Source organism: Stenotrophobium rhamnosiphilum (assembly GCF_003052265.1).
Lineage (GTDB): Bacteria > Pseudomonadota > Gammaproteobacteria > Nevskiales > Nevskiaceae > Stenotrophobium > Stenotrophobium rhamnosiphilum.
In genome coordinates, this window is the sequence record NZ_QANS01000009.1 from 1 (window position 1) to 57,671 (window position 57,671).

The window sequence follows — 57,671 nt, forward strand, 5'->3', positions numbered from 1 at the left end:
ACCGCAGTCGTCGTCACAGTCACATCGGCAACATCAGCCCATACGAGTATGAGAGAGCTTCAAAATATGGCTAGGTGATGTCTACAAAAGTAGGGGAAGTCCAACCATCACCGCGACGTTCACCTACACCGGCACGACAGGTCCGGTGCTGACCAATGTGCAGAAGCGTACTGACACAACCGTCATCGGCGAAAACACCTCGCTGAAATTGGTTAAGTCAGTCGATACCGCCTCAGCAATGCCAGGCGCGATTCTGACGTACACCGTCACCTACACCAATCAGAGTTCGGAACCACTGAACAGCTTGGTGATCAACGACACCACGCCGGCGTTTACGACTTTTGTTTCCGCCAGCGCCGGCGCGTTCCCGAACAACCTGACGGCCTGCATGAAAACAACTCCGGCCGGTGGCCCAGTGCCTTGTGCAGCGGTGCAGCCAGCAGGTGGCATAGGCGCGCTGAAGTGGATATTCACCGGCGTCTTGCAACCTGGCGCTAGTGGCGCGGTGACATTCCAGGCCAAGATTGATCCTTAGTTATCAAGTTTTTCTGCAAATAAAAAGGCCGGAGTAATCCGGCCTTTTTTTGTGAACGCTATTCCGTACGTGACTATGCGGACTCTATGCCCATGATCTTCGCCATCTTCTGGTGATCAATCTCCAGCACATCGCCGCCAGCACCTTCAAAGCGACGCCAAGCCATCTGAATGGCGTTCTGCTGTGTTGTCACGATCGGGTGTGTACGAGGGTGATAATCGCGACGCATCACGGGTGCCGCCGCTACAAGCAAGCGCACAATCATCTCGCCTAAGAATCCCATTTTGGAAATAGCTTTGAAAGGATTCCGCAACCAGCCTTCGACACGCGTCATATGTACGTAGGCTTTAATCGTTTCGCCTGCAATATGCATCAGCGCGCGTAGCACCATCCATTTTCGATACCACTCGTGCTCGCCGTACAGCGCCTTATAGACATCGAAGGCCACCGCACCGTGTTCGACTTCTTCTACTTGATGCCACACCCACATCGCTTTGATCACGGGATCAGAGTCCGCAAACCACTTATCGTAGTTCTGCAAAATGATCATGCCTGCCAGAAAGGTGAAGGTTTCGTAGCCGGCAGTAAATGCCACTTGTACTTTTAGCGAATCACACGCGCTGCGTGCGACAAAATATTCGTCGGCTTCGCGAGCAAACTGCCCGCACTTTGGGTATTTGTTGGCGAGTGCATGATTGAACAGCACAAAGTTTTTAGCGTGATGCGCTTCTTGTCCGATGATGGCGGAGATATCGCGCCGCAGGTTTGCATCCGTCACCTGTTCCTTGGCACGGCGCAGGGCGCGGATCAGGTAACGTTCAAAGTAGGGAACGTGAAGTCCGAGCGCGTTCAAGAAAACCGAGAACTCCGGCTTGGTGCGACTCCACACCAAGTTGTGATCCCCGACCTTGTCCATTGCAAACTGCAAAGGGCGTACCGGGAAATCATCCATCGGGTGATCGGTGATGGTTCGCATCAAAGTCTCCGCCCATATTGTGCAGTGCACACTAGCCCTTTCTGCTACTGCGCTACTATCAGTCTACAACGACACGGCAGCGGCCATCACTACCCGTGCTTAAAGGAGAGCTACTTTGAACCACGTTAATTCTCACCGCCTGATCAAGCACGGCATTGTCGCGATGATTGTCGCCTTAATTGGCGGCTTCATGCTCACGTTCTCCATGCTCGGGGGCATCTCGCTATCCCCGCTGCCCATTTTCTTTGGCTACGAAATTCCCGGCACTGCGCAGGGATGGCGCATCTTGCATCTGGGCATGTTGATGAACGGCATGATGGCCTTGTTGCTGGGTGCAGTCATGCGTTGGCTCGTCGTCAGTGATCAGCAAGCTTCACGCGTTGCTTGGGGCGTGATCATCGCGGTGTGGGGCAACTTCTGCTTCTACTTCTTCAGCATGTTTGGCTACAACCACGGCCTCTCGCTAGGTAGCAACCGTTTGGGCGAAGGCAACTGGGCTGGAGCGATGGCGTTTATTCCCGCGATCATCGGTGCCGTGACCTTGCTAGTCGCGCTGTTTATTCTGCTGCGCGCCAAGCCAAGAGATTGAATAGTGACGGCGTTTTTCAGTGAAAGCGCTTAGCTAGAAATTCTCTGATGAAACGCCGCTAGTTTTTTCTCAATTGATGGTTCTAACTTCAGGCCGCCGCTGTTCAGAAATCCAGCGACCATGATGTAGTGCCCGATCAAGATCACAATCTCGATCAACATTTTTTCCTTGTAGCGCTCGGACAGTGTTTTCCAAGTCTGATCCGAGATGAACTGGCTTCGCACCATTTCATCGCAAGCAGTCATCAATGCGCGTTCATTGCTATCGGTGAAAGCTTCGGGTCCGTGTGACACGCGAATGATTTCTTCATCTGTCACGCCGACGGTCAATGCAATATCGACGTGCTGTCCCCACTCATAGCGACTGCGGCAATTCCAAGCGGTTCTGAGAATTATTTTTTCTCGAACCTTCGCAGGCAATCGACCGCCCGGCATGAGCTTTGATGCGAAATAAAGCCAAGCCCAGAACAAGCGTGCGTTGATGTGAAAAACCGAAAAAATGTCCGGCATTTCCGTTCGGCCAAATGCCTTAGCGACCAAACTCATGCTGCGGAATACGAGTCCGCGATCTTTGGGTGGCGGGGCAATAAGGCGAGGCGTTGATGGCCCTAGCCAACCGCCTTCAGGTTGCAGCTCGCCATCACGCAAGATCAACTTCGCAGCGCCGCTGTCCGTCATGAATGCTTCCCTGTCATTTCTTTTCGATGTTCGGCCGGTGTCTTGCCAGTCATCTGTTTGTACCAGCGCCAAAATGCCTGATGCGAACTAAAACCCAGGTATTCCGCAATTTTACTGCCGGACTCTGCGTCTTCTTTGAGTTTGCTCAGCGCAATCTCTAAGCGCACTTCATCCAGAATCTCGCGATAGCCCGTGCCTAGCTCTTCTAGCTTGCGATGCAAGCTGCGACCGCTGAGGCCCAGCTGCATGGCAACAGTGTCCTTGGTCGGCACGCCATCAATGATCATGGCGCTGACGAGCTGCTTTACTTCATCAGGCAAAGAGAAAACCTGCTCACGTTGTTTCAGCAGATTCTGTGCATGCTGATCGAGTAGATCTTTTAAGAAAGAGTCGCTGTGATGCAGCTTGGTTTTGAGCATGCTACTCGGTGTGACAATGCATGACGTTGGCTTGTCGAAGTAAACCGGGCATTTGAAGAAGGCGAAATACTTTCGAGCTGTGTCTGAATTGGCTGGCCGCGAATGCTCAAAGTGAATCGCTTTGAGAAGGTCAGCTTGTTCGGGTAACAGCGTGCGCAGCAAGACAGAAAATGAGCCGATCACATATTCCGTAATCTGTCGCTTCAAAACATCGCTGCCTGTTAAGCAAGCCCAATTCACCTGAACTGCACCGGGCTCATGTGCGACGGACGTTTTTCCAATATTGCTGAGCAGTCCGTTGTAACGCGTGACCACATCCAGAACATCTGCGAGCGTTGTGCAGGCTTGCGAGATATAGCCGAGCACGCCAAATGTAGCGGGCTGAATATCGCTCGCCAGACTCAGGCCCAACAGTGGATCAGTATATTTGCGCGTGTACGCCGCCAGCATCGCCTCAATAGCCGCGATGGGAATCAAACCATTGGAGTCTGCAAGCTGAGTTTTATTCAGCCCGCCCTCGGCGAGAAACTCATCCATCGCAACGCCCACAGACTCAGCTCTTGCGACCAAGTGTTGTAGATGCCGGGTGGATACCCAGCCCAGCGATGGATTGTTCACCAGCTTCTGCATAAGAGCGTCAAATATTGTGAGCTTTAGATTTTATGACGGGCCCTATCCTGTCACACCCTTGCCCGCGGGTCAGATTTTGGCCGTTTCTGATGCAATCTTTGGCCGATCTGGAGATATCTGCAACTGACCCCGCTACCTACCATGGCTGAATAAATGGCCATCGCTTGAATGGCCTCAAGGCATCAATAGGGCATCAACGGCCTTTAAGCCGCGGGGAGTTATGAGAATCAAAAGTCTGCACGGTAAAAAGTGCTTTATCACTGGTGCTGCCAGTGGCATCGGCAGGGCCACTGCGATTGCGGCTGCACAGGATGGCGCGGAGCTTTTTCTGACGGACATTAATGCGACCGAATTGGCATCCGTCACGGCGGCAATTCGTGGTGAAGGCGGCAGCGTGCCTTACTCGAGTGCGGCAGACATCGCGGACTTTGAAGCCGTCAAAAGCATGGCGCAAGAAATCCAAGCTGCTCATGGCAGCATGGATGTGCTGATGAATATCGCGGGCATCTCAATTTGGGGCTCGGTTGAAAATCTCAGACATGACCAGTGGCGTCGTGCGATTGAGATCAACCTGATGGGGCCAGTCCACGTACTCGAATGCTTTACGCCGGAAATGATCCGCGCACGTAAAGGCGGACACATCGTCAACGTTTCATCCGCTGCGGGTTTGTTTGGATTGCCTTGGCACGCGGCATATAGCGCGAGCAAATTTGGCTTGCGTGGAATTTCAGAAGTGCTGCGCTTTGATTTGAAGCGCCACCACATCGGCGTGAGCCTTGTGTGTCCAGGCGGCGTCGATACAGGGCTAGTGAATACGCTAGAGATCGAGGGCATTGATACGAACAGCCCCGTCATTGCGTCATTCAAAAAGCATTTTCGCAAAATGGCTGTTTCACCCGAGAGCGCAGCGAAAAGCATTCTCAAGGGCATCAAGGCCAATCGCTATATGGTCTTCACCTCGTTTGATATTCATCTGCTGCATTGGGTGCAAGGCAAGTTCTCTCTGCCTTACGAATTGATCATGCGGTTTCTGAATAATCGTATGCAGTCTGTTTATGAGCAGGCTTCTATCGGATCGTCTAAATGATTGGCCTGCGTCATTGGGCTCATTGCGCGGTGATGCTGTTATCGCTGGTCTTGGTTTCGGCTTGCGGTACTAGCTCAAGCGTTGATGAGGAAGGCGCTCGGATGGTGACCAAGGCGATTACCTTTACTGCGAGCGATGGCATTGAGATACGTGCGTTCATTAGCGGTGCTGGCGACTATCGCGCGCGGCCGTTGATTGTGGAGTTCAGCCCTTACGCGCCGACGTCTTTCTCTCAGCAATTTGCAGCGCCACCATCATTTGGAAAATCATTCGGCCCCGCATACAACCACGTTGTCGTGAATGCGCGCGGCACAGGACTTAGCAGTGGCATTTGGGGCGCGGTGGGTCCGCGCGATCAGCAAGACGTGTCTGAGTTTCTCGCTTGGGCCTGCGAGCAGCCTTGGAGCAATGGCCACATCGGCCTCTACGGATTCTCTGCGAGCGCGATCGCAATCTATAACTCGATGCATTTGCCGCTGGCATGCGTCGAGGCCGCGTCACTGATGGCCGGCTCCGATAATTTATATCGCGATCTGCTGTATCCCGGCGGCATTCTGAATCTTGCGCCAGCAGCTGTAGTTGCGATTGGCGTGGGTGGACCGATGCTGCTGAGTTTCCCGACCGGCTTGTTAGAAGGCCGACCCATTACCGATGAAATGATCACCGGTTTCGGCAATCTCGGTCTGGACATCAATATTCTTCTGCAAACAGTCGAGAGCCAGTATTGGTTGGATCGCACGCAGCGAGTTGGCCCCAACACTTTCCCAGTGTTAGCAGATACGAGTTTCTACGATCCAGAACCACGCGGCCCCTTCGAGAGTTTCAAGCTGCTGAAATCACTCGGCACCAAAGTTCATCTCCTCGCTTTTGGTGCGCACGATGGATATCCCGCAGGCTCACCGAGCCCTTTCCCGGATTTCAAACGTTGGTTTGATCATTACCTGCTCGGCGTAAATAACGGCGTTGATCGTGATCCAGCGGTGCAACTGCTCATTGGCAACGGCAGTCAGGCGCAACTGAGGCTCGGTAATTTCACGCGCATCAATGGCAGTGACTGGCCAATCCCCGGCACACGTTGGCAGCCGCTGTTTCTTGATCCAACAAGATCTGGCACAGCCTTGTCGCTGAACGATGGCGTGCTGAGTTCGCTCGCACCAGAGACGCAAGCAATCCAGCCGTATCTGGATTTAGTGTCACTACCGACGGCAACCGATCCGCATTCTGCTTCAACGATTGGCGCAGGCACTTTATTCGACACCTTGCCCTTGTTGACGCAGCTCAAGACTCAAGAGCCTTTGGCGCTTACTTACACAACGCCCGCGTTAAAAAAATCAGTCAACGTAGTCGGCCCCGCAAGTCTCGATGTCTTCGTGACAACGGCGCTGCCAGTGTCCGACCTTTACGCGGTGTTGGCGGATGTGTGGCCGGATGGCAACGCTTACGCAGTTGGTGTCGGACGTCTGCGCACAGGCTTTCCAAATATTGATCGAGATCGTTCTGTCATCGATGCCAATGGTGAAGTGGTTCAGCCTTATGGCGATTACAGCGTGGTGACGCCAGCGCTGCCGGGACAGGGCAGGCAATATCACGTGGAGTTTTGGCCCATCGGCAATCACTTTGCAGCAGGTCACCGACTGCGTCTTTATTTGCTCGGCACATCGTTGTTCATGTTGCCTGCGCCCGGTGTGAATTTGGTTTCGATTGGCGGCGCAACACCATCACGTCTACTGCTGCCGGTGCTGCCTGATAGCGATGTTTATGACGCAATGGGGGTTGCGAAATGATGACGTTAAAAAATTCAGTCAAGTCTGTGATCACAGCTTATGGACTGATACATGCCGGTGCTGCATCAGCCATTGAATTTAGTATTGGCGACGCTGAGGGGCGAATCAGAACCGATATCTCTTTCGGCGCGGCTTTTCGTACAGAAAAGCCGGATCCGAAATTAATCGGCAAGCTCAACCTCAATCCCAATCTCTGCGGACCGAGTGATTGCATTTCATTCACTGGCGATGCTTCTGAAAACCAAAAACTCGTAGACGCGCCCGGAGCTTTTTTTGGTGCGAACAAAGACCAAGGCAATCTCAACTACTCGCAGTGGGATCCAGTTGCTGCAGTCACCAAGCTTAGAGAAGAGTTGGTGGTGCACTGGGGCGACTACTCGCTCAAGGTCGGCGGCTTGGCCTATTTTGATTATGTGAACTATGACTTCACAGATCGACATCCCGACACCACGTATCAATCCGCATCTTCGCCACGTAATTCTGCGGTGAGTCGACAGTTGGGACGAGACGTGCTGCTCACAGATGCTTTTGTGACGGGCCACTTCAACGCCGCTGATCATGATTTCTCCGTCAGCGCGGGCTATCAACATATTCGCTGGGGCGAGTCGATGTTCATCGCGCTCAACAGTCTGAGCCAAGTGAACCCGCCAAGCGCGGTATTGCTGCATCAACCCGGCACCGCCATCAGCGATGTATTCCGTCCTACGCCTTCGATACTGGTGGCGACACAGCTTGCCGATAATCTCTCTTTAGAATTGCTGTATGAGCTGGGCTGGGTACGCGCCGAGCCTGATCCCGGCGGCAGCTTTTTCTCTTCGCTGAATATTCTTAAAAGTGACTTTGCTGATTTGTCACTGGGCGCATTTCACGTCGACCCCAAAAGAATTGGACGACTACCTGCACCCGGAAACCTAATCTCCGAGACGTCTCTGTCGATCCGCGTACTTGATGAGGATTACGCGCGACCAAGTAACGCTGGGCAGTTCGGAGCAAAAATCGCATTCAATGCAGAAAATTTAAATGGCGGCACTGCGTTTGAATTTGTCGCGCTGAATTATCACAGCCAGCTGCCGTACGTGAGCGTGATCTCCACTGAAGAATCGTGCATGCGCGAATCCACCAGCTTCGCCACGGCGTTCTTGGCGTGCAATGGCTTCATTGGACTCAACCTCGCTTCAGGAAAAGAGCCGCTGCCGCTGGATACTGCAAAGCTCTTTCTGGATTACCCAGAAAATATTCAGATGTACGGATTCAGTTTTAATACCAATGTCGGCAAGTGGTCGATGTCCGGCGAATATTCCGTGCGACCGAATATGCCGTTGCAGGTCAACGTCTCTGATCTTTTCTTCGCGGCAATTCAACCTTCGTTTCCAAAAGATGATCTGCCGATTGGTGTAGACCCGACGACGATTGCGCAAACAGTCAGTTCGCTACCCGCACTCATTGCTGGAATCTCTACACAGAATCCAGAGCAGATTCTGCAGATGGCCACCGGTGCGCTGAATAATCTGCCTGCGATCCTCGGTGTTGTTGTCGGTGGAACCGCAACAATCCCCAGCGCGCGTGCAGCCGCGCCGGACTATATTTCTGCATATCGCGGCATGACAGTCGGCCCCAATCAAGTCATCCGCGGATACGAAAAATACACCGTCGATCAACTCGATATCACTGGCTTGCGCGCAATCAGTGCCAGTGACAATCCTTTTGGCGCCGATCAAATCTTGTTGCTAACGGAAATTGGCTTCACGCATATCTGGGGCATGCCTTCGCTGAGCCGCTTGCAGTTGGAAGGTGGAGACAGCAATGGTTCGCACGCAAGTCCGGGCGCTGATGGCACGGGCAATGGCGGCGTTGCTGATACGCGCCGTTTAAATCCGACGCAGCAAACGGGCGGATTCGCGACGAGCTTTTCTTGGGGCTATCGCATACTGGCCCGATTCGAATACGACAATTTAATCTGGGGCCTCAATTTCAAGCCTTGGTTGATGTGGGGACATGACGTCTCCGGCATCGCACCGTTGCCCGTGCAAAACTTTATCGCTGGAACAAAGCAATATGTTGTCGGCACTGAGGTTGAATACGGGCAGCACTGGGCAGGACAAGTGTTCTACCAAGGCTCCGCAGGTGGCGGCACAGTCAATACGCTGAGTGATCGCGACGTCATCGGCTTCGCAGTTTCTTACGCGTTCTGAAAATCTATCGATTAAAAGTCATAGCTCATTCTGACGCCGACGACTCTAGGCGTAATAACGGTCGACTGTTTCGAAGGCGAGGAAATGGCGACGACCGCGCGCTTGTCCATGATGTTGTCGCCAAATAGCTGCAGTCTAAATTTATTGCGCTGTAAACCGATGCCTGCTTTCAGAAGGCTATAAGCAGGTATCGGCATGCCATCGCTGACTTCGCCAGCCGGATAAATCATCAGTTGCGTGTCGGTGTATGAGTAGGTGCTTGAGATATCGCCGACCCAATCATTGCTTAGCGTTGTGCTGTAGCTCAGTGTGGCGCTGCCGGTGAATTTCGGCGTGCTCGGAAGATCTACACCTGAGCTAACACCGCTGTTTGGTGCTGCTTTAACAAGTACGCCATTGTTATAGCCGCCGCTCAAATTAAGCATGAGTCCGTCGTATAGCAGCCAAGTGGTTGAGGCTTCAGCACCTTTAACGACCGCGTCGCCAGCATTGGCAAGATAGGCAAACTGCGTAGGCACGATGCCGAGTTTTGCATTGCCTAAAACCGTTCCCTGAATATTGTTCCAGTTGATGTAATAGACCGAAAAGTTTGCGATGAGACGACCATCTAGCCAAGTCGATTTGTAGCCGACTTCATGGTTCCAAACAAAATCAGGTTTGACGACTGGAGGGCCTGCCGACAGTGCGGCATAGATATTTGCAGAGCCTGATCGAAAGCCGCGGCTAATCGTTGCATAGACCATGTCTTGGTCCGTGATGTGCCAGCCGAGAGAGAGCTTAGGCAGGATGCCGCTGGTTTTAACAGATTGAGAAAAATTGACGCCGACAGTGCCGTCGCTTGGATCGATGTTTTGCGGATCGGTGCCGATGAGAAATGCTTCAACACCATAGAAGTTGGTGTCGATGGTGAATCCAACGGTTTCCGAGAATACGCGCAAGCCACCGGTCAGTTCGAGAACAGACGGCACGATGTTCCAAGTCGCTTCGCCATAAGCAGCAGCCTGACGAAAATTCTCAATGCCGTCGCCTGCTTCCTGTTTGCCCTGAAGCGGATTGAAGCTATTGATGTTCAGTGCGGTTAACAGATTGTCGAGAAGTACTGTTGTGTTGATGTTTGCTGCGGCGAGCGCGCTATCAAGAAGTCCCGTTGAAATCGCTGGAATACTGTTCTCGTACTTCTCTTGTTCAAATGTCTGACTGCGATCGCGATAGAAGGCGCCTGCGATCCAGTCGATCGAATCGCCGCCATTTGAAACCATGCGCAGCTCTTGCGAGAAAGACTTAAGTTTGGTTTTGACGTGTGTGGGTGAGTTAGCAAAAATCTGTGGCGCATCAATGCCGGTGCCTATGAATTGTGTCTGCACAAGGTTCTGCAAAACCTGAACGCGCTGTTGGCTGTCGCGCAGCGTGTTGTAGAGCGAGCTAACAGAAGTCAGGCTTGCGAACGGAAGTTCTACTTTCGCAGTCAACGAGTGAATCGTGAATTTTGTTTTGGCGTACTGATCTTCTGGCCCAGAATTGGTCAGCTCATCTTCTTTGCCCGCATCGACAACGGCAAACTGGCTGCGCTTATCGTTGCTGTAGAGAAACATATAGCCCAAATCTAAATTCTCTAAGGGCTTGTAGCTCAGGATCGAACGCAGTGTCTGAGCGGTGCCGGAGTTGGCACGTGGCTCGTTGCGTGTGGTGTAGTCGACAAAGCCGCCGCTGTAACTGGTGGTGCCGACGATTCTGGCCGCCATCATGTCTTGAAGAATCGGCACATTCACCGCAGCGCGTGCTTCGTGATTGGCATCGCCGTGCGAAGTCCATGAGTAGGCTTGATCAGTACGCAATTCCCATTCATTCGGGTTCGGTGCGTTGGTCACCATCTTGATTGCGCCGCCCATCGAGCCTTCGCCGTAGAGCGTTCCTTGCGGGCCCTTGAGCACTTCGATTCTGTCGAGATCGAAAATCTTCAAGTCAGGAAAAACACCTGAGCCTTGAATCGCAACATCGTTTAAATAGACGCCAACGGTTGGCGAGCCACTCGCATAACCGAAGTCGTTTCCGTTGATGTTGGAGATGCCGCGCATGCTGACTTTGGTGGTGCCATTGCCAGAAGGCTGGAACGATACGCTGGGAACTTGCAGCAAATAATCTTGCATGCCCGCTGCGCCTGAACGATCAAGCGACTGTCCGCTGAAGGCTTGTGTGCTGCCAACAACATCCTGAATATCTTGAGCGCGATAGTTGGCGGTGACGACAATCTCTTCGATTCTGTCTCCACGACTCTCTGGCGCAGCCGCTACGGCGATAGCTGTTGCGGGTTCGACTGGAATCGATTCAGGTGCTGCTGCGTTATCGACGGCAGGCTCGGATTCGGGCGAGCTGCTTGTAGTGGGTGCTGGCGGTTCTTCATCCGCAACTTGCGGAGCAGGCGCCGGATCGGTTGCTGTTGCAGCGGAATCCGTGCCCAACAGTTCGTCGAGCGCATCGGCAGTTGATGCGGCTGATTCGCTTGATGATTGGGCCCCTGCTGCGGTGCTGCTAAGCACCGAAAAAACAACAACTGCAGATGCCAGCAGTGTCGATTGAAACTTCATTCTCTTCTCCGTCCGGCTCATTTATTAGGTGGCCTTTGCGGCTCGACTCTGGAGCGGAGCATATAACCTGTCATACAGGTTTGTATAGACCTACCTGATAGGTCAGAATGCAGTACTGGGAGCTTTTCAGTATCAAAATGGGCGATGTCTGGATATTTCTGCTTGATACAGAGTGAGTTACCTTCTATAAAGTTTTTATACGCAGAATCATAAAAAGGTTTGTCTAGATGCCAGTTCGCAGCGCTACCAAAAAATCAAACATCGTGCGCGTATCGCCAGAAGATGCGTCGGCGGTTCATGGCGCGCAGACCTTGGTGCAGAAAGCTTTTCTGGCGGTCACAAACCATATCCGTGTTGAAAAGCTCAAGGTCGGTGATCGCCTGCCGAGCGAAAAAAGTTTTGCGGATATGTTGGGCGTAAGCCGCGCCGTCATGCGTGAAGCATTCGGAGCACTCTCGGCGCTCAGGTTGATTGATGTCGGCAATGGTCGCGTTCCTCGCGTGCGAGCAATGGACGGCTTAGCGCTGGCGACTTCACTGGATCATGCGGTCAACACTGCGCAGATTACCGTTCTGCAGGTTTGGGACGTGCGACGCACGATCGAGCTGCGAACAGCGGTGCTAGCCGCAGAGCACAGAACCGATGCAGAAGCTGAAAAAATTATGTATCACGCGAAAGCCATGCGAACACATCGCAAAGATTTTGCTGTGATGGCACAGCACGATTTCGAATTGCATCACGCCATTGCCCAAGCCAGTCATAACATCCTCTTTGCTCAGGTCGTCTCGTCGTTCAGTGATTTGATGACCGTCTCTCTGCCGCTTGCATGGGCCACACGTAACACCGCCAAAGAACGTACGGTGGTTTTGGAAAGGCATGAAGCGATTGCCGAAGCCATTGCCAATAAAGATCCCGAGGCCGCGATGCTCGCGATGGATAGTCATTTCGACGGCTCGGTTCAGAACTTACTGAACGCCGGCATTAAATAACTCCTGCTTTCCTTGCACTTAGCTTGCTGACCTCTATTCAGAATTGGCGGCGATGATCGCTGCTGGGCGCCGCTGATCCGCGCGCATTCTTGGTGATCGATGGTTGCATCTGTCAGCTAAAACCTATCAGGTAGGTCTGTACAAACCTATATGATAGGTTATATGCTCCGTTCAGAGTCGAGCCGCAAAGGCCACCTGTTTAATACGGCGAACGGAGCAGGAATTAGCGATGAGCGTGGAAATCAATCAAGCACATTTGATCAGCCTCGACGACGCTGCGTGTCGTCGTCTCGATCATGTTGAGCAAGTTTCTATTCCAGCATCGGGTTCAAGCGCGAAGGCCACGGTCGCCGTCCCTCCGTCGTATATCAAGAACAAGAAAAAATCTTTTCCCTTGCTGATCGCACTTGATGCAAGCCAAAACATGGGCTCGCTGATCGAGATGAGTCGCTTGATGGGCGAGACCAAAGAAATCAATGAATGCATCGTCGTCGGATTAAATGCTGTATCTGACGATGCTTCAAAGTTGACTGAATGGCTGGAGCAGCAAGTTATTCCATGGTGCAAATCAAACTATCGCGTTGCTAGCGAAGAGATCGCGATATTCGGAGTCGGCAAGCTAGGAGCATCTGCATTGCACGTGATGCTGAATGGTTCTGGTGTCGCTAGCGCATTCATTGTCAGCGACCCGGATGTTGCTCTGGGTCGCGAGGCGTTAAGCCAATTCCAGAAGAGTGGAAAACTGACCGCTCGCAAACTACCGCGATTGACACTGACATCGCATAGCACGGCATCGCAGGAATTCTGTTCGACGCTTCAGGCGACTTTAGGATCTGTCGCAAAAATCTCAGATCAAAAACTTAAAGACACTCCAGTAGATGATCTGGGACTGCCAGCTGCTGTGCATGGAATGCGCAGCTTCTGGCGTACAGGCACTGTCTACGGAAAAGGTGTGGCCGCCATGCGCGCGCCGTGGGCGCCGATTGTTTTCGCAGCGCTGTCGCCCTTACTGCGTTTGATACTGCCTAAGCCAATAAAAGCATCAGGCCAGTCCAACCCCTATTTGATTCATTCAAAGTCTATCGATCGGGATTTCGAAGTCTTTGTTTCCTTGCCGCGATCATTCACAGCTGGAAGCAGCCGTCGTTATCCAGCGATGTATGTGCTCGATGCCAACATTGAATTCTCGACTGCCGCAGAAGCGGCTGCAGCATTGGCCGCTCAGGGAATTATCGAAGAAGTCATCGTCATCGGTGTTGGTGTGCCGCGCGCAGAAGGTGCCGTGGCTTTTGGATTCCGTCGCTTCGAGGAGTTCTCTCCTCCAACTGATGGCTATGACTTTAAGGATGATCTCGGGCGTATTTTCAGATCGCTTTTTTCCGTCAATGGCCAGGATGCGCGTAGGCAGCTCGGGCGTGCTCCGCACTTCTTCAACTTTATGGTGAATGAATTATTCCCTAAGTTGTCGACGCAGTTTCCAATCGACTCAGGCAACACGGCTCTTCTAGGGCATTCGGCCGGAGGCACTTTTATTTTGTATGCCTTGTGCCAAGCCGATTCCCCTTTCAAACATTACGCGGGCGTTAGTCCGGGCCTTGGCGTTAGTGGTTCGTGGCTACTCAATCGTCACGATGCTGATTTCCGTGCTTCTCAGAACGCCCAAAGTCTTTTCTTATCGCTGGGTAGCGAGGAGAAAAATAATTTGTTCAACCAATATGCCGGCATCGACAAAACGGAAGCGTTTGCAGAACGCTTACGTCATGCGACTGATCTGTCGGTTAAATCAATGTGTTTCGAAAATGAAAGCCATTCGAGTACCTATCCTCGTGCCGTTATTAATGCACTGTCATCCGCTTTTCCAAGCAAAGGCTAACGCGCTATGAGCACAATTGTTGAAGCATTGCGTGAAGCGGTCGGTGCAGATGCGGTACTGGATGCAGCTGCCACTGCTGAGCGCGCAAGTAGTTACTGGGACCAGTCGCCGATGCGCGCTGCTGCGCTGGTGCGCCCACGCACAACAGCTGAAGTCGCTGCTGTACTGAAGGTGTGTCATGCCCGTGGACAAGTTGTTGTCACGCAGGGCGGACTCACGGGTTGTGTTCAAGGCGCCACGACTGATCAAGACAGTGTTGTGATCTGCATGGAGCGGATGAACTCGATTGAGGAGATTGATCTGGTCGGTCGAACGGCAACCGTACAAGCGGGCGTTGTTCTGCAAAAGCTACAGGAAGCAGTGCGTGACAAGGGCATGCTGTTCCCAATCGATCTGGGCGCTCGTGGCTCTTGCACGGTCGGCGGCAACGTTGCGACGAACGCTGGCGGAATCAATGTGATTCGCTACGGCATGATGCGTAGCCGTGTGTTGGGTCTTGAAGCAGTGACCGCCGACGGCACCGTCATCTCTTCAATGAACCGCATGCTGAAGAACAACGCTGGCTACGATCTCAAGCAGATGTTCATTGGCAGTGAAGGTACGCTGGGCATCGTGACGCGCGTCATCGTGCGTCTGGAGGAAGCGCCAGTGAGCCGAAATAGTGCGATGGTTGCACTCACCAGTTTTGAAGCGGTGACGGGACTTCTTAAACGTCTACAGCAAGCCTTGGGCGGTCAGCTATCCGCGTATGAAGTGATGTGGGGAGATTATTTCCGTGAAGTAACTGCGCCCGGATTTCATCGCGCACCGATGGATCGCCATCATCCGTATTACGTGATGCTGGAGGCGGAAGGCGCCAACCCAACTGCAGACGCTGAGCAATTCACCAATGTGATGGGCGCTGCACTGGAAGAAGAATTGGTTATTGATGCAGTGATTCCACAGTCGGACACTGAGCGCACTTTGCTGTGGGATATCCGCGAGAACTTTCAGCCGCTGTATATCCGCAAGCCGATTTTCCTGTACGACGTCAGCCTTCCGATTCGCGATATGGAAGCTTATGTCATCGAGGTGCAGGCACGTCTTAAGAAGCGCTGGCCCAATAGTCGTTGCGATGTCATTGGACATATCGGCGATGGCAATCTGCACTTCTTTGTGACGCCCGGCTGCGAAGGCGAAAACTTGCATCATCAGTCGGATGAAGACGTCTACGCGCCACTGCAACCGATCGGCGGATCCATTTCAGCTGAGCATGGCATCGGTACTGAAAAGCGAGTTCATTTAGGAATTTCGCGCTCGCCTGAAGAAATTGAATTGATGCGATTGTTGAAACGCACGCTTGATCCCAAGGCAATTCTCAATCCGGGCAAGATTCTGTAAATAAAAAGTTCCGTACTGCCGCTGGTTTGCGGCGAACATGCAAATGGTTGAATGAGGAGAAGTAGATGCAAGCTTCGCAACGTATAGCAGACCAACGCGCAGTCCAGCGCACGCGCTCCGAAACTCAGCCTTTGACCGAGCGAGAAGTTGAGATTCTTGCCTTGATGGGCAAGGGCCTATCCGTGAAGGGTGTCGCGCAGACACTGGGCATTTCGCCTGGAACCGTCACATGGCATGCCAAGAATTCTTACATCAAGCTCGGTGCGTGTTCGAGAGAAGTGGCTTTGAGAAAAGCGCGCGCGCAGAAAATTATTGAAGGCATCGTTGTTTGCGAAGTCTGCGCTTGTGCGATGGCGTCACGCAGCTGGGTGTCCGTGCAAGCACTCGCGCAGGCCTAAGCGGGCTTGAACTCAAACGCTTAGATCATTGGTGCGCGTCGACGGATGACTGACTTCAGCGCAAAGCTGGATTGAATGTGTGCAACGCCTTGGATGCGCGTGAGCTTGGCAAGAATCTGTTGAAACTGATCGAGATCACGCACGACAACGCGCAGGTTGTAATCCGCGCCGCCGGACATCAGAAAGCAACTCATCACTTCCGGCATCACTGAAACTTTTTCTTCGAAGTGCAGCAGAATTTCTTCGACCTGTCGTTCCAGTGTCACTGAGACAAAAGCGCTCATGGCGCCGACCAAACGCTTCTCATCGAGATGCGCGCTGTAGCCCTCGATATAACCCTCTTCTTCAAGCCGCCGAACGCGACGCAAAGTTGGCGTCAGTGACAGGCCAATGTCGTCAGCAAGACTGCGCCAGCTGACGCGACCGTCGTTGGCAACGGCCCGAAGAATCTTCATGTCATATTTATCTAATTCAGTAGTCATTTAAATCGCTATTAACCTAAATAAATAGTTCATTAATACTAAATTAATAGGCATGGGGAGCGCAAATTGGAATCCTGAACTAAGGCCTCAGCACTAATATTTTCGGGTCGCGCGCGTTAACTCAGATGCCTGATCGGCAGCGGTTTTCGGTAGCGCAAATGCCCGGAGATTTCGATGTCCTTAGCCCAGCCCGACTTCCGCTTTGATGACGTTTACGAGCGTCTCGAAGGCCCTATTTTCATGACGGGCATTCAGGCGCTGGTTCGCTTGCCGCTGATGCAGCGACGTTCTGATATCAGCCGCGGCTTGAATACTGGCGGTCTGGTTTCCGGTTATCGCGGATCGCCACTCGGCGCGTATGACCAGCAGTTGTGGAAAGCGCAGAAACATCTGGATGCGCACAACGTCGTTTTCCAACCGGGCTTGAACGAAGACCTCGCAGCGACTGCGCTGTGGGGCGCGCAGATGCACAGCGCATTTGGCGCAACCAAAGTCGATGGCGTGTTCGGCATCTGGTATGGCAAGGGCCCCGGCGTTGATCGTACGGGCGACGTGTTTCGTAATGCCAATGTCATCGGCACCTCACCGTTGGGCGGCGTGCTCGCAATTGCGGGTGACGATCACGCAGCGCAGTCATCGATGTTTCCGCATCAGACCGATGGCATCTTCCAGTCCGTGATGATGCCGGTGCTCCAGCCTGCGAGCGTCGAAGATATTCTCGTATTGGGTTTGGCGGGCATTGAGTTGTCGCGCTACTGCGGCTTGTGGGTCGCGATGAAGACGATTGCTGAAGTCGTCGAAAGTGCTTCGTCGTTTGTGTTGCCTGACATGTCGCAGGGCTACATTAAGCCTGAAGGCGTTGATACGAGTCAGTTGAACTGGGACAAGAACATTTCATGGCCGGGACAGCGCACTGAGTTGGAACGCCGCATGATTGAACAGCGTATTCCTGCTGCTTTGGCCTGGGCGAAAGCAAACAAGATTGATCGCCCGATTGTTACGGCCAAGCAGCAACGTCTTTGCATCGTCACCGTTGGTAAGGCGCATCAGGACTTGATGCAGGCCGTGCACGACTTGGGCTTGCGCGAGACGGATTTGCAGGCCATCGGCGTTTCCATCTACAAAGTCGCTATGAGCTGGCCTTTGGAAACCAGCGGCTTGTTGGATTTCGCTGCCGGTGCTGATGAGTTGTTGGTGATTGAAGAAAAGCAGCCGATTGTCGAATCACAGATCAAAAACGCGCTTTATCACAGACCGTCTGATCAACGTCCACGCGTGATTGGTAAGACAGACGTTGAAGGCCAGACGCTGTTGCCGATCACTTTGGAATTCACGCCGTTGATGGTCGCGCGCATTCTTCGTGCGCGCTTGGCAGAGATGGGTGAAACCATCGTGTTGAACGACCGCATGGCTGGGTTGGAAGTCGCGACCGGTGAATCCAATGTCGTCGCGTTGCCTACGCGCAAACCATTTTTCTGTTCGGGTTGTCCGCACAGCACTTCGACCAAGACGCCTGAAGGCTCGGTCACCGGTGGCGGCATCGGTTGCCACGTGATGGCTTTGTCGCGTCCTGAACTCAAGACGACGACGTTTAGCCAGATGGGCGGTGAGGGCATGCAGTGGGTCGGTGCTGCGCCGTTCTCCGAGACACCACATATCTTCCAGAACTTGGGTGATGGCACGTATCAGCACTCCGGTCTCTTGGCTGTGCGCGCTGCAGTCGCGGCGAAGGCCACGATCACTTTCAAGATTCTCTATAACGACGCCGTTGCGATGACGGGCGGACAAGCTGCCGAAGGCACGATTGATCCTGCACGCATCACGCGACAGTTGGCGGCAGAAGGCGTGAGCCAGATCATGTTGGTCAGTGATGAGCCTTCGCGCTGGACCAAGGCGACGGATTTGGCGCCGGGTGTCGTTGTTCGCCATCGTGATGCTCTGGATCAAACACAGCGCGAGTTGCGCGAGCATGCGGGTGTCACGGCGATTATTTACGAGCAGACCTGCGCCGCTGAAAAGCGTCGTCGTCGCAAAAAGAAAGTGATCGCAGAATCGACGCGTCGCTTGTTCATCAACCCGCGCGTCTGCGAAGGCTGTGGTGATTGCTCTGTTCAATCGAGCTGTATTGCAGTAGAGCCTTTGGAAACCGAATTCGGCCGCAAGCGTCGCATCAACCAGTCCAGCTGCAATACGGATTTGTCCTGCGTCAAAGGTTTCTGCCCAAGCTTTGTCGAGATTGATGCGCCAGTGTTGCGCAAGCCCAGTGCGGATCGTCTCAAGGCATTTGAAGCAGAGCGCTTTGTAAGTTTGCCTCTCGCTGCAATTCCAACTTCAGATGAGCCTTACAACATCTATGTCGCAGGTATCGGCGGCACCGGCGTTTTAACCATTGGCGCTTTGTTGGGCAGCGCTGCGTATTTCGATGGCCGTCAATCCAGCGTTTTGGATTTCACTGGTCTCGCGCAGAAGAACGGCGCGGTTGTGAGTCAGGTTCGTATCGCGAGTCAGCGTGACAGCATCCACGCCGTGCGTATTGGCGCAGCAAGTATCGACTTGTTGCTCGGTGCCGACTTTGTCGTAGCGTCAGCGCAAGATGCCTTGCAGAAACTCGCCAACGGAAAATCAGGCGTGGTCTTGAATGTCGATGAAACGCCAACCGCTGACATCGTCTCGAATCGTGACGCGCATCTGCCCGCAGGCAAGATGATCGACACCGTTCTCTCGCGTGCGCATGCAGACAAGCGCTTCTCCTTAAGTGCTTCGAAGATCTCCGAAGGTTTGTTTGGCGACACCGTGTCGGCGAATACCTTGTTGCTCGGCTACGCGTGGCAAAAAGGCTTGGTGCCTTTGTCGATTGAGTCGATTGAACGCGCCATCCAAGTGAACGGCGCTGCCGTGAACACCAATCTCCGTGCCTTGAAGTGGGGCCGATTGGCAGCGGTTGATATGAGCGTCGTCGAGAAGTGGGCAGGCATGTCTGCTGTGCCAGTACGTCACGAAACCTTGGATGAAACCATCGAGCGTCACTACAGCGATTTGGTCGGCTACCAGAGCACGGCTTACGCTGATCGTTATCGGCAGCTTTTGACTGTTGTTCGTGCCGCCGCTGCGAAGCTCGATAGTTCAGGTGAGCGTTTGATTCGCGCCGTTGCCGAGAACGCGTACAAGCTCATGGCCTATAAAGATGAGTACGAAGTGGCTCGTCTTTATGCCGCGCCAGAATTCCGCGAAGCACTTGCTGAGCAGTTCGCCGATTCCGGCAGCTTGTCCGTTTGGTTGGCGCCACCTTTGTTGTCGCCGATTGATGCCAAGACGGGGCGCCCGATGAAGCGCCGCTTTGGTCCTTGGGTCTTCACCGTCTTTAAAATTCTCGCTCGCTTTAAAGGCTTGAGAGGGACGTGGGCAGATCCGTTCGGCTATTTCTCAGAGCGTCGCATTGAACGCAAGTTGGTTGAGGAATATCACGAGACCATCGCTAAGATCTGTGCCGATTTGTCATCGGACAAATTACAGAACGCGATTGAGATTGCATCTTTGCCACAGCAGATTCGTGGATTTGGCCCTGTGAAAATGCAGGCAATCGAGAAGGCCAGCGAGCGTCGCGAACAATTGTTGAAGCAGCCTGCGAGCCCGTCACCAGTGCGTATTTACAACGCTGCGGCTTGAGACAAGTAGCTGATCGTCAAGCGCAGTGTTTCATCTTCGGCACCAGCTAAGGCTTAGAGACTAAGCCTTACGCTCGCTCGTGCTCTGAATGGCCATGTACAAAAAAATCTCATACAAGTCCTGCGCCTTGATGAAGTTCTTTCCGGTCTGGAAGCGCAAGAAAGACAAACCATTAATGTGAGCAATCAGGTGTGCGGCAACGAGTTCCGCGCTGCCGCGTAGGCGTTCGCCTTTTTCAAGCGGACAGCTCTTGATGGCCTTCGTGACGCGTTTAATCACTTCTGCGGACTCCGCTAGTGCGCGCGCGGCGAGATCTGGACGGCCAAGCGCGATGGTTTGCATCACGATATAAAGCCCTTCACCTGCATAAGTTTCAGACAGGCTGCTGCGTTCAGCGGTGACTTCAGCCAGACGACGAAGATTGGCGCGCAGCGACTGAGCAGGATCAAATAGCGAAACCGCTAAATCAGTCAGGCTGGCGTTTCTGTAAAGCCAGAGTTCGAAGAAGAGACTCTGCTTGTCGCCGAATAAGGTGTACACCGGTTTGCGGGAATAGCCGGCGACTTCGGCAATTTGATCAATCGTGATCGAGTCGTAGCCGACATCGCAGAACAGTTCCCATGCGGCGTCGAGGATCTCTTTCGTCCGAATTTCTTTTTGCTCCCCGCGGTTTAAGCGGGCTTTGCGTGGCGTTACTGGCATATCAATTTAGGCCTTTGCATTTGCACAGGGTTGCATTCCAAACCATTCAGGATAACAATTAGGAACAAAGTGTACCGTAAAACATAATGATCCGAAAAGGATTGCGGAGGAGAGGCGTGAAGAATTTTAAAGGTGCGACATGGTTGGCCTTGGGGGCTCCCCTTGCTGCTGGAACATTATTGTTTGTGTCGCAAATCTCCTACGCACAGGACAACGCCGCTAACGCGGAAAACTCGACTGAACTGAACGATCTTCTCGCGGACGTGACGGCTGCCGACGCCAGCGATGATAAAGGATCAACGCCGCCTGCCAATGAGCCGTCGCCAGAATCCACCGCTACCCCAGTCGCCGCTGAACAGCCCACGCCTGTGGAAATAAAAGAAGCAGAAACGCTTCCGGTTATTGCAGTGAAACAAGCTGAGCCTTCGGCGCCGCAGCATGCTCGCCTAGAAGAAATTGTTGTTACGGCGACCAAGCGTGCAGAGAACGCACGCGATCTGCCGTCGAGCGTGGTGGCGTTATCGGGCGCTGACCTCGAACAGAAAGGTGCGCAAGGCCAAGAAGATTTCTTGAAGCTTGTTCCCGGTGTCACCTTCACCAACGATTCAACCACCGCGAGCCGTATTACGTTCCGTGGCATCGGCGCCGATCTAAACACTAGCAACACGGTCGGTGTGTTCCTCGGTGACATTCCCTTCGACGACCCGATTCTGCCTCGCGTCACGCTCGATCCAAATCCCTTTGATATGGCACGAATCGAAGTCTTGAAGGGCCCGCAGGGAACGCTGTTTGGCGGCTCAGCGCTCAACGGCGCTGTGCGATACATCCCAGAAGAACCGCAGCTCGGTCAGTGGTCGGTCAAAACGTATGGCCAATATGAGAACGTCATCAGTAGCGACACTGGTCGATCATTCGGCGGCGCAATCAATATTCCCGTCGGCGAAACGGTTGCTTTCCGTTTGGTTGGTTTTGACCGCAAGTCACCGGGCTGGGTCGATGATCTCGGGCGCAATATCGATAACGTTAACGCTATCGACCAGCAGGGCGGCCGCGCCCTCGCGCTTTGGCGGCCCAACGATAGCTGGAAAATTTCTGCGCTCGCTACGCTACAGCGCACGTTCATTCACGATACCGCCTTAACTGATAACCGAGACGGCAACCTCAGCCGATCCAATACTCCGCAAGCTAGCCCGACACATACGCGATATGACCTCGAATCAATCGGCGTGCAGTATTCCTTCGAAAAGTTCGACGTGCTGTCTCAGACCAGCAGAACGTATAAAAATTTCCACGCGATTGCCGATGGATCGCGCATTGGAAATCTTCTGCCAAGCCCGCCTCCTAGCGTAACCATCACCAACGACAACGAGTCGACGAGTTACATGCAGGAGTTGCGATTCACATCCAATAACGATTTCAGTGACACTTGGAAATGGTTGGGCGGAATCTTTTATAGAAAGCATGAGATGAATGAGGTCAGTAATATTCTGGCCAGTAGTCTTCAGCTCCCCTTGATCTCGATCATTTATCCGACACTGGAAGATTTGATTCCGGGCATCGGCGGAACGATCACTCCAGACGGGCAGATCAATCTTGTTCAGGGCAAAGCCGATCCGATTATTGTTACGGATGCCGCTTTATTCAGTGAAGTAACGGCAACGTTCTGGGACGACCTCGAAATTACATTGGGCTTACGCGCGTTCCGTGCTGTCTCAGACAGCCGAGTTTTTTTCTCTGGTCCCTTGGCGATCACCAAAACATTGCCAGCGGGTAGCAGTCAGGGTGTTAACGAGGGGACACTGGTAGAGCGAGGACTCAATCCAAAGTTCGCGATCAAATATCAAATTAACGATGACATGAACATCTATGGATCTGTAAGCAAAGGCTTCAGATACGGCGGTGCGCAAGTACTGGTAGGCACGCTCACTTCAACAGCGCCCGACACCTTCAAGTCTGACTATATTTGGAACTACGAAATTGGACTGCGTACCAACTGGCTCGACAACACGCTATTCGTCGACGTAACACCGTTCTATCTGCAGTGGAAACAGCCTCAGCTGCAGCAGGCTGATGCAAGCGGTCTGGGTTCATTCTTCGATAACGTCGGCGGTGCTCGTTCGCTCGGTGTCGAGACAGCGATCCGTTATCTAACGTTTATCCCGGGATTGGAAGTCGCTTTCGCGGGCTCCTATGTCGATACCGTAACGACCGTTCCATTTACCGCAAGTAACGGAGACGCGGTTAAACCGGGAACGAGTTGGCCGCTGGCGGCCAAGTGGCAGTCCTCTTCTACGGTTTCCTATAGTCACAGCCTGTGGTCGTCATGGATAGGCGGTGGATCAGCGACCTACACGACGATCAGCAGCGCACCGAATACCTTGAACTACTTGGATACGGTTTTTGGATACAAAACGCTGGATTTGAATTTGACTCTGCGTAATCCGGAAATAATGTCCAAGCCAGAGCTCTCGCTCACCTTGAGCAATGCGACTGATACGCGTGGAATTATCAGCGGTGTAAACAACCCGCAGTTCCCGAAAGATCACGTCTATATCAAGCCGCGCACCTTGATCGCGCGACTGTCGTTCAATTTCTGACGGCACCTCAGCGCTAAGAATAATATCGATGGAAAGCAAAATGCCTTACGACACCAATCAATTTGGAGTGTCATTAAAAGCGGATGAAAGCGACTGCGCATTCATTACGAATGAAGTTGAATCCACCTACCTACGGCTGCCGTTTGTAAAGCCGTACAGAGAGACAGGAGCGTTGCGCGCTGATTCGTTCACCGTGACAGTTGCAGTTCCGCTTTCGTATGAAAAATCGAAAAGCAAAAAATACCCTGTAGTAGTTCTTTCGTCGGGCCCGAACTTTATGGGCTCAGCGATAGAAATGACGCGAGGCATCGCGGCCACAAAGGAAGTCGAAGAATGTATTGTCATCGATCACCATGATCCCTTGTTGTCGGAAGAAGATTCACAGCTGCAGGCGGCGAGGCTAGAAAGCATCATCGCGTGGTGTCGATCCAAATTCAGAGTGAAGAGTGGGGAAGTGGCGCTGCTGCTCACCAAGCACAATGCGCCAAGCGTCAGCTTGTTAATGAACAAAGCGGGATCGCCTGTCGATCGAATCATCATCGCAGGCGCCGAAGTTGAATCGTCTGCGTGGAACGTCGTGCCGATTAATGGTCGACCACGCGCTACGTGGAGTACTCGTCAATCTTCATCTGCTTCGACATCCAATGGCATTGTCTATAACCGCCTCGATGAGGCAAGTGATGAAGGCTGCGTGATTCCAGCGCTGATTCATGGCGTACGCACGTTCTGGAGTACGGGCCATGCGTATGGCCAGGAGATGATGTCGCTCAAAGGGCCGCTGGTTTCCGCGATGCTTTCGCGAGCCGTACCATTTATTCGTTTCGCTAAAAAACTATCAGGCCAAGGAAGTCAGCTTGTTGGCGCGCCGAACCGACATGTATTCCGCTCGGAAATAATGGACAGGAATTTCGAAATATTCGTGTCGCTTCCTTCAAGGCCGCTGAGTAAAGGAAAAACATATCCCGCCGTATTCGCTTTGGATGCCAATACAACGTGGTCATGTGTGATGGAGACGGCCACGCGAATGTCGTCTACCAACGAGATTGCGGACGTCATCACGATTGGTATCGGCGTGCCGCGGGCAGAAGGCGATATCAGTTTTGGACTTCGCCGATTTGAAGAGCTTTCTCCTCCGGTAACTGAGGCTGCGTTTGCAAATCCTTTGGGGCGGTTCTTTATTTCGATCTTTGCAATGTTTGGAAGAAATGTCCGAGACCATTTTGGATTGGCCTCTGAGTTCCATCAATTCTTATCGAAAGAGTTGCTGCCAAAGCTTGCACAGGAGTTGCCGATAGATTTGTCGCAGTTGTATCTATTGGGACACTCAGCAGCAGGCACTTATATTGGCTATGAGGCAGCGCAGGCGACTACGCAGTTCAAAGCATTCGGCGCTTTTAGCCCCGGCGTGGCCATCAGTGACAACTGGATGTTGAAGAGCGATGGCGGCCTAGCAAAAACTGGAAAGGTAAGAGACATCCTCGTCACCATCGGCGCGGAAGAGAAAACCAATGCGTTTAATACGCTTGCCGGCATTCCTCAATCAGAGGAATACGCTTCTAAGCTGAAAAGCGATACCTCATGCAGCGTTGAGTATCTGTGTCTGGACGATGAGACGCACTCCAGTGTGTTTCCGAGAGCGCTCGCGCTTTTCTTGAATCGGATGTTTGGCAATCAACAAGCAGGAATTAGCCATGTTTGAAATTTTGAAGATCCGCATGCTCCGTTTGCTCATCCGAATCGCGGTGAAGATGAAGTGGCGCGGAAAAGTGGATGCGACGGTTGATGTTGAATCCATCAACGTTGGATCAGGCGCAGCGCCTATCCCGGCAAGAACGTATAAGCCCAAGGGCCGATCAGGGGCATCGGCCCCGTTGCCGGTCATTTTGTTTTTCCACGGCGGTGGATGGGTGGGCTTCGATGTGAACACGCATGATCCCTTGTGCCGTGATTTATGCCGTCAGACAGGGCACATCATTCTTTCAGTCGATTATCGACTTGCACCTGAAAATCCTTTCCCGGCTGGCGTGAATGACTGCCTCGAAGCGCTGGATTGGCTGATTGACAACGTAGAAAAATTGGGCGGAAACCCGAATCAGATTCTGATCTGTGGTGATAGCGCAGGCGGAAATCTTGCCGCGGTTGTTGCATTGCAAGCACGCACACGACATCCGGGAAAATTGAAGGGGCAGATCCTGATTTATCCCGTAACCGATCATGTTTCTACTGAGTGGCCGTCTTACGTTAGCCACGGCGGCAAAGAATATCCATTGACCCGTGTGGGTATTGAAGACATCTGGCGCTTATATCTGAAGGGCAGCAAAGAATGGCAGCAAGGTCAAACGAGCCATGACCTTGCAACGCCGTATCGCGTTAAAGATGTTTCTGGATTGCCTAAAGCTTTATTCATCATTGCAGAAGAAGATCTTCTAAGAGATGAAGGACTCGCGTATGCGGATCGCTTGAAACAGGCGGGCGTCGACGTGGAAATAAAGACCTTCCCGAATCAGAAACATGGATTCGTTGGAACTGAGCCGTCGCCAGCGCACTATCAAGCCGTATCCGAGATTGCACAGTGGGTCTCAAGAAAATAGGCCGCGTAGCAGCGTGGATTTTCATTGCCCTAATTGTTCTGGTGATGGGATTCATCGCGCACATTTATATTGAAGGCCGTCCAACAAAGGGACGGCCGCAATATGTCGCCATGGGAAGTTCCTTCGCAGCCGGGCCCGCGATCACGCAAGCAGCCGAGAACAGCCCTTGGTTTTGCGCACGCTCGCAGGACAACTATGCGCATCAACTCGCAAGCTTACGCGGCCTTTCTCTGGTGGATGTGAGCTGCGGTGGCGCCACCACCAAAGGCATCCTCGGCGGCGGGTTGTTGATGTTGCCTGCACAGATCGACGCTGTAACAACGGAGACTGAACTCGTCACCGTAACCATCGGCGGCAATGACATCGGCTACACCGCCAACATCATGGCGATGGGCTGCGATGACAGCGCACCTTGGTATGTGCGGGCCATTGGAGGATGCAAGACGCGAAGCACGCAAGAGATGGAGCAGGCGTTGCCCAAATTGTTTGAGCATCTTGTCGCCATCATCGATGAAGTCCATCGACGTGCGCCGAAGGCTCAAGTTGTATTGCTGAACTACCAAACCATCCTGCCGCAGAAGGGGACATGCGAGCGACTCGGCTTAAGCGAAGCGCAAGTTGCCCAAATGCATTCCATCGCCGAGAAACTCGCTGCGGTGACCTATGCAGCAGCAGAGGGCCATGGCGCATTGCTGATGGACGCCAAGCATCTGACCCAAGGCCATGATGTCTGCGCTTCCGATCCATGGATCAATGGCATGCATCCACGTAAGGGCCTGATGGGAGCGCCTATCCACCCCACGCACACGTCAATGACCGCAGTGGCGCAGGGATTAAACGCGTTATTGGGCCCGGCCCGATAAATAAAGATAAAAATAGACCTGAGGGATTGGATTTTCCCTGCGTTTACATAAGGTACAGAGCCCGCAATCGCTTGCGGTACATGCTCATATGGCCTATGGATAGGTGAGTTTGGCTCGGCTTGTGGAGACGAGATGCCAGAGATTGGGATAACAGTGTCAGAGACCCCAGCGCATGAAGCGTTTTCAAGCGTTGAGGTTGCGGCGTTGTTTAAGCGTTTTCAGCCGGCTTTGATCCGATTCTTTGAGCGGCGCTCGTTTTCTTCGGCTGATGCTGAAGATCTCGCCCAAGAAGTATTCATAAAAATAACGCGACTCGATTCCTCAGTAAATATCTGGCAGCCAGAGGCGTTTCTATTCCAAATCGCGGCCAATGTGCTCCGCGATCGTGTGCGGCGAGACAAGTCTAGGTTCCAGGGCCATCACGTCACGATTGATGATGCGGTGGATATTGGTGAGGTTCCTTCCGAAGAAAGCGTTTATGAAGGTAAGGAGTCTTTAAATCAGTTCTTGCTGGTCTTAAGCGGGCTGACTCCTAAATGCCGCATCGTTTTTTTGCTGCACAAATACGAGGGATTGAGTTACTCGGAGATTGCAAGGCGCTTTGATATATCCGTCAGCGCCGTGGAAAAGCACATGATTCACGCAATAAAGCAGTTAAAACAAAAATGGCAGGGTGGCCTATGAAAAAGGGCATGCCTCCAAAAGCACGTGTAATCAAGTCCGTTGAGGATGAAGCCGCCGAGTGGTTCGCCAAGATGCGGTCGGATTATCGTGAGCCTCGTTTGCAGAGCGAATTTAATCAATGGCTCGCTGCCAGCCCTGAGCATGAGAAGGAATATCGCGCATTCGAACGCATGTGGTCGGATTTCTCTTCGCTGTCTTTAGCAGAACCCGTCATCGCGCTGAGAAAGGAAGCCGTTACAGAATCGACGCGTGTGCTGAATCCTCATCGCATCGGACGGCGCAGGGATTTCCGTGCGCTTGCTGCTAGCGTCGCCATTATTAGTATCGGCGTCATTCTGACAATGACGCTGCTGCCGCTTCAGCGTGCCAGTTATCAAACTGAGCCTGGCGATCGACACACGGTTTATCTCGCCGACGACAGTGAAGTCACGCTCAATACAGACTCAGCGATTCGAGTCGAATTCACATTATTTTCTCGCCGCGTTTTCCTTGAACGTGGGCAGGCGCATTTTAAAGTCGCACATGCAGTGGTGCGTCCGTTTGAAGTCGATGCGGGCTCAGGCTTAATCCGCGCTTTGGGTACGGCCTTCGACGTCTATCGCCATGGCGAGGATGTGGAAGTGACCTTGATCCAAGGCAAAGTGGACGTGACATCACTAACGGCTTCAGATTCAGCGACGGTGCAGCATGCCGTTCTCACGCCGGGCCAACAGGTCCGCGTTACATCTGAAGGAATCTCGCCTACGCATGTGGCCAGTCTTGTCAGAACGACGGCATGGCTCAGTGGGCGATTGGTTTTTGAAAACGAACGCCTCGGGGATGTCATTCAAGAAGTGAATCGCTACTCAAGCGTCAAGCTGATTGTGATTGATCCCGATCTTGCGGATATTCATATCAGCGGTGTATTTCGCGCGGGTCGCGCTGAGACTTTTGTTGATGCGCTGAGATCTTCGTATCCCGTAAAAGCGACAGCAGTCGGTGGCGGTTTATTGGTAGAGCCCAATGCATCGATGCCATGGCCTGTGCAAAGTGCTTCTTCTGCACGAGTTCAAGAGCGCGCAAAAAATAATGCTGAACCTGTTGCTCAATAGACTGGTATCTTTCGCACTGTCATTGAGTCACTCAGAACAAGCGTGCAAGATTTTTGCGATAAAAATAAAAATTACACTGAGGTCATTCTTTCGCGATCCGTTGTAGAGAATAGGCGCACAAAAACGAGAAGCGCCGTTTTCTGGAGGAGATAATGAAAAGGATTAAGTGGCGCTTCGTTCTGCTTGCGTGCCGCAAGCTTTTAAATATCAGCATTGTCGTTGCTGCACTGAGCACATCAGTTGCATGGGCGCAGGATGCAAAAGACCTCAAGGTCGAATCACAAGATGCTGGATCAGCGCTGAAAGCTCTTGCACTCCAAGCAGATTTTGAAATTCTAATTCCGCAAGAACTTGTAGCCGGAAAAAAATCGAATGCGATTAGCGGGCGTTATACAACGCTAGAAGCGCTCAATCGTATGTTGATCGGCACGGGGATTTCCTACCGCAGCGTGGGCGCGAATGCGTTTGTCGTTGAGGAGGGCGACGTCAGTAAAATCCCTTTTGCCAGAAGCCCCGATGGCGCAATGACAACGCTTGCGCAAGAAGGGCTGCCGACCGCTAATGGTGCTGCTGATGCGGCAGTAGGCGTAGAGACTGTTGGCGAAAAGCCTGAAGCCGATACGAGCGTATCGACAGTCAAAAAAGGCGGCATCGAAGAAGTGATTGTGACTGCACGTAAGCGTGCAGAGTCCAGTCAGAACGTTCCCATTTCCATCACAGCTATATCCGCTGACGACATCAAGACCATGGGCGTTCGCAACATGGGTGATCTCGAAGGCATCGTTCCTGGCTTGAACATGGGCGGCGGTGGTAACGGCATCAAGAAAGATAACAACCCATTTATTCGCGGCATCGGTCAGCGCGAAACGAAAGTAACGCTCGATCCAGGCGTTGGCACTTATGTCGATGGCATTTATATTGGTCGTCCATCAGGCGGTTTGTTTGATGTTGCTGATGTCGAAAATGTAGAAGTGCTGCGTGGCCCGCAAGGTACGCTGTTCGGCCGTAACGCGACTGGTGGTGCGATTGCGATCACGTTGAAGAAGCCGGGCAACGTTTTCGCCGGCCATCTCAACACCAACATCGGCAACTACGGCCGACGCGATGCGTCGGTGGCGTTTGACGTGCCAATCGTCGAAAACCTTCTGCTCACTCGCTTGACCTTGTCGAGCATGCAGAGCGAAGGCTTCTTCACCAACGTCGTCGATCACAGCAAATGGGGCAATGACAATCGCATGTCCGGCATCGCACAAGTTCGCATTCTGCCGACCAACGATTTCAGCATCGATATCCTCGGCGAGCGCACGCGCATTCGTGAACGTCCTCGTCCACAGAGATGTAAGTTCCTGCGCGCACCCGGATATATTCGATCTGCGCAGGTTGGTTTCCTAGATGTCATCAGCGGATTTTTGGGAACCCCTACTTTTGAATCCCAATGCCGTGCATCAGAAAATCTTCCTCAAGATCAATTCTCCAGCGATCTTGCTCAAGGCATCGACTATCGCAACAACGCCCCCGGCAGTGAGAGCGACTTGCAGTCGCAGGCTCGCTACTGGGTTGATACCAGCACCTTGGGCGGCACCGCTAAGTGGAATATCGGCGACATTGGCCCGATCTCTGGCTTGACGTTCAAGAGCATCAGCGCATGGAGAAAAACCGGCCAGATCGCCGATGAAGATCTGGACGCCGTCGGCGGACCTTATCTGCTGCGTGTTCAACCATCGATGACGTTTACCAGTCAGGTCTCACAGGAATTCCAGTTGACCGGCTCAACGTTTAACGATCGCTTGTTCTTCAGCACCGGTCTGTACTACTTCGGTGAGAAGACACCGCATGATGATCTGATTTTGTCAGCCGGCATTGCGCAGGGGCCCGGATTCTTTAATGGCCGCCCCGAGGAGGAGTTCTACACGCTAGGATTTGAACCTGCATTGGAGCGCTTGGAAACCAACAACAAGGCTTGGGCCTGGTTCGGCCAGATGGACTTCGACATCACGAAGGAATGGCAGCTGTCGGCCGGCCTGCGCTACACCAACGAAGATCGCTGGTCGCGCTATTCCAAGGGCACTGTCGATCCAAAGAGCATGGTCAGAGGCGACATCACGACGAGTGGTGGCAGTCAGGCAGTTGGCACTGTTTACGCGACATCGACTTTGCCGGGATATCAGCCGGTGCTCGACTGGAGGTTCGGTGCCTGCTTGAGCCCCAGCCAGCCCGGCAAACTTTGCTTGGCGACAGGATTCGAAGACGAATCACTCAATCCAGCGAATTTCGTGCTGGGCGCTATGCCGGGTGATGAGATGCGCCGCAAAGACATCGCCTTTACGCCGATGTTGAGTCTCAAGTACAAGGCAAGCGATGAAGTGCTGAAGGCGCTGCATCTCAACGCCGGCATGGCCTATTTCACTTATAGCCAAGGCTTCCACTCCGGTGGTGTCACGGCGGGTGCAGCTGATGACAATAGCAACGGCACGGGTGATCCAGTGCAGTTCAAGCCTGAATACGTGAAGAACTACGAGTTCGGTTTGAAGACGCAGGCATTCGACAATCGCGTGCAAGCCAACTTCGCTGCGTTCTACATGGACTACACGGACATGCAGTTGACCAGCACGGCCATCAGCTTCGTTGGCGCGCCGATCCCCTATGTATCGAATGTCGGCAAGTCAGTGATCAAAGGCATCGAGGCAGAATTCGTATTCATGCCAATGCCTGATTGGCGCGTCATGATGAACGGCTCCTTTACCGATGCTGATATCAAAGTATGGATGGAGAAGCAGACGAAACTCGACACTGCGCGTCACTCCGGCGAAGTGAACTATCTCGATCGTAGCGACGAACCAATGCCACGCGTGCCACGCCTGCAGGCCTTCTTCATGACGGATTACACCTTCCGTCTGGCTAGCCGAGCAACGATCACGCCGAGCGTCGCAGTTCGCTACACGTCGGAGATCTACAACGGCTTTGATCGCGGCAGCTATTGCTTCACTTACGGTGGTGTGTGTGATCGCGGCATCGCTGTTGGCTTCATGGATCCACCGGATACCAACACGACTCCTATCGTTTTGGAACCAGGCACGAAGCATGCTTTGACGTCTGACAAGGCTGCATTTGTGGATACACGCATTTCATGGATGTCGAGTGATGCGCGGACTGAAATTGCACTCTGGTGCAAGAACGTTCTGAACAAGGACGACTATTTGGTCAGCGGCATTCCGCTCACAGATGTGAATGGTGCAACCGGACAGATCTACGCAAACCCACGCACCTACGGCATGAACATGACCTATCACTTCGGCGCGGAGTAAGCGCACGGTGATTCGAAATGTTCAATGCATTGTTGTTCTGATCTGCATGTTGTTCGTATCGGCACCGGCGCATAGCGCGCCGGCTGCCGATGCGGTTGTAGGTGTTTGGTTAGACGCAGACAAGCGCGGCTATGTTGAGATTTACCGCGTGGCAGATGTCTATCAAGGACGTGTCGTAGGTTCAACGGATGGCGTTGTCAAGAACGATGTAAAGAACCCCGTTGATGCAAAACGATCACAGAGTCTTTTAGGTCAAGACATCATCAAAGGCCTGACGTATGACGGCCAAGGTCGCTGGCAAGGCGGCACCATTTATAACCCCGATGACGGCAACACTTACTCGGTTCGCTTAACCGTCGTTGATGCCAACACGCTGGATCTGCATGGCTATCTCGGCGTTCCACTGTTCGGAATTACCCAGAAGTGGACGCGAGCTGAAAAAGCTAAAGCGATGACATTGCAATAGCGCAGTTTCTATTCTTCAAATAAAAAGCGTCGCAAGAACCGAATCAATATAAAGAATCAAGATGAAGTCTCTAGGGACTTCATCTTGGCTTGCGGATAAAGAACAATATTTCCATCCGCATCAGGCTCCGCATAGAGCGCAAAGTACTTGCTCATTGAGTCCACAAATTCAGCCGGCTCTCCAACAGGAAACACACCGCTGACGCGCAGGGCTTTCAATTGCTGATCTCCAATGATGATGTGGCGCTTGGAGTATCGATTCACTTCTGCAACGGCTTGCATTAGCCCTTCGTCATTGAAAACGAGCTTGCCCGATAACCAAGCGATGCTCCGATCCATCGGGGCAGTCTCAACAGTCGTCGACGTGACTGAATGCCCGTTGGCAATGAGAAGACGCTGGCTAGCGCGCACAAATTTCCCAGAGGATTCTGCAGGCTTTGCATTTGTCAGAGCGCCCGGATCCGTGACCAGCACGGTTCCTTCAGCAACAGTAACAACGACATCTGCCTTATCTTGATAGACATCAAATGCGGTACCGATGGCATAAACAATTCTGTTCTTGGTCTCAACGGCAAAGGGGCGATGCTCCTTTGCAACGCGGAAATACGCTTGGCCACGCTCCAGCCGGATAGTTCGCACGGTATCCGTGTAATTAATGCGAATGAGAGAGTCCGTATTCAAAGTTACGCGTGATCCATCGGGCAGCGAAATGGCGCGTTGCTCTCCTATCGCCGTTTGATAGGAGCTATTGGTATTAGGCCAAAAAACCAATGTGGCAACGCCAATCGTCGTGATGCAGATTGATGCCGCTATTGCGAAGATCATGGTCCGCTTGGGTTTTACTGGCGCGACTTCATTGATAAATCGTGGCGCAGGAATATCCGCTACAGCCGAGTGCGTGGCCTCAGCCACCATCGGATCTCTTGCATAGCTACCGGTCGTTGACCAGAAGCGTTCAAATTCTGCATAGGCCTTTCGATTCGCGGTGTCTTTATCCAGCCACTCATCAAAGCGCATGCGATCTTGTTCACTAACGTCATCCGCACGTAAACGAGCAAACCAATTAGCGGCTTCGCGAGTGGCGGGAGGAATAATGCGGGTTGTTGAGGTTATTTTATTCATCTATATGTCCGCGTTATAACGGCCCAAGCGAAGCGTGAAATTGAAGTAAGGCTCGAGACATATGCTTCTCGACAACGCTGGCGCTGATGCCAAGGCGCAGTGCAATTGCGCCGTAACTCAAACCCATGAAGCGGTGCATTAAAAATACCATTCGACGTCTTGGCGGCATGCCGGCAACAACTTCGAGAAATTGTTCAATCGCCTCTCTGCCTTCATAGACGCGCTCTTCGGACGGAGACTCACCTTCGTAACCAGAATCTTCGAAAGAGATATGTTGGCTCGCGTGATGTGTGGCCTCGCGTCGCGCACGATCGCGCAGCAGGTTAGATGCCGTTTGAAATAAATAAGCTTCAACATGATCAATATTCGTCGTGTTGCCTTGTCTCGCAATTCTAATAAATACTTCTTGCACCAGATCTTCCGCATCTGCTCTATTGCTGATGCGCTTGCTGAAATAACGCAGCAAAGCAGACTGGTAACGACGAACCAGAAGGTCCAGCTCGCCGTTAAATTCTGCAGAGATACGATTCTCCGTCTCTGGAACTACATCCATATCAACGCCTATATTGGCCATCGATTACCCTCGAATAGTTATGGCCGCATTCATGTGCGGCTCTCCCCAAGATTCAAAGCTAAGTCAGAAAATAGGCAGGCGCAATGATTCTGGCGATATATTTCATCGGAGGAGGGGTGTCTTGGTTGCAGCGCGTCTTGCGGATATGTACTCGGCAATTACGCCAAGGCTGCGGGGGATAAAATGACAAAAAATAATGTTTCAGAAGAAAGATCACATCGACTAGAACGGCGATGTGATGAGACCGTAATGGGACAAATCGCAAAAAAAGTCAGCGCACTCAAGGCGATTCTTATATCGCTGATGTTCTTTATGGTTTGCGGCTCAATGCCCGCTTTAGCGGCTGAGCCCCTTATTCGTTTCGATATTCCTGCGCAGGAATTATCGTCATCACTCAATCAGTTCTCGGTGTTGAGCAACCGAACGCTGATTTATTCGCCCGAGCTTGTTGGTGGACTCACCGCGCCTGCCGTGCAGGGAGAGTTCACTCCAGATCAAGTGATTCAAAAATTGTTAAATGGTACGGGACTGATCTACCGCGCAATCGGTGATGAAAAATACGCTGTCGTTAAGGAGGGCGACATTACCGGCTCCCCTTTTGTGGAAGGCCAGAGCAACATGGCGCAGATTGCTCAAGGCGGCCCGAACTCAGGACTAGACGCTCCAACTGATGCAAGCGCGAATGCTACGTCAACAACAGATAAAAATTCTGAAGTATTGACCGTTAAGAAAGGCGGCATCGAAGAAGTGATTGTGACTGCACGTAAACGTGCTGAGTCTAGTCAGAGTGTTCCCATTTCCATTACCGCGATATCCGCTGACGACATCAAAGCCATGGGCGTTCGCACCATGGGTGATCTTGAAGGCATTGTTCCTGGCCTGAACATGGGTGGTGGCGGTAACGGCATCAAGAAAGACAATAATCCATTCATTCGCGGCATTGGCCAACGTGAAACAAAGGTAACGCTTGATCCTGGTGTTGGCACTTACGTCGATGGCATTTATATCGGGCGTCCATCAGGTGGTTTGTTTGACGTTGCCGACGTAGAAAACGTAGAAGTGCTTCGCGGCCCGCAAGGCACGCTGTTTGGTCGTAACGCGACCGGCGGTGCGATTTCGATCACGCTGAAGAAGCCGGGCAACAGTTTCGCCGGCCATGTCAACACCAACATCGGCAACTACGGCCGGCGCGATGCCTCGGTGGCGTTTGATATACCGATCGTCGACAACCTCGTGCTCAGTCGGCTGACCCTGTCGAGCATGCAGAACGACGGATACTTCACTAACGTCGTCGATCACAGCAACTGGGGTAACGACAATCGTATGTCTGGCATCGCGCAAGTCCGCATCTTGCCGACCAGCGATCTCAGCATCGACATCCTCGGCGAGCGCACGCGCATTCGTGAACGGCCTCGTCCGCAAAAATGTAAATTCTTGAGAGAACCTGGATACATCAGATCCTTTACGGGCCTGCTGATGGATCTCGCAAACGCCAGCGTTGGGGTTCCCACTTTTGAATCCGTGTGCCGCGCATCGGGAGATCTCCCTCAGAATAAATTCTCCAGCGACCTTGCTGAGGGCATCGACTATCGCAACAACGCTCCGGGCAGTGCCAGTGACATACAGCCGCAGGCCCGTTACTGGGTGGATACCAGCACGCTGGGCGGCACTGTTAAATGGAATATCGGCGACGTCGGCCCGATCTCTGGCTTGGCATTGAAGAGCATCAGTGCTTGGAGAAAAACCGGTCAGATCGCCGATGAGGATTTGGATGCCGTCGGCGGAACTTATCTGCTGCGTGTTCAGCCATCGATGACGTTTACTAATCAGCTCTCGCAGGAATTCCAGCTGACAGGCGCCACTTTTAACGACCGTCTGTTCTTCAGTACTGGTGTGTATCTCTTCGGCGAGAAGACGCCACGTGATGAGCTGATCTTGTCCGCCGGCTTGAGCCAAGGAACAGGTGATTTCGGTGGTCGTCCGCCGGAGGAGTTCTATACGCTGGCATTAGAACCTGCAAAAGAACGTCTGCAAACAGACAACAAAGCTTGGGCTTGGTACGGACAGTTTGATTTCGACATCACCAAGCAGTGGCAGCTTTCAGCCGGTGTTCGTTATACCAACGAGAATCGCTGGTCGCGCTACTCCAAGAATAATGTTGATCAGAAGACCATGGTCAATGGCGTCATCACAGGGAGTGGCGGCAGTCAGGGCGCGGGAACGGTGTTCGCGTACTCAACCTTGCCGGGCCTCAAGCCAGTGCTCGATTGGCAGTTCGGTTCTTGCATGAGTCCTAGCGAGCCCGGCAAGCTTTGCGTGGTCACGCCATTCGGTGACGAAAACACCAATCCAGCGAATTTCGTTATAGGGGCGATGCCAGGAGACGAGAAGCGTCGCAAGGACGATGCGTGGACACCGATGCTCAGCTTGAAATACAAGGCCAGCAGTGAAGTATTGAAGGCTCTGCATCTCAACGAAGCCATGACCTATTTCACTTACAGCCAAGGCTTTCACTCCGGCGGTGTCACCGCGGGTGCGCCTGATGACAACGGTAATGGCGTTGGTGATCCGATCGAGTTCAAACCGGAATACGTCAAGAACTACGAAATCGGTTTGAAGACGCAGGCCTGGGACAATCGAGTACAAGCCAACTTCGCTGCGTTCTACATGGACTACACCGACATGCAGCTGAGTAGCACGGGTATCAGCGTTGTTGGCATCCCGGTTCCGTATGTGTCGAATGTCGGCAAGTCAGTGATTCAAGGCGTCGAGGCGGAATTCATTGTGATGCCGTTGCCCGACTGGCGCGTCATGTTCAACGGGGGCTACACGCATGCCGACATTAAGGAGTGGAACGAGAAGCAGGTGAAGCTGGACTTCATGCGTCGTTCGGGTGAAGTGACCTATATCGATCGCAGTGACGAACCGATGCCACGCGTGCCGCGCTTTCAGGCTTTCTTCATGACGGACTACACATTCCGTCTGCCTAGCCGCGCCACGATCACGCCGGGAGTTTCGGTCCGCTACACGACAGAGCTTTACAACGGCTTCGATCGCGGTAGCTATTGCTATACCTACGGCGGCGTCTGCGATCGCGGCAATAACCGCGGCTTCTTTGATCCACCCAACGATGCGGTCATCGTGCCGGAACCAAGCGCGAAGCATGCTTTGACGTCTGACAAGGCCGCATTTGTTGATACACGCGTCGCATGGATGTCGAGTGATGCGCGGATGGAAGTTGCACTCTGGTGCAAGAACCTGCTGAACAAAGATGATTATATGGTCAGCGCCATTCCGCTCACCGACGTCAATGGTGCTACAGGTTTGATCTACGCAAATCCACGCACCTACGGCATGAATATGACCTATCACTTTGGCGCGGAGTAAGAGCGCGGTGATTCGAAGTGTTCAATGCATTCTTGTTTTGATCTGCATGCTTTTTGTATCGGCACCGGCGCATAGTGCGCCGGCTGCCGATGCAGTTTTAGGTGTTTGGCTAGACGCAGACAAGCGCGGCTATGTTGAGATTTACCGTGTGGCAGATGTTTATCGAGGACGTGTCGTAGGCTCAACGGATGGTGTTGTTAAGAACGATGTGAAAAACCCCGTTGATGCAAAGCGATCACAAAACCTTTTAGGACAAGACATCATCAAAGGTCTGACGTATGACGGCCAAGGTCGCTGGCAAGGCGGCACCATTTACAATCCTGACGATGGCAACACCTATTCAGTTCGTTTAACCGTCGTTGATGCCAACACGCTTGACCTGCATGGCTATCTCGGCGTTCCACTGTTCGGAATTACCCAGAAGTGGACGCGAGCTGAAAAGCCAAAATAGCGCTCGGCCCCATCAAATTACTAACTCAATATCCCAACATTTCATTTAAATTCAACACTTAAACGAAACGGACTTCACTGGCTGGCGCCTGCCAGTCACTTTCCCAAAAAAAGATGTTCCGGATTTCTACGGACCAGTTGTCTTTAGTTAATTGGAGACAAGTCATCTTTGTTTGATGGGGTAGCAATGGAAGATGCAGGGCAAGTCAACGAGTGGTTCATGCGGGAGGTCCTGCCGCTGGAGCCTTTGTTGATGCGATTCTTCCGGCGTAACTGGCGCAACGAATCGGATTTGGTCGATCTGCGGCAGGAACTCTATGTGCGCATCTATGAGTCTGGCCTTAAAGGTCTGCCTTCACAGACCAAGCCCTTCGTCTTTATGGCGGCGCGCAACCTGCTGATCAATCACGTGCGCCGCGCGCGAATTGTTTCTATTGAGGCTGTGGCAGATTTGGACGCGATGAACGTCGCAATAGATATGGTGACTCCGGAGCGCGAGGTCACCGCCAGAGATGAATTACGTCAGTTACAGATTGGTTTGAATAATTTGCCGCCTCGTTGTCGTGAGGTGGTGATGCTCAGAAGAATCGAAGGTTTGTCCCAGCGCGAAGTCGCAGCGCAATTAAGTGTCGGCGAAGATACGGTAGAGAAGCACATGATGTATGGAATGCGTGCACTAATTAATTTCATGCTGGGAGGCTCCGGCAAGATTGAGCGCAAGCCGAAGGGTTCGCGTAAGCACGAGGCGGTTGGACATGAGTAACGCAACTCGAATTGAAGAAAGTGCCGTCGCTTGGTGCGTCAAGCGAGAGCGTGCTGATTGGAGCGCCAGCGATCAAGCGGAGCTGGACGCTTGGTTGTCGGAATCTACCGCGCATCGCGTCGCCATGCTGCGCATGGAATACGGCTGGCAACGTGTGGATCGGATGGCTGCTTTGCGCAGCTCATCCTTGAGCCAAGTGGCCCCAGTTCATTCGCCGTACCAACCTGATTCTAAAAAGCGCTGGCTGGCAATGGCAGCGGGATTTTTGCTGGTGATGAGCCTGAGTATTTTTGGCGCGCAGCAATGGATGGGGAATGGCACACAGCGTTACGTGACGATGGTGGGTGGTCACGAAACCGTTCCTTTGAAAGACGGTTCTAACGTGGAACTCAATACCAACACACATCTACGCGCAGTTGTGGATGAAAAAGCGCGCGTGGTTTGGTTGGATAAAGGTGAGGCCTATTTCGAAGTGGCGCACGATGAGAAGCGTCCTTTCGTTGTGTATGCAGGAGATCGACGCATCGTTGTGTTGGGTACGCACTTCTTGGTGCGACGTGATCACGATCGCATTGAGGTCATGGTTGCGGAAGGCCGTGTGAGAGTAGAAGGTGTGGACACAACCAAGCCGCTGAAGTCGGCCATCATTACGCCCGGCAATATGGTGGTCTCTGAATCTGGCTCGATGATGGTTGCGATGGCCTCGCCAGAAAAAGTTGAAAGTGAATTGGCATGGCGACGTGGTTATCTGGTTTTTGATCGAACCTCATTGGCCAGCGTTGCTGAGCAATTCAATCGCTATAACGAGAAAAAGATTTTGATTGAAGATCCTAAAATAATCGATACGCGAATCAGTGGTAGTTTTGAAGCGAACAATGTCGATGCGTTTGGTCGACTGTTGCAGCGTGCATACGGATTGTCAGTCGTGGATCACAAAGGTCAGCTTTGGATCGCGCAGCAAGAATGAATAAGAAAAGTCATCGGCTTTACATTGAGTCGGTGACGAAAAATAATTTCGATGTTCCGGAATTAACAGCGAGAGTTGTCTCAATCAGAAGCGGCCATTGAGAGCCGATAGAGAGGAGACACAAGGATGTCGTATAAAAATAGAATGAGATCTGCTGTTGCAGGTCTCTTGTTGTCTATCGTTGTGCCAGCAGTGCTTGCGCAACCGCAAAGTTTCCAACTTGCTCCCGGGGATCTGAGCGTAGCGCTTGATAGCTACATTCGTCAGACCGGCGCGCAAATCATTTATCGCGTTGATCAGGTTAAAGGCGTGCAAACGCCAGGCGTGTCGGGTGATTACTCCCCAGAAGTCGCACTAGAAAAAATCTTGGCAGGCACGCCATTCTCAGTCGCGCGAGATGCATCGGGCGCAATGGCGATTGCGCGCACTGAAGATATTGAGCGCATGTCGAAACTCGCGCCTGCGGGCTCGGAGACATCAAGCCCAAACGCCTTAACCGTTCCGGGGGACGCAGCCGCCCTCGGAGCGGTAACTGATGCAGGCACCGCTGCCACTGAACAAGCTTCTAACGTTACAACGGTCAAGAAGGGCGGCATCGAAGAAGTGATTGTGACTGCGCGTAAGCGTGCAGAGTCCAGTCAGAATGTTCCCATTTCGATCACTGCAATCTCAGCTGACGACATCAAGACGATGGGCGTTCGCACCATGGGCGATCTTGAAGGCATCGTTCCTGGCTTGAACATGGGTGGTGGCGGTAACGGCATCAAGAAAGACAACAATCCTTTCATTCGCGGTATTGGTCAGCGTGAAACGAAAGTAACGCTCGATCCAGGCGTCGGTACTTACGTCGATGGCATTTATATCGGTCGTCCATCAGGTGGATTGTTTGATGTGGCCGATGTGGAAAATGTAGAAGTGCTTCGTGGTCCACAAGGCACACTGTTTGGTCGTAACGCAACCGGTGGTGCAATTTCCATCACGCTGAAGAAGCCGAGCAACACTTTTGGCGGCCATCTCAGCACCAGCATTGGCAGCTTCGGCCGACGCGATGCATCGGTAGCGTTCGATGTGCCAATCGTCGACAACTTCTTGCTCAGTCGTCTGACCTTGTCGAGCATGCAGAGCGAGGGTTTTTTCACTAACGAAGTCGACCACAGCAAATGGGGCAACGACAATCGCATGTCTGGCATCGCGCAAGTTCGCATTCTGCCAACAAGCGATCTCAGCATCGATATCCTCGGTGAACGTACGCGCATTCGTGAACGTCCTCGTCCGCAGAAATGTAAGTTCCTGCGTGCGCCGGGATATATCCGATCCGCGCAGGTTGGTCTTCTGGATTTTTTCAGCGGTACGCTGGGAGTTCCTACTTTCGAATCCGAATGCCGCGCGTCCGAAGCGCTGCCGCAGGACCGCTTCTCCAGCGATCTTGCCAATGGCATCGACTATCGTAACAACGCACCGGGCAGTGCCAGTGACTTGCAGCCGCAGGCTCGCTACTGGGTTGATACCAGCACGCTGGGCGGCACGGCTAAATGGCACATCGGTGATGTGGGTCCGATCTCTGGCATGGAGTTCAAGAGCATCAGCGCTTGGAGAAAAACCGGACAGATCGCCGATGAAGATCTGGACGCTGTAGGCGGGCCTTATCTGCTGCGTGTGCAGCCGTCGATGACGTTTACCAGTCAGCTGTCACAAGAATTCCAGTTAACGGGTTCTACTTTTAACGATCGTCTGTTCTTCAGCACGGGCGTGTACTTCTTCGGTGAGAAGACGCCGCATGACGAGTTGATCCTCTCCGCCGGTGTGGCACAGGCTCCGGGCTTTTACGCGGGCCGTCCGCCAGAGGAGTTCTATACCTTCGGACTGGAGCCTGCAAAAGAACGCTTGGAAACAAAAAACAAAGCTTGGGCTTGGTTTGGCCAGATGGATTTCGACATCACGAAGGAATGGCAGTTGTCGGCTGGCCTGCGCTACACCAATGAAGATCGCTGGTCGCGTTACGCCAAGAACAATGTCGATCCGAAAAGCATGGTCAACGGAACCATTACAGGGAGCGGCGGCAATCAAGCCATCGGAACTGTTTTCGCGTATTCAACTGAGCCCGGATTTAAACCGGTGCTCGACTGGCAGTTCGGTGCCTGCTTGAGTCCGAGCCAGCCCGGCAAGCTTTGCGTGACTACGATAGAAGGCGTCAATGAAACCATCGACCCGGCGAATTTCGTACTGGGCGCGATGCCAGGTGATTCACTGCGTCGCAAGGATGATGCTTGGACGCCGATGCTCAGCCTCAAATACAAGGCAAGCGATGACGTTCTGAAGGCGCTGCACCTCAACGCCGGCATGGCCTACTTCACTTACAGCCAAGGCTTTCACTCTGGCGGCGTCACGGCGGGTGCTGCTGACGACAACGGTAATGGCACCGGCGATCCGGTCGAGTTCAAACCGGAATACGTCAAGAACTACGAAGTCGGTTTGAAGACGCAGGCATTGGACAATCGTGTGCAAGCCAACTTCGCTGCGTTCTACATGGACTACACGGACATGCAGTTGACCAGTACGGGCATCAGCTACGTCGGCGCACCGATTCCGTATGTATCGAATGTCGGTAAGTCAGTGATTCAGGGTATCGAGGCGGAATTTATTGTGATGCCGTTGCCCGATTGGCGCGTGATGCTCAACGGTTCCTTTACCGATGCCGACATCAAGGAGTGGAACGAGAAGCAGACGAAGCTGAACATCCTGCGCCAGTCCGGCGAGGTGAACTATCTCGATCGCAGCGACGAACCGATGCCGCGCGTGCCACGCGTGCAAGCGTTCTTCATGACGGACTACACCTTCCGTATGGCCAGCCGAGCCACGATCACACCGAGCGTTGCAGTTCGCTACACGTCGGAGATCTACAACGGCTTTGATCGCGGCAGTTACTGCTTCACTTACGGTGGTGTGTGTGACCGCGGAATCGCCGTTGGCTTTTCGGATCCGCCGGACACCAACACGACACCGATCGTTTTGGAACCAGGCACGAAGCATGCTCTGACGTCCGATAAGGCTGCGTTTGTGGATACACGCATCGCATGGATGTCTAGCGATGCGCGGACGGAAATTGCGCTCTGGTGCAAGAACGTTCTGAACAAAGATGATTATCTGGTCAGCGGTATTCCGCTCACGGATGTGAACGGTGCGACCGGGCAGATCTTTGCAAATCCACGTACCTATGGTCTGAACATGACTTACCACTTTGGCGCGGAGTAAGCGTGCGGTGATGCGAAGTGTTCAATGCTTTCTTGTTTTGATCTGCATGTTGTTCGTATCGGCACCGGCGTATAGCGCGCCGGCTGCCGATGCGGTTGTAGGGGTTTGGCTTGATGCAGATAAGCGTGGTTACGTCGAAATCTACCGTGCAGGCGATGTCTATCAAGGGCGGGTCGCTGGTTCTACGGACGGCGTGGTCAAGAACGATGTAAAGAATCCTGTTTCTGAGAAACGCAAAAAGACGTTGTTAGGCCAGGACATCATCAAAGGCCTGACTTTTAACGGCCAAGGACACTGGCAGGGCGGCACGATCTACAACCCTGACGACGGCAACACCTACTCGGTTCGTTTAACCATCATCGACGCCAACACGCTGGATCTCCACGGATATCTTGGGGTTCCACTGTTCGGTATGACCCAAAGATGGACGCGATCTACCGAAATGAGTGCGCGTGCTTCGGGTGGCGGGGACCGTTGAAAGGCTCTTGCCATTCTTTACAAAAAAATTTTGCAGCGGCAATGCGGTTTTTGCTTTGCCCTGCGTCTTATAGATAGATGCCCGTGAAAACGGGCGGTCCGAGCGACAGGACAGACCAGATCGGATGACGTGCCGAAGAACGAGAGTACAGCCATTTTCTCGTTCAGCTGGTTTGACCTGACTTTGGGCACGTGAACTCCCGCGATGCCCATTTTTTTTAACGATGTGAATAAAGCGGTACGAGTAAAGAAGATTGTTGTTGCTGGCGATGCGCTTGTAGGAAAAGCCCCTCCAGCAAATGCATGAAGCGGTACGAGTCACTTCATTAGTAAATATAAGGCGTGCGAAATATTCAGCCCGCTAATTAAACGACTGCAATTCTTGCGGCTAGGAGAGAACAGATGGAGTTTGGTCAGCGACCGGACCAGAAGCGCAGGGTGCTCAACATTGGTTTTGTTGTGCTGCTGCACGCGATCCTGCTGTATGCCTTGGTGGTGGGCTTGTCCCGCAAAACGGTGGAAGTACTGCCGCCACCAATTGAAACAAAGATCGTTGAAGAAGAGCATCACGAGGAGCCACCACCTCCGCCACCACCTCCGCCAATGCTAACGCCGCCACCTGCGGCATTTGTGCCGTTGCCGGAAATCAGAGTGGCAGCACCTCCGCCACAAAACGCGATCGCAGCAGTTTCGCCAGAGCCGACACCGGTAACAACCGTGCCGCCAGTTCCGGCGCCGCAGCATGTGCCGCCTGTGATCAATGCAAAGCGTAATTGCCCAGAGCCAGAGTATCCGTCGCTGTCATTGCGACTTGGCGAAAAGGGAACCGTCACGCTTCAGTTCTTGATCGACATCAAAGGTCGCGTCAAGGAAAGCAAGGTTAGAGACAGCAGCGGACATCCACGTTTGGATGAAGCAGCTCGTTCAGCACTGAGTCGCTGCCGATTCACACCCGGGACTTTAAATGGAGTCGAGGAAGAATCATGGGCAGAACTCAAATACACCTGGCGCATTCCAAATTGATTGCAGTCGTAACCACAGAAGGTGAGGCGTACTAACTGTCGCACAGCCTGACCATAAGTAAATGAATTTAAGAGGAGAGAGAGATGAAGTTTTCATTTGAAGTTGTTGCAGTCCCCGCGTGGCGTTTAACGCTTGCTGCATTGGCATTTGTTTCTGTAGTTGCACTCGCACCGCAAGCAGCATTTGCGGCGGATGCCACGCCAGCGGCCGTTGCTGCCGAACCTGTTGCAGCTGATGTTATTGCAGCAGACGCTGCTGCCGCTGCTTCGGCTGGCGCACCGGCTGTAGCGGTCGAGCAGGTGGCCAACCCTTATGGCATTCAAGCGCTTTGGAGTGGCGGCGATTTCATCGCACGCGGCGTACTCTTCTTAATGCTGATCATGTCTGCAGCAACCTGGTACATCATGTTTGCCAAGCTCTATGACCAGCGCAAGATCATGATTCAGGCTAAGAGCGCGAACGCAACGTTCTGGAAATCACGCTCGGTTGCCGCAGGTCTTGAAACACTTAAAGCCGGTAGCCCGTTCTGGTATATCGCTGAACGTGGCATGAGCGCTAACGAGCATCACGAAGGCACGATGGTTGAGCAGGTTGATCTCTCAACGTGGGTGACGATGACAGTGAATCGCGCTGTTGATGAAATCCAAAGCGAATTGCAGAAAGGCTTGGCGGTTCTTGCAACCGTGGGTTCAACCGCGCCGTTCGTGGGTTTGTTCGGCACGGTGTGGGGCATTTATCACGCACTGACGGCCATCGGTATTTCAGGCCAGGCGTCCATCGACAAAGTGGCAGGTCCGGTGGGTGAAGCACTGATCATGACAGCCATGGGTTTGGCGGTCGCTGTGCCTGCGGTCATGGGCTACAACTGGTTGGTGCGTCGTAACAAAGCGGCGATGGACAAGGTTCGTGCATTTGGTGGCGATCTACATTCGGTATTGATTTCAGGCGCACGTGTAGGCGAGGCGGCAAGCCGCCGCGGCGCATGATTGTTCTGGAGCTGAGCTAAGGAGCGTCTGTTATGTCCATGCAAATAGGCCCCGGCACTAGTGATGGCGACGACGAACTCAACGCGTCGATCAACACGACCCCGCTCGTCGACATCATGTTGGTGCTGTTAATCATCTTCCTGATCACGATTCCGGTTGTGACGCCAACGGCGCCTGTGACCTTGCCGCAAGAAAAGAATCAGCCCACGCAAACCAAGCCAGAGAACATCACCATTTCAGTCGATCGAGATGGCGGTATTTACTGGAATGATCGCCGCGTGCCTGACCTGCAATTGCTGCTCGAAAAAATGAAAGTGGAAGCCGTGAAAGAACCGCAGCCTGAAGTACATATTCGCGGCGATGAGCGCGTGCGTTATGAGTCAGTGGGTGAAGTGGTGGTGACCTGTCAGCGTGCAGGCATCGTCAAGGTGGCATTCATCACCGAACCACCGCCGAAAGGATAGAAATGTTCAATCCAAAAAGTTTAAAAAAATATCGGCAAGGAGAGCTCTCATGGGCATGAACATTGGTCAAGGCAATGGTTCCGGTGATCCGGAAGTTGTTGTTGATATCAACACCACGCCGTTGATCGACGTGATGTTGGTGCTGCTCATCATGCTGATCATCACGATTCCTGTGCAAACGCACGCCGTGAAGCTCGACATGCCGCAACCCACCACGGCAGTGCCGCCAGCGCCGCCGCCGGTTGTAATTCTGGAAGTGGATTTTGATGGCACGTATATCTGGAACGGAAACGTTCTGCCGAATCGTAAATCGCTCGAAGATCATTTGAGAATTGAAGCGCAACAGCCGATTCAGCCAGAGCTGCATATCCGTCCCAACAAACTCGTTGAATACAAATACGTCGCAGCCGTCATGGCGGCATCACAAAGGCTTGGCATCAAGCAAATAGGACTGGTTGGAAACGAACAGTTTATGCACCAATAGGAGCAGCAATGAAAAATAAAAATATCCTATCTGGCCTCGCGCGAGCCGTCATCGTGTCGGCGCTGCTTGCTGTTGGTGCTCCATCAATAGCGGTTGCTGCTGAAAAAAATTCGATGCGGTCTCAATTGGAAGATCCGCTCAAAGCTGTGCAAGACGCAGTTCAAGCAAAGCGCTACAAAGAAGCGCTCGCCAAGCTTGATGAAGCCGAATCCAAGGTCAGTGATCCATCGCCATATGAGACCTACATTCTGCGTCGACTGCGTGGCAGCGCCGCAGCGGGTGTAGGTGATGCAGCAACGGCGATCAAATCGTTTAATGCAGTGCTTGAGTCACCACTGCTTCCGCCAGAAGAGAAGCTGCCCCTGCTTGATGCATTGGTGCGACTGAGCTACTCCGCAAAGCAATATCCGCAGGCGATTGATTATCTGCAGCGGTATCGCGCGGGTGGTGGCACCAGTGCTGCAACTTTAGAGCTTTTGCCGCAGGCACTTTATGTTTCTCAGCGATATGCCGAAGCTGAGAAAGAACTCAACGCCATGATTGATGACCTTGAGCGCGCCGGTAAAAGTCCAACGGAGCAACAGCTACAACTTTTAGCTAGCTGTGCATTGAAGCGAAATGCTCAAGCAGATTATCTCGCTGCGTTGCGTCGCATGGTGACTTTCTATCCGAAGAAGAGTTATTGGTTGGATTTGATTTTGCGCACTGGCAGTCAGCCCGGTTTCTCTAATCGTCTCAACCTTGATGTCTACCGCATTCGCAAACTAACCGGAACCTTGGACGGCGCCAGCGACTTTATGGAAGCCGCACAGCTCGCGCTGCAAGATGGTTTTCCTGGTGAGGCTGCTGGCTTTCTCAAGCAAGGTTACGACCGTGGCTTATTAGGGAAAGGCCCTGCTGCCGAAATTGAGCGACAGAACAGACTCAAGGCCTTGGTCGAAAGAAAAGTTGCTGCGGACAAAGCGACGTTGGCCGATGGCGAACGCCAAGCGGCGAAGCTCGCTAATGGCGATGGATTGATCGTCACCGGCTTGAACTATGTTGGATACGGTCAGTACGAGAAAGGCATTCCGCTCATGCAGCAAGGTGTTGCAAAGGGGAATCTAAAAGACCCTGGCGGCGCGATCCTGCATTTAGGCTATGCACAGTTGGTCGCTGGCCGCATGGCGGACGCACAGAAAACGCTGCGCAATGTACAAGCGACCAATGGCAGCAGAGAACTCGCTGCTTTGTTGGTGATTCTTAGCCGACAAGCTACGGAATAAACGAGTGACCCCAAGGCTCACCATGGCGTTTCTGTCGACGATGGCACGAGTCCCTATTGCACTGAAGATGGCTGCAATGCAGGGGCTCGTGTCAGAAATCGAAGAAGACATCACGGGATATTGGCTTAAGCATTCCAATAATCACGACGACGCAATCATCGCGATTTATCAGAACGCTGACGTCTACGACGGCCGCATCGTGAAACTTGCACACCCGATCTTTAATGGCGACGAGGGATTGGCTGACATCGTTCCGCCAGCCGTGATCGGGAAAAATAAAACGGATGTCTTCCATCCTGATCCTTTATTGCGATCGCGTCCGCTGGAAGGTATGAGAATTATTGCCGGCTTGCGCTCTGCGCACTATCTGGAATGGTCTGGCGCTTACATCTACTGCCACGGCGAAGGCAGAACCTATCAATGCAAAGCGCGGCTCAGCGATGATGGAAAATCTTTGCAGATTGAAACCTACCGTGGAAAGTCTACCGCTGTAGCCACGCAAACATGGACGCGACTGCGTTCCAGTCATTGGCCGGTTTAACGCCTAGCCAATTCGGCACCGCGTATCGTCTCGGCGCAGAACTCGAAGCGCTAGCCGTTCTATTCGTCGAGGTGCTGTCTGCTACGGAAACAGACGGACAAATCAGCAGCGGCGATCTTCAAGAGCTAGACAATAACTGCAAGCGCTCTTGGGAGCGCTGGACTCAGCTTCTCAATAGTAGTTCTTACGAGAAGTGGACCGCCTCTGGAAGAACAGACATCGAAGAACTGATCACGATCTCGCGCGGAGCATCAGGACTATTCGTGAGCGAGATCTATTTGCTCAGAGTTTCTCTCGCCAACGGAAGGATGTTTGGAGATCTACGCAAGCGACTCGCAGCATCGGTGAGTGGCATGCGTAATAAAGCCATCGAGATGCAGCGTAAGTCTGTGCGATGATGGCTTTCGCCATCAAAAGTATTGCGAAGCGCCGCATCCACAAGTGTTAAGGTGTAGGGGCTTTCTCAGCCTTCTCTGCATTTATTGCACTAATCCTGATCGAGATACGTTTTAGCTACGGCGAGTCGGTTTTCTTGTGCCTCCCGTACTAAGCAACAACAACTCCATCGGGAAGCTCTCGTGAAAGCACCGCAATCCAGTCTGGTTTTACTGCCATTTGTTACATTGCTTTGTCTTGGCCTAACAAGCTGCGGGCCGACAGCAGAAGTGCCAATAGCCAAGCCTGTTTTGCTCACCGAAGAGCTATCGTTGTCGATTTCCGACGATCACGCGACAATTGCTCAGCTTGAGGATCTGTTGATGTTGAGAGAACAGATTCTTGCAGCAGATGCTGCATCGCAGAAAACATTGAACGCGAACCTTCAGCATCAATACGATGTGGAACCATCAGAGAAAAATAAAATGCGCTTGGCATTGGCGTTAACTACGCCAGGGCATACGCGCGCTGATCTGATCAAAGCACAGAAACTGATCGAAGAACTTCAGTCCAATACAGGCTCGCTTCCCCAAGTGGTTCGCATGTATTTGAGAGCGCGAGTGGACATAGCAAAGCATACGTACGATTTGGAAGGCAAAGTAAAAGCGCTTTCCAACGATACGAGAGATTTAAATGAACAACTGGCAGATGTTAGAGCGCAAATAAAAGCGTTGACATCGATAGAGCAAAAACTAGAAAGCGCTCGATCTTCCGCGAGCGGCCGAGAACGCAAATAAGCGAGACGTCTCCGCTTTAAAGGTCGGTGAGCGCTACTGCGGCGTCGGAAGTGTCACCGTCGGAATGGACTCGGTATTCGTGATCACTTGGCGCTGAGGCATGTAATTCAGCAGTAGATCCGTTTCCTTTTTGACTACTCCGTAGCACTCGCAACTCAGGCTTTCGAGTTTTGATCGGTCAAGCACCTTGATCAGTCCGCGTGCATAAGTAATCGCGCCCAATTGTTGGAGTTTCCTTGCGGCATCTGTGACGCTCTCACGGCGAACTCCGAGCATGTTGCCAATGAATTCCTGCGTCATGGTTAAGTGATGGCGCGACAGGCGGTCAATAGAAAGCAACAGCCAGCGACAGAGCTGTTGGTCGATCGTGTGTTGACGGTTGCACACTGCAGTCTGTGCAATTTGCGTGATGAGGGCCTGCGTATAACGCAGCATCAGCAGTAGCAGCTGACCGTGACGATTAAACTCTTCCTTCACCTTGGCTCTTGGAAGGCGATAGGCATAACCCGCGCTTTGTACGAGCGAGCGGCTGGGTGTGCTCTCACCGCCCATAAAGAGCGTAATCCCGAGCAAGCCCTCGTTGCCGACCACCAGAATCGCAGTCGACGCTCCGTTTTCCATCACGTACTGCAAAGACACAATAGAGTCCGTTGGAAAGTAAACGTGGCGCATCGTGCTTCCGGATTCATACAAGAGTCCGCGCAGCGGCAGCGTTACAAGTTCCAGATGTGGGAATAAGCGGCTTTGCACCTCGGGCGACAAGGCTGCCAGAAGATGATTCTGCTGGGGCTGCGGTTTGTCGGACAATGGTGCGCTCTCGAATGGAGCGTTGGAGATCCTCCGCGCTCAGTCGCTCCAACGTACTTTCTAGAGCGCGCGGAATCTGTACGGTATCGCACAGACGCATGTCTTCGCGCCTCAACGCAAACAGGCGGACAGTTCCGCAGGTGATTCAGTGCATGGCGCGCTATGTGCGACAACAAGCGGACGTCGCCAAGCGTGACTGGGAGAATCAAAACACTGGATTGCCTGCAAAGAAATGCTGATCGCTGCATTTACGACATGTGTCTGACTGCCCGCTTGCTTTGCAGATGATTCTTCTTAGGAGATCAAGCCATGCTTAGCACTGTTTTATTAGTTGTCTTAATACTGTTTCTGGTCGGCGCTTTGCCAGCGTGGCCTCATAGCCGCGAATGGGGCTATTACCCCAGTGGTGGACTCGGCCTTGTTTTGGTCATTGTGTTGATCTTGTTATTCACGGGCCATATCTAACATCGAGCGAACAACGCGTCGCAATTAATGATGTGTAGTAAGGAGGTTATTGTGAAAGACAAAAATAAAGTCAATGCAAAAACGAGAAAATCCAGAGTAGGGTCGTCGGCCAAGAAAATTCGTGGTTCTGACGAGAATCGCGCAAGGATCAAACAACCGGCCATCCGCTCTCAGCATAGAGAGCGAGAGGTTAGTCAGGCGGTGGTCGAGCTGATAACTGGAAAGAAAATCGTATCAGTGCTTAAGTCAACTCTGCGTAGGCTCCGCACTCGCTAGCTTCTGAGGATCAAAACTCTTAGCCGAGGCCATCGGCCAATATAAATTGTAGACGCTGTGTGCCGTGGGGTTCTCCAACAGTTCTCCGGGCGCTACAAATTTATAAAGGTCAGAGACGAGCCGCACCTCGCTTCCAGAAACGCGCCGTACGATGTGGTGCGGCTTCAGATCGCAAGGATGTTGCAAGCCTGCTGCACTGATGAGTTCACCGAGTGCACGCAGCGTTCTGTTATGAAAATTAGCGACACGTTCGGCCTTGTCTGGCACAACAAGCGCACGCTGACGGCTTTTATTTTGTGTGGTGACGCCGGTGGGGCAGCGGTCGGTATGGCAGGACTGCGATTGGATGCATCCCAATGCAAACATAAAGCCGCGTGCGACGTTGCACCAGTCCGCACCGAAGGCCAACATTCGCGCCATATCGAAGCCGGAGATGATCTTTCCGCTGCAACCAATGCGAATACGGTCTCGCAGATTCAGGCCGACCAACGTGTTGTGCACTAATAAGAGTGCTTCCTGCAGTGGTGTGCCGATGTGGTCGAGAAACTCCAGAGGTGCCGCACCAGTGCCGCCTTCGCCACCATCAACGACGATGAAATCTGGCAATACATTTGTTTCCAGCATTGCTTTGCAGATACCGAAGAATTCCCAAGGATGACCTAACGCGAATTTGAAACCAGTGGGTTTGCCGCCAGAGAGGGTGCGTAGTTGATCCAGGAACTGTAGAAATTCAGTTGGCGTGGAAAAAGCGGTGTGCTGCGCTGGAGAGACGCAATCCATGCCTTGGACAACGCCGCGTGCTTCCGCGATCTCGGCGGTGACTTTTGCTCCAGGCAGTATTCCGCCATGGCCGGGTTTGGCGCCTTGCGAAAGTTTGATCTCAATCATCTTCACTTGCGGGGAGCGTGCTTGAGCCTCAAAGCGCACGGCATCAAAGTTTCCATTGTCATCGCGGCAGCCGAAGTAGCCACTGCCGACTTGCCAGATCAGATCGCCTCCCGGTTCATCCCCCTGAGTGCGGTGATAGCGACTGATTGAGCCCTCGCCAGTGTCATGTGCAAAGTTGCCGATCTTAGCGCCGCGATTCAAGGCAAGAATTGCGTTGGCCGACAAGGCGCCAAAACTCATTCCAGATATATTCATCAGCGAAATGGAATACGGCTGACTACAGCGCTCACCGCCTACGCTAATGCGAAAGTCATTGTCCTTAATATGCGCTGGCCGCATGGAATGATTGATCCATTCGTAACCATCGCCATAAACATTGTGTTCGGTGCCGAAAGGCTGTCTATCTTCTTCTCGCTTTGCACGTTGATAGACCAGCGAACGCTGAGCGCGAGAGAACGGTTCTGCATCATTTTTATCGTCAAGCAAATATTGACGTATCTCTGGACGGACCGATTCAATCATGAAGCGCAGATGCCCAATGATCGGATAGTTACGCAGAATCGAATGGTGAACTTGTATGAGGTCCCGTACGCCCAGTAGTGTCAGTGCGCCGGTCATCGTGGCTAGCCAAGCCCATTGGAGGTTGTGTACTACCGCAACCACGCTAGATGCTACAAATATTACAGAGCAGATCAGCAGCGTTGAGAAGCGTGCAGCGAAAGAGTTTGATAAAAAATTCATTGCAGACTCCGACTTCCGATCCGAATGTTATCGGTGGAATATTTCTTGGTATCGCACAAGTTACAACGATACCAACATTACGCTAATAAAAAAGAAAGCCCGCAGCGGGGGAACGCTGCGGGCTTATCAAGGAGCGAAAGTCGGGGGAACTTTCTGGAGATCAGGGAGTGAATCTCGTGACACCCAATCTACAGATTCAACCTGACTAGTAACTGAACGGTGTTAGGATCGTGTGACCACAGCGATATCTAAGACTCTTATCTCAATGTTTGATACCGCACAGACCCTCGCGTTCGCCTACGTTATTTTTACAATCGCGGATCTACCTCGAATACTCCGCGTTTCTGAAAGCGTTGTACGAATGGAAGATGACCTTGCGAACGGATGACTCCGCAAACGAGCCCTTGTTGGGTGCTCATGAGCCTCAACCCATCAGGGTCGAGAATGCCGCAGGTCAATCCGCATATTTCTTGATCTGTGATCACGCCGGGACGCGAATACCTGAAAAGTTGGATTCATTAGGCCTTCCAGAAGCGGAAGTGCAGCGACATATCGGCTGGGACATTGGCGCAGCTGCACTAGCGCTAAAGCTCGCGGACAAACTCGATGCCACGGTCATTCTTCAGCCGTATTCCCGCTTGGTGATTGATTGCAACCGTCCGCTTAACAGTCCTGACTCAATAGCGAAGATCAGTGAGCGCACTTTAATCCCGGGCAACCAGCATATTTCTAAAAACGACGCGCAGAAGAGGCGAGATGAAATCTTCACGCCTTATCACCGTCGCATTCGAGAAGAACTCGATTCCCGAGAAAGTCGTGGTCAAGCGATGGTGCTTATCGCTGTGCACAGCTTCACTCCGGTGTATCTCGACCAAAAGCGGCCGTGGCACGTCGGCGTTCTCTATAACCGCGATGCGCGACTAGCCCATTTGTTGAGCGCAGCATTGCGTGCAGAAGAAGATTTAGTTGTGGGTGAAAACGAACCCTACTCAGTTAGCGACGAGACCGACTACACGGTTCCAGAGTACGGCGAGCGACGCAAAATTCCGCACGTTGAAATTGAAATTCGTCAGGACTTGATCGCTGATGAAATTGGACAAGAGGCGTGGGCGCTCCGCCTGACTCGTCTGCTGAAGACTTTAGTAGAGCCACTGAAACTTTTATAACGTTAATGCCGGTCGCTCCGGAATTGATGCATTACTTATCGGAGACGAACATGCAAATTCACTTGGGTTGCGAACTTATTTATAAGTGTCCACAACCGACGCCGATGATCCTTAACATGCAAGTGCATCATTCTCGCGCTGCGGATTTGATACGACCCAATCTTCTCCAGACGGATCCTGTTGTTCCCATCACGATGTACTGTGATGGCTACGGCAATTGGTGCAGTCGTATCGTCGCACCAGCTGGGCTCATTCGTATTAGCACGGACACTTTGATCGAAGATCAAGGCATCGCCGAGCCTATCGTGTTCGATGCGGTGCAGCATCCCGTCGAAGAATTGCCTGAAGACACTTTGGTTTATTTGCTGGCTAGTCGGTATTGCGAGACGGATCTATTTACGGATATCGCATGGAAACTATTCGGGCCTACTCCTTTGGGCTGGGCGCGTGTGCAAGCAGTCTGCGATTTCGTTCATCAGCACATTACCTTTGGCTACCAATACGCGCGGTTGACGAAGACCGCTTGGGAAACCTTCCATGAAAAGCAGGGCGTGTGTCGCGATTACGCGCATCTGGCCATCACCTTATGTCGCTGCCTGAATATCCCGGCGCGCTACTGCACTGCGTACCTGGGAGACATCGGCGTGCCAAAAGTTGATGCTCCGATGGACTTCGCCGGATCAATGGAAGTCTATTTAGGCGATCGATGGCATTCGTTTGATCCGCGCAATAACCAGCGTCGTGTTGGTCGCGTTCTGATCGCGCGTGGTCGGGATGCCGCTGACGTTGCGATCACCACCACATTTGGACCGCATACGCTCGAAAGCTTCCAAGTGCTGGCAGATGAAGTGATATAAGCCTGATCATCTGGACAAGGCTTTGGATGTGAGAGGGTGTTCGCCGATGCAGCATATCGTGACTAAAAAACAAAAATGGCTTGTCATATTGACGGTCACCTTGGTGGTGATCGTTGGCGGATATGTGGTGCTTCCGCTTGCGATGAAGACCTACATCAATCACCGTTTGGAAAACCTGCCGAATTATCGGGGCCACGTCGATGGTCTCTCGGTCTCGTTGCTTGCGGGTTCTTATCAGCTCCAGAACATCACGCTCGAGCAATTAAACAGTGCTACCAATGAACCACTGTTCACGGCCACAACTGTCGATGTCGCCATTCTTTGGGGCTCATTGTTCAAGGGACTCATCGTTGCTGAGATTGCTGCGCACAATCCAAAAATAAACTTCGCGGCGGCACACGCTGGTAAAGAGGCACAGTCAGGTTTTGGTGTTAACTGGGTGAATGTCGTCGGCGAAATCACGCCGTTTCGCATCGATCGCTTAGAAATTATTAATGGAGAAATTCATTACTACGATCATTTCAGCAATCCGCCAGTAAATATTTATTTGTCAAAAACACAGGCGACACTGACTAATCTGGCGAATAGCGACAAGCTTGCGAGCAATCGGCCATCGCACCTGGTGCTTAGTGCACAGGCGATGGATCGCTCGAATCTGTTCACGGATGTGTTTTTTAATCCCTTCAAAAAGGAAGCGGATTTCAAACTTAAATTAAAGTTGATCGCTTTCCCGGTTAAAGCGCTTCGCAACTTCATGCACGCATATACGCCGGTAGATCCCAGTGGTGGGACGCTTGATCTGGTGATTGAGGCGAATGCAGAGAAGGGAAATATTGAGGGATATGTGAAGCCTTTATTCCATGAGTTGAAATTGGAACATTGGGAAACAGCTTCAGATCATAAACTGCAGCCGTTGCGCTTCTTCTCCAACACAATGGGCGACGTCGTTAATTTCCTATTCCGCAATCAGGCCGAGAATCAACTCGCATCTAAAGTTCCGTTTTCCGGAAAGATCGATGATCCGAGTGTTGATGTATTGAGCGCTGTTCTCAACGTTCTTCGTAACGCCTTTGTCGGAGCCTTTAAACCGCAATTTGATTCTGCAAAAGATTAGTTAGCAGCGTTCAGCTAACAGTCATATTGCATCTGTAGATTAGGTCTCACGAGGTCCTCCCCCTGATCTCTAGAAGGTTCCCCTTACCTTCGCTCCCTTGATAAGCCCGCAGTTCCCCTGCTGCGGGCTTTCTTTTATTTGTTGAAGGGGAATCAAATTGGTGTCCATCAAGCTATCAATGCGCCGACGGCAGCAATGCCTTCGGTGCATGACCGTAACAACAGTTATGGATAGGTGAACGGGCCGAAGTTATTGCAAGTCGGAGTCACTGCGTTAGCTGGATCAAGCGCGTTGCGGACATTACGCAATGTGAGCGCATCGGCGACCAAGCTGAGGTGTTCCGAGGTGTTGTACGGGCATTGATTCTGCACCACGATGTTGGTGACATTCGGCCCAACAAGGGCTTGCGAAGTGTAGGGCGTGACCACTTGATCGTACTTAGTTGAAATGACCGTGTACGTGATGCCCGGCAGGGTGTCGCCACCAGCGTTGAGGTTGGTCATAAATGCGGTGCCAGCGTTCTGTTGCATGCAAGCGGGGCACCAGGTTCCTACTGCCACGTTGCCGATCAACAATGCTGCTGGGGTTGCCTGCAACAGCTTGTTGAAGCCTGCAAGATCGCCGCCATGATTACTCGGCGCGATGCCGATAATGTGGTTGACCTTGGACGCGCCGCCATTGAACTTGGTGTAGTGACGCGGAAGCATGCCGCCTTGAGAGTGGCCGATAATATCGACCTTGCTCGCGCCAGTGGATGTCAGCACCCGGTCAACGAACTGCGCTAGTTCCACGCTCGACTGTTCCATCGGGGCGAGGCCATACACCTGATACAGCGTGATAGGTGTGAATCCATTGCCACCGTAGTTGAGTGCGTACACGCAGTAACCATCGTCCTTCAACGCTGACGAGATTGTCGTCATGTTGTAACTCATGTTCGCGAGCGTGCCGTGCACCAGTACAACAGGACGCGGATGCGCCGTAGTCGGGCGGCAGTTCCAGTCGTTTGCGCCCGTAGGCGAGATATCGAAGGGGCCGGCGCTGGCCGGCATCGTGCCCAGCAGGCCCAGCGCGGTGATCGCAGCGCCCAGCAAATGACGCAAGCCGAAGCCCCGTTGTTTATTGTGATTCATACACTCTCCTGTTTTGCACTAGATGGCAGTTATAGTGATAAGACCTTGCACTCACTGCGCGTACGGTAAAGGGCGTGGCTCGGCCCGTCTTGCGAGAATCCGCAAGACGATTTGGAATTGACGCAGGAGGAGAATTTGGCTCACTACACCACTGGCGCCGGGACCGTACGCGCGGGCTATGTGCAGGCGCTGCTGGAATACTTGCAAGCCCAAGGCGTGACTCTTGAGACGGTGTATCCGGCGACAGTGCTGACGCAACTTGCTGCACTCGGCTCAGGTGGACGCATCGCCATCACGCAGTGGCAAGACATGTTTGAAAAAGCAGTGCAGTTCACTGTCGATCCGGATTTGCCGTTGAAAGTGGCAGAGACAATCAACCCGCGACATTGGGGACTCGTCGGCTTCGCCGCCATGAGTTGTCCGACGATGGGCGATGTCATCAGCATCGTCGAACGTTTTGAGCGTCTGGTTGATGAAGTCAACGAGAGTCGTCTAGTGCAGAACGGCGATATGGTCGAACTACAGTGGTTGCCACTAACCGAAGCGCCATCACCTTTGTTTATGCAGATTGCGATGGCGAGCTGGGCCATGTTCGCGCGCCGCTACACCGGCTATCCGGAGCTGAAAACCGAAGCACACTTTACGTTTTCGAATTCCGGCGACACACGCGTTTACGAACGTATCTTCGGTAGCCCTCCGTGTTTCTCGCAGGCAGTGACCAAGCTGGTGTTTCCGGCGAC

The 57,671-nt window shown here is 52.7% G+C and carries 48 protein-coding genes (1 of these 48 running past the window's edge); 37 read left to right on the top strand and 11 right to left on the bottom strand.

The window, feature by feature from the left end; genetic code table 11:
- Positions 1–157: 157 nt before the first annotated feature.
- The gene (locus CJD38_RS17605) at positions 158–535 is read left to right on the top strand and encodes a DUF11 domain-containing protein (RefSeq protein WP_161554282.1); all 378 of its coding nucleotides are present in this window, start codon (positions 158–160) and stop codon (positions 533–535) included.
- A 73-nt stretch (positions 536–608) separates the two neighbouring features.
- On the opposite strand, the gene CJD38_RS17610 is transcribed toward CJD38_RS17605, so the two are convergent.
- A complete protein-coding gene (locus CJD38_RS17610) occupies positions 609–1,511 on the bottom strand; it encodes a metal-dependent hydrolase (RefSeq protein ID WP_107941706.1) in 903 nt (300 codons plus the stop codon).
- A gap of 115 nt (positions 1,512–1,626) precedes the next feature.
- Here CJD38_RS17610 and CJD38_RS17615 point away from each other — a divergent pair, with 115 nt between their 5' ends.
- Complete coding sequence (locus CJD38_RS17615; RefSeq protein WP_107941707.1) at positions 1,627–2,100, top strand: styrene oxide isomerase; 474 nt, start codon at positions 1,627–1,629, stop codon at positions 2,098–2,100.
- Between the two features lie 29 nt (positions 2,101–2,129).
- Here CJD38_RS17615 and CJD38_RS17620 read toward each other — a convergent pair whose 3' ends face one another.
- Together CJD38_RS17620 and CJD38_RS17625 are read right to left on the bottom strand one after the other, a co-directional pair.
- Complete coding sequence (locus CJD38_RS17620) at positions 2,130–2,777, bottom strand: carboxymuconolactone decarboxylase family protein (protein ID WP_107941708.1); 648 nt, start codon at positions 2,775–2,777, stop codon at positions 2,130–2,132.
- A complete protein-coding gene (locus tag CJD38_RS17625; RefSeq protein WP_107941709.1) occupies positions 2,774–3,826 on the bottom strand; it encodes an AraC family transcriptional regulator in 1,053 nt (350 codons plus the stop codon). Before CJD38_RS17625 ends, CJD38_RS17620 begins: the two co-directional genes overlap by 4 nt.
- A 220-nt stretch (positions 3,827–4,046) precedes the next feature.
- On the opposite strand from CJD38_RS17625, the gene CJD38_RS17630 reads away from it, so the two are divergent.
- From CJD38_RS17630 to CJD38_RS17640, 3 genes are read left to right on the top strand one after another with little or no spacing between them, the layout of a single operon-like run.
- Positions 4,047–4,913, top strand: coding sequence for an SDR family oxidoreductase (locus tag CJD38_RS17630; RefSeq protein ID WP_107941710.1), 867 nt, complete (start codon positions 4,047–4,049; stop codon positions 4,911–4,913).
- Positions 4,910–6,697, top strand: a complete 1,788-nt coding sequence (locus CJD38_RS17635; protein ID WP_107941711.1) for a CocE/NonD family hydrolase — start codon at positions 4,910–4,912, stop codon at positions 6,695–6,697. The genes CJD38_RS17630 and CJD38_RS17635 overlap by 4 nt, the downstream gene beginning before the upstream one ends.
- Positions 6,694–8,889 (top strand): DUF1302 domain-containing protein, encoded by a 2,196-nt coding sequence (locus tag CJD38_RS17640; protein WP_107941712.1) that lies wholly within the window; start codon positions 6,694–6,696, stop codon positions 8,887–8,889. The genes CJD38_RS17635 and CJD38_RS17640 overlap by 4 nt, the downstream gene beginning before the upstream one ends.
- Positions 8,890–8,900: 11 nt before the next feature.
- Here CJD38_RS17640 and CJD38_RS17645 read toward each other — a convergent pair whose 3' ends face one another.
- Positions 8,901–11,474 (bottom strand): TonB-dependent receptor, encoded by a 2,574-nt coding sequence (locus tag CJD38_RS17645; RefSeq protein ID WP_161554284.1) that lies wholly within the window; start codon positions 11,472–11,474, stop codon positions 8,901–8,903.
- A 227-nt stretch (positions 11,475–11,701) separates the two neighbouring features.
- Here CJD38_RS17645 and CJD38_RS17650 point away from each other — a divergent pair, with 227 nt between their 5' ends.
- From CJD38_RS17650 to CJD38_RS17665, 4 genes are all read left to right on the top strand, one after another.
- Complete coding sequence (locus CJD38_RS17650) at positions 11,702–12,463, top strand: FadR/GntR family transcriptional regulator (RefSeq protein ID WP_107941714.1); 762 nt, start codon at positions 11,702–11,704, stop codon at positions 12,461–12,463.
- Positions 12,464–12,692: 229 nt separating this feature from the next.
- Positions 12,693–14,336, top strand: a complete 1,644-nt coding sequence (locus CJD38_RS17655) for an alpha/beta hydrolase-fold protein (RefSeq protein ID WP_107941715.1) — start codon at positions 12,693–12,695, stop codon at positions 14,334–14,336.
- Between the two features lie 6 nt (positions 14,337–14,342).
- Positions 14,343–15,716 carry an FAD-binding oxidoreductase gene (locus CJD38_RS17660; RefSeq protein ID WP_107941716.1) on the top strand — a complete coding sequence of 458 codons (1,374 nt, stop codon included), beginning with the start codon at positions 14,343–14,345 and terminating at the stop codon, positions 15,714–15,716.
- Between the two features lie 65 nt (positions 15,717–15,781).
- The gene (locus CJD38_RS17665; RefSeq protein WP_107941717.1) at positions 15,782–16,114 is read left to right on the top strand and encodes a response regulator transcription factor; all 333 of its coding nucleotides are present in this window, start codon (positions 15,782–15,784) and stop codon (positions 16,112–16,114) included.
- Between the two features lie 20 nt (positions 16,115–16,134).
- Here CJD38_RS17665 and CJD38_RS17670 read toward each other — a convergent pair whose 3' ends face one another.
- Positions 16,135–16,596: an Lrp/AsnC family transcriptional regulator gene (locus CJD38_RS17670; RefSeq protein ID WP_107941718.1), complete on the bottom strand. Its 462-nt coding sequence runs from the start codon at positions 16,594–16,596 to the stop codon at positions 16,135–16,137.
- 174 nt (positions 16,597–16,770) lie between these two features.
- On the opposite strand from CJD38_RS17670, the gene CJD38_RS17675 reads away from it, so the two are divergent.
- Positions 16,771–20,262, top strand: a complete 3,492-nt coding sequence (locus CJD38_RS17675; protein WP_107941719.1) for an indolepyruvate ferredoxin oxidoreductase family protein — start codon at positions 16,771–16,773, stop codon at positions 20,260–20,262.
- Between the two features lie 60 nt (positions 20,263–20,322).
- Here CJD38_RS17675 and CJD38_RS17680 read toward each other — a convergent pair whose 3' ends face one another.
- Positions 20,323–20,964: a TetR/AcrR family transcriptional regulator gene (locus CJD38_RS17680; protein WP_107941720.1), complete on the bottom strand. Its 642-nt coding sequence runs from the start codon at positions 20,962–20,964 to the stop codon at positions 20,323–20,325.
- Positions 20,965–21,149: 185 nt separating this feature from the next.
- Between CJD38_RS17680 and CJD38_RS17685 the strand changes: the two genes are divergently transcribed.
- The 8 genes from CJD38_RS17685 (at position 21,150) to CJD38_RS17720 (ending at position 32,561) form a co-directional block, all read left to right on the top strand.
- Positions 21,150–23,561, top strand: a complete 2,412-nt coding sequence (locus tag CJD38_RS17685) for a TonB-dependent receptor (RefSeq protein WP_206363066.1) — start codon at positions 21,150–21,152, stop codon at positions 23,559–23,561.
- A gap of 28 nt (positions 23,562–23,589) precedes the next feature.
- Positions 23,590–25,260 carry an alpha/beta hydrolase gene (locus CJD38_RS17690; protein WP_107941722.1) on the top strand — a complete coding sequence of 557 codons (1,671 nt, stop codon included), beginning with the start codon at positions 23,590–23,592 and terminating at the stop codon, positions 25,258–25,260.
- Positions 25,253–26,152, top strand: coding sequence for an alpha/beta hydrolase (locus tag CJD38_RS17695; protein WP_107941723.1), 900 nt, complete (start codon positions 25,253–25,255; stop codon positions 26,150–26,152). Before CJD38_RS17690 ends, CJD38_RS17695 begins: the two co-directional genes overlap by 8 nt.
- A 110-nt stretch (positions 26,153–26,262) precedes the next feature.
- A complete protein-coding gene (locus CJD38_RS17700) occupies positions 26,263–27,015 on the top strand; it encodes an SGNH/GDSL hydrolase family protein (RefSeq protein WP_206363067.1) in 753 nt (250 codons plus the stop codon).
- Between the two features lie 132 nt (positions 27,016–27,147).
- On the top strand, positions 27,148–27,699 hold the full coding sequence (locus tag CJD38_RS17705; protein ID WP_107941725.1) for an RNA polymerase sigma factor: 552 nt from the start codon (positions 27,148–27,150) through the stop codon (positions 27,697–27,699).
- A gap of 8 nt (positions 27,700–27,707) precedes the next feature.
- Positions 27,708–28,790 (top strand): FecR family protein, encoded by a 1,083-nt coding sequence (locus CJD38_RS17710; protein ID WP_161554286.1) that lies wholly within the window; start codon positions 27,708–27,710, stop codon positions 28,788–28,790.
- 152 nt (positions 28,791–28,942) lie between these two features.
- Positions 28,943–32,095 carry a TonB-dependent receptor gene (locus CJD38_RS17715; RefSeq protein WP_107941727.1) on the top strand — a complete coding sequence of 1,051 codons (3,153 nt, stop codon included), beginning with the start codon at positions 28,943–28,945 and terminating at the stop codon, positions 32,093–32,095.
- A gap of 7 nt (positions 32,096–32,102) precedes the next feature.
- On the top strand, positions 32,103–32,561 hold the full coding sequence (locus CJD38_RS17720; RefSeq protein ID WP_107941728.1) for a DUF2147 domain-containing protein: 459 nt from the start codon (positions 32,103–32,105) through the stop codon (positions 32,559–32,561).
- A 56-nt stretch (positions 32,562–32,617) separates the two neighbouring features.
- On the opposite strand, the gene CJD38_RS17725 is transcribed toward CJD38_RS17720, so the two are convergent.
- Together CJD38_RS17725 and CJD38_RS17730 are read right to left on the bottom strand one after the other, a co-directional pair.
- The gene (locus tag CJD38_RS17725; protein WP_107941729.1) at positions 32,618–33,682 is read right to left on the bottom strand and encodes a FecR family protein; all 1,065 of its coding nucleotides are present in this window, start codon (positions 33,680–33,682) and stop codon (positions 32,618–32,620) included.
- Between the two features lie 13 nt (positions 33,683–33,695).
- Positions 33,696–34,256, bottom strand: coding sequence for an RNA polymerase sigma factor (locus CJD38_RS17730; protein WP_107941730.1), 561 nt, complete (start codon positions 34,254–34,256; stop codon positions 33,696–33,698).
- Between the two features lie 249 nt (positions 34,257–34,505).
- On the opposite strand from CJD38_RS17730, the gene CJD38_RS17735 reads away from it, so the two are divergent.
- The 14 genes from CJD38_RS17735 (at position 34,506) to CJD38_RS17800 (ending at position 49,487) form a co-directional block, all read left to right on the top strand.
- Entirely contained in the window at positions 34,506–37,643 is a 3,138-nt protein-coding gene (locus CJD38_RS17735; RefSeq protein WP_161554287.1) for a TonB-dependent receptor, read from the top strand.
- Between the two features lie 46 nt (positions 37,644–37,689).
- A complete protein-coding gene (locus CJD38_RS17740) occupies positions 37,690–38,094 on the top strand; it encodes a DUF2147 domain-containing protein (protein WP_107941732.1) in 405 nt (134 codons plus the stop codon).
- Positions 38,095–38,313: 219 nt separating this feature from the next.
- Entirely contained in the window at positions 38,314–38,856 is a 543-nt protein-coding gene (locus CJD38_RS17745; RefSeq protein WP_206363068.1) for an RNA polymerase sigma factor, read from the top strand.
- Positions 38,849–39,823 carry a FecR family protein gene (locus CJD38_RS17750; protein WP_107941734.1) on the top strand — a complete coding sequence of 325 codons (975 nt, stop codon included), beginning with the start codon at positions 38,849–38,851 and terminating at the stop codon, positions 39,821–39,823. The genes CJD38_RS17745 and CJD38_RS17750 overlap by 8 nt, the downstream gene beginning before the upstream one ends.
- 144 nt (positions 39,824–39,967) lie before the next feature.
- Complete coding sequence (locus tag CJD38_RS17755; RefSeq protein WP_206363069.1) at positions 39,968–43,075, top strand: TonB-dependent receptor; 3,108 nt, start codon at positions 39,968–39,970, stop codon at positions 43,073–43,075.
- A 46-nt stretch (positions 43,076–43,121) separates the two neighbouring features.
- Positions 43,122–43,553: a DUF2147 domain-containing protein gene (locus tag CJD38_RS17760; RefSeq protein WP_206363070.1), complete on the top strand. Its 432-nt coding sequence runs from the start codon at positions 43,122–43,124 to the stop codon at positions 43,551–43,553.
- A 401-nt stretch (positions 43,554–43,954) separates the two neighbouring features.
- Positions 43,955–44,575 (top strand): energy transducer TonB, encoded by a 621-nt coding sequence (locus CJD38_RS18815; RefSeq protein ID WP_107941737.1) that lies wholly within the window; start codon positions 43,955–43,957, stop codon positions 44,573–44,575.
- An 83-nt stretch (positions 44,576–44,658) separates the two neighbouring features.
- Positions 44,659–45,561, top strand: coding sequence for a MotA/TolQ/ExbB proton channel family protein (locus CJD38_RS17770; RefSeq protein ID WP_107941738.1), 903 nt, complete (start codon positions 44,659–44,661; stop codon positions 45,559–45,561).
- A gap of 32 nt (positions 45,562–45,593) precedes the next feature.
- Complete coding sequence (locus tag CJD38_RS17775) at positions 45,594–46,025, top strand: ExbD/TolR family protein (protein ID WP_107941740.1); 432 nt, start codon at positions 45,594–45,596, stop codon at positions 46,023–46,025.
- Between the two features lie 49 nt (positions 46,026–46,074).
- Positions 46,075–46,509, top strand: coding sequence for an ExbD/TolR family protein (locus CJD38_RS17780; protein ID WP_107941743.1), 435 nt, complete (start codon positions 46,075–46,077; stop codon positions 46,507–46,509).
- An 8-nt stretch (positions 46,510–46,517) separates the two neighbouring features.
- Entirely contained in the window at positions 46,518–47,774 is a 1,257-nt protein-coding gene (locus CJD38_RS17785) for a tetratricopeptide repeat protein (protein WP_107941745.1), read from the top strand.
- 4 nt (positions 47,775–47,778) lie between these two features.
- Positions 47,779–48,315 (top strand): DUF2147 domain-containing protein, encoded by a 537-nt coding sequence (locus tag CJD38_RS17790; RefSeq protein WP_146166018.1) that lies wholly within the window; start codon positions 47,779–47,781, stop codon positions 48,313–48,315.
- Positions 48,279–48,713 (top strand): hypothetical protein, encoded by a 435-nt coding sequence (locus CJD38_RS17795; RefSeq protein WP_107941749.1) that lies wholly within the window; start codon positions 48,279–48,281, stop codon positions 48,711–48,713. The genes CJD38_RS17790 and CJD38_RS17795 overlap by 37 nt, the downstream gene beginning before the upstream one ends.
- 180 nt (positions 48,714–48,893) lie before the next feature.
- Positions 48,894–49,487 (top strand): hypothetical protein, encoded by a 594-nt coding sequence (locus CJD38_RS17800; protein ID WP_146166019.1) that lies wholly within the window; start codon positions 48,894–48,896, stop codon positions 49,485–49,487.
- Between the two features lie 33 nt (positions 49,488–49,520).
- Here the strand turns inward: CJD38_RS17800 and CJD38_RS17805 are convergent, their stop codons facing one another.
- On the bottom strand, positions 49,521–50,294 hold the full coding sequence (locus CJD38_RS17805) for a Crp/Fnr family transcriptional regulator (protein WP_107941753.1): 774 nt from the start codon (positions 50,292–50,294) through the stop codon (positions 49,521–49,523).
- Between the two features lie 309 nt (positions 50,295–50,603).
- On the opposite strand from CJD38_RS17805, the gene CJD38_RS17810 reads away from it, so the two are divergent.
- Complete coding sequence (locus tag CJD38_RS17810; protein WP_107941755.1) at positions 50,604–50,759, top strand: DUF3309 family protein; 156 nt, start codon at positions 50,604–50,606, stop codon at positions 50,757–50,759.
- 246 nt (positions 50,760–51,005) lie between these two features.
- Here the strand turns inward: CJD38_RS17810 and CJD38_RS17815 are convergent, their stop codons facing one another.
- Entirely contained in the window at positions 51,006–52,664 is a 1,659-nt protein-coding gene (locus tag CJD38_RS17815; protein ID WP_107941757.1) for an FMN-binding glutamate synthase family protein, read from the bottom strand.
- Between the two features lie 368 nt (positions 52,665–53,032).
- On the opposite strand from CJD38_RS17815, the gene CJD38_RS17820 reads away from it, so the two are divergent.
- The 3 genes from CJD38_RS17820 to CJD38_RS17830 are packed head-to-tail and all read left to right on the top strand — an operon-like array spanning position 53,033 to position 55,801.
- Positions 53,033–53,830 carry an N-formylglutamate amidohydrolase gene (locus CJD38_RS17820; RefSeq protein WP_107941759.1) on the top strand — a complete coding sequence of 266 codons (798 nt, stop codon included), beginning with the start codon at positions 53,033–53,035 and terminating at the stop codon, positions 53,828–53,830.
- A 50-nt stretch (positions 53,831–53,880) separates the two neighbouring features.
- A complete protein-coding gene (locus tag CJD38_RS17825) occupies positions 53,881–54,687 on the top strand; it encodes a transglutaminase-like domain-containing protein (RefSeq protein ID WP_107941773.1) in 807 nt (268 codons plus the stop codon).
- Positions 54,688–54,745: 58 nt separating this feature from the next.
- Positions 54,746–55,801, top strand: a complete 1,056-nt coding sequence (locus tag CJD38_RS17830; protein ID WP_161554288.1) for a DUF748 domain-containing protein — start codon at positions 54,746–54,748, stop codon at positions 55,799–55,801.
- Between the two features lie 224 nt (positions 55,802–56,025).
- Here the strand turns inward: CJD38_RS17830 and CJD38_RS17835 are convergent, their stop codons facing one another.
- Positions 56,026–56,931, bottom strand: coding sequence for an esterase/lipase family protein (locus tag CJD38_RS17835; protein ID WP_107941763.1), 906 nt, complete (start codon positions 56,929–56,931; stop codon positions 56,026–56,028).
- Between the two features lie 135 nt (positions 56,932–57,066).
- On the opposite strand from CJD38_RS17835, the gene CJD38_RS17840 reads away from it, so the two are divergent.
- A protein-coding gene (locus CJD38_RS17840; RefSeq protein ID WP_161554289.1) for an AraC family transcriptional regulator crosses the window boundary here: on the top strand, positions 57,067–57,671 show its 5' portion. It continues 412 nt past the right edge of the window; only the first 605 of its 1,017 coding nucleotides appear in the window; its start codon is at positions 57,067–57,069; its stop codon lies off the right edge, out of view.

What these genes read in the sequence shown, in the direction of transcription:
- CJD38_RS17610 (WP_107941706.1), bottom strand. Translation starts at nt 1,511, where the DNA reads ATGCGAACCATCACCGATCACCCGATGGATGATTTCCCGGTACGCCCT.
- CJD38_RS17620 (WP_107941708.1), bottom strand. Translation starts at nt 2,777, where the DNA reads ATGACGGACAGCGGCGCTGCGAAGTTGATCTTGCGTGATGGCGAGCTG.
- CJD38_RS17625 (WP_107941709.1), bottom strand. Translation starts at nt 3,826, where the DNA reads ATGCAGAAGCTGGTGAACAATCCATCGCTGGGCTGGGTATCCACCCGG.
- CJD38_RS17630 (WP_107941710.1), top strand. Translation starts at nt 4,047, where the DNA reads ATGAGAATCAAAAGTCTGCACGGTAAAAAGTGCTTTATCACTGGTGCT.
- CJD38_RS17635 (WP_107941711.1), top strand. Translation starts at nt 4,910, where the DNA reads ATGATTGGCCTGCGTCATTGGGCTCATTGCGCGGTGATGCTGTTATCG.
- CJD38_RS17640 (WP_107941712.1), top strand. Translation starts at nt 6,694, where the DNA reads ATGATGACGTTAAAAAATTCAGTCAAGTCTGTGATCACAGCTTATGGA.
- CJD38_RS17645 (WP_161554284.1), bottom strand. Translation starts at nt 11,474, where the DNA reads ATGAAGTTTCAATCGACACTGCTGGCATCTGCAGTTGTTGTTTTTTCG.
- CJD38_RS17650 (WP_107941714.1), top strand. Translation starts at nt 11,702, where the DNA reads ATGCCAGTTCGCAGCGCTACCAAAAAATCAAACATCGTGCGCGTATCG.
- CJD38_RS17655 (WP_107941715.1), top strand. Translation starts at nt 12,693, where the DNA reads ATGAGCGTGGAAATCAATCAAGCACATTTGATCAGCCTCGACGACGCT.
- CJD38_RS17660 (WP_107941716.1), top strand. Translation starts at nt 14,343, where the DNA reads ATGAGCACAATTGTTGAAGCATTGCGTGAAGCGGTCGGTGCAGATGCG.
- CJD38_RS17665 (WP_107941717.1), top strand. Translation starts at nt 15,782, where the DNA reads ATGCAAGCTTCGCAACGTATAGCAGACCAACGCGCAGTCCAGCGCACG.
- CJD38_RS17670 (WP_107941718.1), bottom strand. Translation starts at nt 16,596, where the DNA reads ATGACTACTGAATTAGATAAATATGACATGAAGATTCTTCGGGCCGTT.
- CJD38_RS17675 (WP_107941719.1), top strand. Translation starts at nt 16,771, where the DNA reads ATGTCCTTAGCCCAGCCCGACTTCCGCTTTGATGACGTTTACGAGCGT.
- CJD38_RS17680 (WP_107941720.1), bottom strand. Translation starts at nt 20,964, where the DNA reads ATGCCAGTAACGCCACGCAAAGCCCGCTTAAACCGCGGGGAGCAAAAA.
- CJD38_RS17690 (WP_107941722.1), top strand. Translation starts at nt 23,590, where the DNA reads ATGGAAAGCAAAATGCCTTACGACACCAATCAATTTGGAGTGTCATTA.
- CJD38_RS17695 (WP_107941723.1), top strand. Translation starts at nt 25,253, where the DNA reads ATGTTTGAAATTTTGAAGATCCGCATGCTCCGTTTGCTCATCCGAATC.
- CJD38_RS17700 (WP_206363067.1), top strand. Translation starts at nt 26,263, where the DNA reads ATGGGAAGTTCCTTCGCAGCCGGGCCCGCGATCACGCAAGCAGCCGAG.
- CJD38_RS17705 (WP_107941725.1), top strand. Translation starts at nt 27,148, where the DNA reads ATGCCAGAGATTGGGATAACAGTGTCAGAGACCCCAGCGCATGAAGCG.
- CJD38_RS17710 (WP_161554286.1), top strand. Translation starts at nt 27,708, where the DNA reads ATGCCTCCAAAAGCACGTGTAATCAAGTCCGTTGAGGATGAAGCCGCC.
- CJD38_RS17715 (WP_107941727.1), top strand. Translation starts at nt 28,943, where the DNA reads ATGAAAAGGATTAAGTGGCGCTTCGTTCTGCTTGCGTGCCGCAAGCTT.
- CJD38_RS17725 (WP_107941729.1), bottom strand. Translation starts at nt 33,682, where the DNA reads ATGAATAAAATAACCTCAACAACCCGCATTATTCCTCCCGCCACTCGC.
- CJD38_RS17730 (WP_107941730.1), bottom strand. Translation starts at nt 34,256, where the DNA reads ATGGCCAATATAGGCGTTGATATGGATGTAGTTCCAGAGACGGAGAAT.
- CJD38_RS17735 (WP_161554287.1), top strand. Translation starts at nt 34,506, where the DNA reads ATGGGACAAATCGCAAAAAAAGTCAGCGCACTCAAGGCGATTCTTATA.
- CJD38_RS17740 (WP_107941732.1), top strand. Translation starts at nt 37,690, where the DNA reads ATGCTTTTTGTATCGGCACCGGCGCATAGTGCGCCGGCTGCCGATGCA.
- CJD38_RS17745 (WP_206363068.1), top strand. Translation starts at nt 38,314, where the DNA reads ATGCGGGAGGTCCTGCCGCTGGAGCCTTTGTTGATGCGATTCTTCCGG.
- CJD38_RS17750 (WP_107941734.1), top strand. Translation starts at nt 38,849, where the DNA reads ATGAGTAACGCAACTCGAATTGAAGAAAGTGCCGTCGCTTGGTGCGTC.
- CJD38_RS17755 (WP_206363069.1), top strand. Translation starts at nt 39,968, where the DNA reads ATGAGATCTGCTGTTGCAGGTCTCTTGTTGTCTATCGTTGTGCCAGCA.
- CJD38_RS17760 (WP_206363070.1), top strand. Translation starts at nt 43,122, where the DNA reads ATGTTGTTCGTATCGGCACCGGCGTATAGCGCGCCGGCTGCCGATGCG.
- CJD38_RS18815 (WP_107941737.1), top strand. Translation starts at nt 43,955, where the DNA reads ATGGAGTTTGGTCAGCGACCGGACCAGAAGCGCAGGGTGCTCAACATT.
- CJD38_RS17770 (WP_107941738.1), top strand. Translation starts at nt 44,659, where the DNA reads ATGAAGTTTTCATTTGAAGTTGTTGCAGTCCCCGCGTGGCGTTTAACG.
- CJD38_RS17775 (WP_107941740.1), top strand. Translation starts at nt 45,594, where the DNA reads ATGTCCATGCAAATAGGCCCCGGCACTAGTGATGGCGACGACGAACTC.
- CJD38_RS17780 (WP_107941743.1), top strand. Translation starts at nt 46,075, where the DNA reads ATGGGCATGAACATTGGTCAAGGCAATGGTTCCGGTGATCCGGAAGTT.
- CJD38_RS17785 (WP_107941745.1), top strand. Translation starts at nt 46,518, where the DNA reads ATGAAAAATAAAAATATCCTATCTGGCCTCGCGCGAGCCGTCATCGTG.
- CJD38_RS17795 (WP_107941749.1), top strand. Translation starts at nt 48,279, where the DNA reads ATGGACGCGACTGCGTTCCAGTCATTGGCCGGTTTAACGCCTAGCCAA.
- CJD38_RS17810 (WP_107941755.1), top strand. Translation starts at nt 50,604, where the DNA reads ATGCTTAGCACTGTTTTATTAGTTGTCTTAATACTGTTTCTGGTCGGC.
- CJD38_RS17815 (WP_107941757.1), bottom strand. Translation starts at nt 52,664, where the DNA reads ATGAATTTTTTATCAAACTCTTTCGCTGCACGCTTCTCAACGCTGCTG.
- CJD38_RS17820 (WP_107941759.1), top strand. Translation starts at nt 53,033, where the DNA reads ATGACCTTGCGAACGGATGACTCCGCAAACGAGCCCTTGTTGGGTGCT.
- CJD38_RS17825 (WP_107941773.1), top strand. Translation starts at nt 53,881, where the DNA reads ATGCAAATTCACTTGGGTTGCGAACTTATTTATAAGTGTCCACAACCG.
- CJD38_RS17835 (WP_107941763.1), bottom strand. Translation starts at nt 56,931, where the DNA reads ATGAATCACAATAAACAACGGGGCTTCGGCTTGCGTCATTTGCTGGGC.